This window comes from Methanobrevibacter sp. V74, from assembly GCF_963082495.1.
In the GTDB taxonomy this organism is placed as follows: domain Archaea; phylum Methanobacteriota; class Methanobacteria; order Methanobacteriales; family Methanobacteriaceae; genus Methanocatella.
This window is the reverse complement of record NZ_CAUJAN010000002.1, coordinates 115,344-173,014: the sequence shown is the minus strand read 5'-3', so window position 1 is coordinate 173,014 and position 57,671 is coordinate 115,344. Positions and strand designations below refer to the sequence as shown.

Here is a 57,671-nt window from a genome sequence, read left to right as displayed (position 1 = left end):
TCGAATCTTTAGTTAGTGATTTGAGTATAAGTTCTGGTGTTTTAATAGATAATAATGGAAATTTGTATTTTGCTTCTGGTAAAATGTTTTATGGAATCAATAGTGATGGTAAAGTTTTGTGGAAGTCTGATTTGGGATGTAAAATAACTGGAAATCCAATAATGAATGCTGATGGTATGATTTATGTCACTTCTGAGGATAATAGTATTTTTGCATTAAATAGTTCTGAATTAATTAATCCTAATTTATCTGTTTTTGTTGAAAACGGTACTGCTGTTGGTGATGTGAGGATTATAATTACTTTAAATAATCAAGCATCAGGCAATATCTCTTTTAAAATTGGTGAAAAAATATATGAATATATTATTGATAAAGGAGTATTTCAAATAACTATTCCAAATTTACCAATTGGTAATTATTCAATTAACGTCACATATAGTGGTGATATGAGATTTAATAAGGTTAGTAAATTGGCTAGTTTTGTTGTTAAGGATATTCCAATGATTAATATGAATAACAAGATTCAATCTGATGGAAATTCAATTTTCACTATTAGTCTACCTGATGATGCAATTGGGAATTTAACTATCTATGTTGATGGTACAGCTTATATTATAAATCTTGTCAAAGGTAGTGCTTTATTAAAAATTCCAGATCTATCTTCTGGAAATCATAATATTTCTATTATATATCTTGGGGATGATAAATATGCAGCGAATATTCATTACTGTGTTGTAAATATTCCTCCTGTGAAGTTATCTGGCTTTGATGTTATAATGCCGTATACTAGTGGGGTTAAGTATAAAGTTAGACTAACTTGGGGAAATGTAAATTTAGTTGGTAAAACCATAACTTTCATGGTAAACGGTAAAAAAACACAAGCTAAAACTGATAAATATGGTTATGCTTCATTTAAGATTAATTTAAATCCTAGTTCCAAAAAATACACCGTAATATCAATGTATAATGGAGTTAAAACAACTAATAAAATAACAGTAAAAAGCATAATATCTGCTAAAAATCTAAAAGTTAAAAAATCTGCTAAAACACTTAAAATTAAAGTATCTTTGAATAAAATCAATGGAAAATATTTAAAAGGCAAAAAAATCACTTTAAAATTCAAGGGCAAAATATATAACGCAAAAACCAATAAAAAAGGACTTGCAACTTTTAATATTAAGAAAAACATTCTTAAAAAATTAAAAGTTGGAAAAAAATACAGTTATAATGTATCTTACTTAAAGGATAATGCAAATAAAAAAATTGCAGTTAAAAAATAATGTTATTGATAATATAATGTTATTTTTATATTATTTTTTTATTTAATTAATTGTTTAATACTAAAATGAAGGTGAAACGATGAAAAAACAGTTAAAAGTTTTTGTTTTAACAATGATGATTTTATTAATTTGTTGTGTTGGGCAAGTTAGTGCAACAAATGATAATAGTTCATTAACCTATGATGGAGATGAAATAATTGTTAATGATATTGATAATGAGAACATATTAAGTTCAGTTAATAATAATCAAAAATCATCTGAAGAGTTTTATGAAGTTCATGTTGGTCAAAACATCACTGAAGATGGAGGTAATGGTTCTTATGAAAATCCTTTTGCAACTCTAGATTTAGCATGTATTGATGTTAATGGCAAAGGTAATGTAAAAATTAATATATTTGATGGAATTTATTATGTTGGATCAAACTTAAAATTTAATACAAGTAATTTATTAATGCAATCCATTAATGGTGGAAATGTTATTATTAAACCAGTTAACTCTAATAGTTATTCACAGTCACTAGGATTTGTTTCTGCGTCTTCTAATTTTACATTTTCTAATATTACTTTTGATGCAAAAGATTATGGTTATGTACAAAATTATACTCCAATTAGTGGTAATTATAGTTGGTTTAATGTAGTGAAAGGTAAATTTATGGATGGCAAATTTCATAATTGTACTTTTTTAAATTTTTACCGTACTTATGTTTTATCTTACCATTCTCCTTTTGAATTTATTAATTGTAAGTTTAGTAAGTGTGATATAATTCTTGAAAAATATTATTTTAATGTTAAGGCATTATTTAAATACTGTATTTTAGATAAAGATCCTGAGTCTCATTTTTTTGCAAGAATGATGACTACATCACAAATAGGAATGTTAAAAGATTGTTGGTTCTGTCAAAATACTCTTCCTAATTATGTTGTTACCCTTAGTGGGCAGATGACTTATTATCCTTCAGGTACGTGGGCTATTGGTAAATGTTTAGTTTCAAGTTATGCGGTATTTTCTATTTGTGAAAAGTACTTGGGAAATAATAAATATGAAATCATTGGTAAATTAATGAGGAATGGTACAAATGAAGTTATTAAAAATATAAGACCTATGGTGGTTAATTTATCTTCAAATACAGGTGAATTAGCATGGACTGCAATTTTAGAAAATGGTACTTTTAAAGTAATTTACACTAGCAATTCTTCAAATAACAAGATCACTGCTAAATTAGATGAACAAATAATTAATTTAAATTTTAAAAATATTGGCATTAATGCAAGCTGTAATAATATTCATCCTACTGAAAATGCAAATATAACTGTAAATTTGCCTGAGGCTATATCTGGCATTGTTAATGTTACTATTAATAATAAAACTCATTCTTTAAGTATAAATAATGAAGCTTTAGTTAATGTAACTATTAATGATTTAGATGAAGGTAATTATACGGCTAATATTTACTTTTTTGATAAAGTAAATCATATTCATGGTTTAACTTCAGTTAATTTTATTGTATCTAAAGTTGATGATTATCAGATTTATGTAATCGCTCCAAGTGAAATCAAAGTTGGTGAAAATGCAACTTTAAAAATTATTGTGCCTGCTGATGCTAATGGTAATATTGATGTTTTTGTAGGGGATAAAAATTATACAAAAGAATTAACTAATAGTACTATTAATATTGATATTCCAAATTTAGTTTTTGGAAATAATAATTTAATTGTGAAGTTTTCTGGAAATAAAAAATACAGAGAAAAAACAAAAAATGTTATTGTAACTGTTGATAAGATTAATCCGTTAATTAATATCCTAATTCCTAGTGATGTTAAAGTGGGTGATGAGGTAAATATAACCTTTAATTTAGCTAATGATGCTACTGGAAACCTAACTGTTGAGCTTAACAATATAAAACAAAATTTAACTATTATAAATGGTGTTTCAACTTTAAATTTAAGCTTTTCTGAAGAAGGAACTTATATCCTAATTTTAAATTACAAAGGTGATGATAAATATTGCTCAAATGAAAACACAACTTGTATTAAAGTATCTAAAGTTCAAATCGTTAATATTGATAAAGTATTGGATATAAATTCTTTTAAAGACAATAGCCTATATTTTGCTATTAATTTACCTTTAGATGCAACTGGTAACTTAACAGTTAGTGTTGGTGGTAAAAATTATGTTGAAACTTTAGTAAAAGGCAATGCTAAAATTAAAATCCTTGAATTATGTGAAGGTGAACACAATGTTAATATTGCATATTCTGGGGATGATAAGTATGAATCATTTGCTAAAAACATTTCTGTATCTATTTTAGAAACTAAACTGGTTGGAAATAATGTGGTAACATTTTATACAAGTGGAAATATATTTAAAGTTAGATTAACTCAGGGAAATATGGCTTTAAGTGGCAAAACAATAATTTTCAAAGTTAATAGTCAGAAAATATTTGCAAAAACTGATAAAAATGGATTTGCTTCATTTATAATTAATTTAAATCCAAGCTCTAAAAAATACACAATAACATCATTGTATAATGGAATTAAAACAACTAACAAAATAACAGTAAAAAGCATAGTGATTGCTAAGAATTTAAAACTTAAAAAATCAGCTAAAACACTTAAAATCAAAGTTTATTTGAAGAAAATCAATGGAAAATATTTAAAAGGAAAAAAAATCACTTTAAAATTTAATGGCAAAATATATAACGTAAAAACCAATAAAAAAGGACTTGCAACCTTTAATATTAAGAAAAACATTCTTAAAAAACTAAAAATTGGGAAAAAATACACTTACAAAGTAAGTTATTTAAAAGACAGTGTAAGTAAAAAAATTACAGTTAAAAAATAGAGATTAAATAATTCTCTATTTTATTTTTATTTTCATCTACTAGCATTAGCTTAACTAGTCAGATTTCATAATATCTTATAAATTATAGTTTCTTATCAAAAGTTTATACCTAATGAATTATAGATATATATTCATGGAAAAATTCAATAACAAAATTGAAAAACATTTAGAACTTTCTGAAATTACAGATATGTTGAAAGAGTACAGAGAAGATTATAATGTTTACCGACGTCTTTTGATAATTCACATGGTTGCAAACGGTGAAAGTATTGCTAAAGCCTCAAAAAACATTAATATTTCAAGAAAAACTGGTGAACGATGGGTTAGACAGTATAATGAAAATGGTGTTGATGGTTTATTTTCAAATTATTCCAATTGTGGAAGGAAATCTTACTTGACTGACCAACAATTAAAAGAATTAAACGAAATAATAACTGGGAATGAAGAAAAATATAATTTAAAAGATGTACAAAATTTAATTGAAGAAAAATATGGAATAACATATAGCGAAAAGCAAATATGGGTCATTACAAGACAAAAACTAAATTTAAACTATGGAAAAACCATTCATTAAATATAATACACATCCTGAAAATCCAGAAAAAGATCTTAAAAAAACCAAACACAACTGACATAAAAACTGAATATTTTGCTTTTTTTAGAAAATAAATGTAACAGGATTTCAAGGAATTAATTGCAACTCATACATGGAAGTAAAATACAAAAAACAATGCATTCAATTTGTAATTACATCATGTCATTACAGTATTGAAAACATGAACAACACATTCGGTAAACAATTAATCGAATATTCAATAAAACAATGAAAACTTATCTGATAAAGAAATAAAAAGATATTTATCCTCGAAATCACTAAATGAAATGGATTTGATAAATAAAATCAATAATGAACCATATAATGACAATTCACAACAAATTTCCATTGAAAAAGTTCAAAAGATCTGCAGGAAAGAAGACAACAATAATTCCAGAAAAATAGGAAATGAAAAGATCAAGATTACTGGATAATCTATCAAATCCCAAAATCAAAGTCACTGAAAAAATACAGAAAAACCTGCACAAGCCAAATTTTCATCAATTATGGACTTATTAAACGGATTTATACTCGATGGAATACTTGGAAACTACAAACAAGCAGAATTACCTCTAATGCACCAAAACCTAGAAAACATCCCATGAATTAATCACACCAGAATAAATCAATTTTCATTTCGACATAGAATACAACGCAATATAAATTATACGCACACATAATGTCCATGAACAGTTGTTTCATCCCCAAATTAAAAGATAAAAGTTATATTGACGAACGATACAAAATTACAGAAAATGACTCAAAAATCAAAAATTGAACTCACAAAAGACAGATTAAAATAAATTCCACAATCCTGACCTAAAAAGAAAAAATACAGTAAAACAAAAACACTTAAATTTAAGAATACTGACAATAACACTAGAAAACGGAACAACAGAATTTACTACTAACCAACATTATTAGATAAAAAACTTCACAATAGAAGATTTCAAAAAACTCTACAATCTACACGGGGAATCGAAATCAATTGTAATACAATGAAAAACAGACTGAACATTGAAAATTACACAGGAAAAAATACGAATAACAATTGAACAAGACATATAAAGTAATATAAAAAAGGAAAAAACATGAAATCAAAAATTGAGTTGATGACATTGATAAAAAAAATAGAAAAGACAGTTTAAAATTGAACAAAAGCCAAAACTCAATAATTTCTGCCAACAATCCAATTTCAATAAAAAAATATATATATTAATAATATGATATTGGTATAATATGCAGTAAATTTAGGCATACCTAAATATGCTTAATTTTATGGTGGTGTTTGTTATGAACGAAAATGTTTCAATTTTTAATCGTAAATGGAGTACTCATGATATCATGATTACAGCTGTACTTTCAATAGCTTTAGGACTATTAAATATTCCTTTAACTTATGCAACTGCTTATTTAATGGCTTTTCCAACATTTTTCCCATTTATTATGGGTATAGGATTTTTCCCACCTATTTTGGTGGCATATCTTATACGTAAACCTGGAGTTGTTTTATTGTCTTCTCTTATTATTATGGTATTGGGAGTGCCATTTACCCCATATGGTGTTATGATGTTAGGTCAAGTTTTAATGTATGGACTGCCATTGGAAATTGTTTTCTTAATCGGCAGGTATAAACACTTTGAAAGCTGGTTTATGGCTATTGCAGGTATTGTGGTAAGTGTTGTTGGTGGAATTTTATATTTTGTATCCTATGGAATATTGAATATGGACATTACAATTCAATTGCTTGCTGTTGTTGAAACTGTTATTGGAGGAGCAGTATTTGCAGGATTATTATCTAAATGGATAGGGGATGCTGTTTTAAAAACAGGTGTTATCCAATAATAAAATTTAATTTTATGGAATATCTGCCAAAATCAAGAGGAAAATGCTTAAAAATAACTGATTTTGGTCAATACTCTATATGTTTTAATAAACTGTTTCTTTTTTGAGGGATATTTATGAGTAGTTTTTTGAGAACTTTTTCTTATGCAAAAGAACATAAAAATAAAATATATTTAGCAATACTCCTTATTTTTTTCAGTGTGGTTTCAGAATTAATTACATTTATTTTAACATATGATATAATCATTAGTTTTGTTGAAAAGCATTCAATAACTGTTGAGTATCTTATAATAATGGGATGCGCCATTATTCTTTTCTTATTTTTAAAATCGGTTCTGTATATAAAAGGATTGGATTTCTCTCATGAGGCTGCATACGATACTTTATTGGGTATGAGGATAAAATTTGCTGAAAAAATGACCAAATTGCCATTAGGTGTCATAAATCAGAAGGGCACAGGCAGTTATAAAAAAAACTTTGTAGATGATATTGAGCAAGTAGAACTGATTTTAGCCCATATGATTCCTGAAGGGCTACCTTACATGATTATTTGTATTCTGGTATATATTATGCTATTTGTTCTTGATTGGAGATTAGGTGTTTTAACTGTCGCTTCAACTTCAATAGGTCTTGTGGCTATAATGTTGATGATGAAATCCGGTGTGGAGAAGATGAAATATTACTATGAATCTTCAAAAAATATGAATTCCAATATAGTTGAGTATATTGCCGGAATGGAAGTTATAAAGATTTTCAATAGAACTACAAGTTCCTATGAGAAATACGCTTCCTCTGTTGAAGACTATAAAAAATATACTCTTGACTGGTATAATGAATCATGGAATTACATGGCGGTATATGCAGCTGTAATGCCATGCACAATACTGTTTTCATTACCTTTCGGTACTTTATTTTATTTTCAAGGAAGCTTGGCTCTTTCAACATTTATCTTTGCATTATTAATCTCACTTAGTTTAGGATCTCCTTTAATAAGGATGGTTACATTTTTACCATTGATTCCCAGACTTAATTATCAAACCGATGCTCTTGAAGAAACTTTTAGTGGAGATGAACTTCACATAACTGACAAATCATCAAGACCTGAAAATCATGACATCGAATTTAAAAATGTTTGCTTTGCATATGATAAGAAAGAAGTTATCAAAGATGTTTCATTCAAAGTCGATGAAAATTCTGTAACTGCATTAGTTGGTGAATCTGGAAGTGGTAAAAGTACACTTGCTCGGCTTCTAGTTCATTTTTGGGATTTGAATGGTGGAGAAATTACCATAGGTGGAATTAACATAAATGATATTTCATTTGGAAATTTAATGAATTTAATCAGTTATGTTTCTCAGGACACCTTTTTATTCAACGAATCAATCATGGAAAATATTCGAATCGGAAGGCCTGATGCAAGTGATGAGGAAGTCATATCTGTTTCAAAACTTGCACAATGCCATGATTTTATAATGGAATTGGACAGGGGATATGATACGGATGTTGGAGATGCTGGAAACAAACTTTCTGGTGGTGAAAAACAAAGAATCACAATTGCCAGAGCAATTCTAAAGAATGCACCTATTATAATTCTTGATGAAGCAACAACATTCACCGATTCAGAAAATGAGGATAAAATACAGGAGGCATTAAATTCACTTGTAGGTAAAAAAACTTTAATCGTAATAGCTCATCGTCTTTCAAGCATCGTCGAATCGGATAATATAATATTAATGGATGATGGTAACCTATTAATGCAAGGAACACATGAAAAATTGCTTGAAGAGTCTAATCAATATAAATTGCTATGGCAATCTCACATGGAATCATTAAACTGGGATATAAATGTTAAGGGGGAAACATAATGTTGGAATTCAACATGATTAAAATCATCAGAGAACTTCTAAATATTGCAGGGGACTATTCAAAAAATTTAAAAATAGCTTTTGTATTATCATTTTTTGAAGAAATTTTTGCAATTATTCCAATAATGCTGATATTATATGTTCTAAACCAGATAATTTCAAACAGCCTTACAATGGATAATATATGGACTGTAGGCATAGTCATTGTTATGAGCGTTATTTTAAGAACTATAACAAGGCGTTTAATTGACAAGTTTCAAGCAAATATCGGGTTTAAAATCTTTGCAGATGAACGGATGAAATTGGGAGATAAGTTAAAAAGACTTCCGATGGGATACTTTTCACAAAGTAATATAGGCAACATTACAGCAGTCGCCACATCTGATATGAGCTTTATAGAAGAAAATTCCATGATGCAAATTTCAAAAATAGTAACTGCTTTTTTAAATACAGCTATAGGAGTTGTATTTTTAACAATACTGGATTATAGGATTGGAATTATTTCTCTCATCACAGTACTTTTAGCGCTGTTTGCACTAAATAGACATGAAAAAGTAATGGAATTTCACTCAGGCATCAAATTACAAGTTCAATCCAAACTTATTGATGCAGTTATAGAATATATTAAGGGAATTCCAATTATCAAATCATTTAATATGGTTGGAGTTAGATCTAAAAAATTGAATGGGGAATTTATAAAAACAAGGGATGCGGCTATTGAATTTGAGAAAAAATCTAGGTTTCCAATGCTTATCTTTGAAAATGTTTTTTCAATAGGGATTGGAGTAACTATTTTATTCGCCACATTTTTCGCACTCAATAAAAGCATGGACATGATTTTCATGTTGATGATACTTATTTTCATATTCCAGTTTTATATGCCTCTTAAATCATTAGCTGGATTAAGTCCTCAAATATATATTATGGAAAAAGCTTTAGAGAGATATAAATCCATTTCTAATCTTGAAATCATAGATAGCGGTGGAAATGACATAGCTCTTGAACATTTTGATATAGAATTTGAAAATGTCAGCTTTGCATATGAAGAACAGGAAATATTGCACAACATCAGTTTTAAAGTTCCGGAGCATAGTATGACAGCTCTTGTTGGAAGATCAGGTAGTGGCAAAACAACAATAGCTAACTTAATTGCAAGATTCTGGGATGTGGATTCTGGTGAGATAAAGGTTGGAAATGTCAATATTAAAGAAATGACTGCAGATAATCTTCTCAAAAACATGTCAATGGTATTTCAAAATGTTTATCTGTTTAATGACACAGTTTTAAATAACATAAAATTTGGAGATGTGGATGCAACAAAAGATGAAGTAATTGAAGCTTGTAAAAAAGCAAGATGCCATGAGTTTATAATGGAATTGGAAAATGGTTATGATACTATCATTGGTGAAGGAGGATCTTCATTGTCAGGTGGTGAAAAACAGAGGATTTCCATAGCAAGGGCAATTCTAAAGGATGCGCCTATTATAATTCTTGATGAAGCAACTGCCAGTGTTGATCCGGACAATGAAAAACATATTCAAAAAGCTATTGATGAACTTGTTAAAAACAAAACCCTTGTAATGATTGCTCATAAGTTGTCTACAATAAAAAATGCCGATCAGATAATTGTAATTGATAACGGTAGAATCATACAGGAAGGAACTCATAATGATTTAATTAATGAAGAAGGTTTATATGGGGAGTTCTGGCAAAGACGAATTAAAGCTAAAAGCTGGAAAATCAATAAATCAGGTTTTTAAATGATAGGTGAAAATTTTGATCAAAATCAATGATTTGGCTTTTAAGTATGAGAAAAATGATTGCAAATCCATAACAAATATTAATTTTGAAATTTCAAAAGGGGAAGTGGTACTGGTCTTAGGGCCATCTGGCTCGGGTAAAAGTACTTTTGCATTATCTCTCAATGGCATTATACCTAATATCATACCTGGTGAGATGGAAGGGACTGTTGAAATTTGCGGTGAAAAAACTGATGGAACTCCAGTTCATCAATTGACTCAAAAAGTGGGAATTGTTTTTCAAGACCCTGAAGCGCAATTTGTTAGTTTGAATGTAGAGGATGAAATTGTTTTTGCATTGGAAAATCTTTGCTTTTCTCATGATGAAATGGAAAAACGGTTAATTGAGGCACTAAATAAAGTCAACATGTTAGATTATCGCTATAGGGAGGTTTACAGCCTTTCAGGTGGTGAAAAACAAAAAATTCTTTTAGCTGCATTAATAGCTATGCATCCTTCTGTTTTCATTTTTGATGAACCAACAGCTAATTTAGACCCTTTCGGTACTTTAGATTTTTTTGAAAAGTTAAAGGACCTTAAAAAAGTTGAAAATAATACAATAATTCTCATTGAGCATAAACTTGATGATTTAATGGAAATCATTGATAGAATTTTAGTTATAAATAAACAGGGAATTAAAATAGCCGAAGGAACACCAAGGGAAATTTTCACGAACAAAGCAGATATTCTTATTAGGGAAGGAATTTGGATGCCTCAGGTGGTTATGCTTTATTATGAGCTGGAAAAAAATAACATAAAACTTGATAGGGTGCCATTGACCATTCCGGAAGCTGTTGAATCTATAAGAAATCTTGAAAATTTTGCGAACAATAAAAAATCTAATGATTTTAATGAAATTTCACAGTCTTTTGAGGAAAATAAAGAAAATGTGATTAAAATTGAAGATTTGTCATTTTCATATGGTAAAAAGAAGGTATTGGATTTTATTAATTTAAATGTCAATTCCGGTGATTTTTTAGCTATTGTCGGAACTAATGGGGCAGGTAAAACTACATTGGCTAAACATATGGTGAATGTTATAGAACCTCCTAAATCTAAGGTTTTCATTGATAATGAGGATATATCTAACATATCCTCAAAAAATCTAAGCAAAAAGATAGGATATGTTTTTCAAAATCCTGAACATCAGTTTATTAAGGACACAGTTGAGGAACAATTGAGCTTTGGATTGAAACTTAGAGGATTTTCACAAGATCAAATTGATAATTGGCTAAATAAAACCTTAAAGCAATTTGATATGGAAAATTATCGAAACAAAAGCCCATTTATGTTAAGCCATGGTCAAAAACGGTTATTAAGTGTTGCAACAATGTTGACCTTAGGTCAGGATATCTTAATATTGGATGAACCCACTTTTGGTCAAGATTTTAAAAGTTCAACTAAATTGTTAAGTTTTTTAAAGTCTTTAAATGATAAAGGTAAAACAATAATCGTGATTACTCATGATATGAGTTTGGTGGAAAAATACGCTGAAAAAGTTGTTGTAATGAATAAAGGAAAGATAATTTTTAAGGGAACAACAAAGGATCTTTTTAAGAGGGATGAAATTCTTGAAAGGGCATCATTAACTTTACCTCCTCTTTTGAAACTTTCTAAGCGTTTATCTCATTATGATGAAAATTTGAGGGGCATGTCTTCTAGTGAGGAGTTTGCTGATTATTTCAGTCAACAGGTGGTACTGTGAAGATCTTTTTCTATGATAATGCTTCTTTTTTAAACAAATTAAATCCACTGTCTAAGATAATTAGTTTTTTTCCATTTCTTTTTTTAATTTGTTTGATTAATGAGATTTGGATACCTCTGGCGTTTATTGTTTTTACAGCACTGATTATTTTAACACTGGGCAAAATTCCCATTATTAGGTTTTTAAAGATTTCAGCTCCAATATCGATTTTTTCACTTTCGATTTTTATTCTGTTTTTGCTAGCTGCAAGAAGTGATTTAACTGCAGGTTCTCCAATACTTTTTTCCATTGGATCATTTAATATTTATTGGACTAGTGTTTATCTAGGTTTGATTTATGCTGTTAGAATTTATTCTTTGCTTATTTTAGCATTGCCTTTTAGTCTCACTACAGAACCAAGTAATTTTATACGATCTTTAATTCAAAATTTAAATATTCCTTATAAATTTAGTTATGGGGTTATGGTTGCATTTAGATTTATACCTATGATAGAAACCGAATTTAATGTTGTAAGGTCTGCTCACAAAGTTATGGGATTTTCCGATGAGAAGGGGATTTTTTCTTATTTCAATAAACTAAAAAGATATTCTGTTCCACTTATTGTTAATTCCATCAGAATTGGCAGTAGAACTGCATTGTCTATGGATAGCAGAGCTTTTGGAGCTTTTGAAGAACGTACATTTTTTAAAAAACTCAAATTCGATAGGGATGATTGGATTTATGTATTGATGTATTGGATTACAGGGTCATTAATATTTTTCATCGCATATAAATTTGGATTGATGGGTGAAATTGGTTTTTATTTAGGTAAATTTGGTTAAATATTAATCAATTTCACTATTGGTTATTTCTTCAGTATTGTGAATAGTTTTATAGGGTTTTAATTCTTCAAACATTACTTCAGAGAAATTTTCTATATTTAAAACTTCCATTCCAAATAAATTGGAAAGTTTATTGCAAGTTTGTTGGGGAACATCCGTCAATATTAAAAAAGGATGAACCTTTTCAGAACTTAATAGTTTGGCCATTTTTGAATATTTTTCCAGATAATGGTGGTAATCTGATGTTTTTGATTCAATCCAATAAATGTCCTCTTCAACTGAAAATAAAACATCTAGTTCGAAATCATCTCCATTAGGTAAAATTATTTGCGGATTTAATAAAAAAGATGTTTCTTTGTTGATGTTCAATTTTTTTATTAATTCTTCAATTTCATTTACAACATAACATTCTAGCCAATGCCCTGTTAAAAAATTAATAACAAGAGGGATTCTATTAGGTGCTGCAATAATTTGATATTTGGGTGATTTTAGATATTTGTAATAACTTAAAAAAGTTAGTTTATATAAATTATGACAGAATTGACATGAGTATCCAATTTCTTCTTGTGTAAAGTTTCTCATATATATTCTAACACTTTCTCCGGTTGATAACTTAGATTTAATGGCTTTATAAACAGCACTAATTTTCGAATAATTATTGCCCATAAAAGAGGATAAAGTATACAAAACTTCATTTATTTCGCTATTTATTTCCGGTACAAATTTAATACAAATGCCTTTTTGTTCTAAAAACTCTTCGATATAACGGGGGTTATCTAAAGGATTGTTAATTTCATTTTTGTTTATAGTTGTTGAACTGCCATTATCTTTTTTAATATTTTTAGAATGTGTTTTATTGTTGGCAATAATTTCTAAAGCATCAGCAATTCGTTCTAATGCAATAACAATACGGTTCTCATTATTTAAGGTTGATTCCTTGTTTATTAAGTTTTCAGCATTTTTTTCTGATATATTTTCGTCAATCATTTATTAAACCTAATTGTTAATATTTATTTTAGATATATATAACTTTTTTTAAATGTTCCCCTTTTGTAATTTCAAAAATTTTAGTGTTAGATTATTTTTTTATTAATTTATACATTTAATTTATTTCACGATAAGCAATTTATCAATGTTAAATTATAAAAATACCTCAAGATATCAGAACGGTTTTTTAATGAAAAATTTGTTTAATGAAATCACCAAGGGGGTATAAAAAATTTAACTTATGGATTTTCATTTTTCACCCAAAACATTTCGTCAAATTTAAATTGTTTAATTTTATTTGTCTTTTTGCTTCTATGTATGGTTTTAATAAGGTTTAAATTGTTTGTAGGGGCATGTAATTTATTTATGAATATCAAAATTGCCTCTACAGGTATTATTTCTGCTGAAATGATATTTAAAGATTATATTACTTTTAAATGGAATATTGTTTATTTAACTGAAGATGTTCTAGAACATGTTGCTAAATATTTTCAAAACAATAGATATAATGTTAAAATTCCAAGGATAAACTGTACACTACCATGAATCCATAAAATCAGAAGAAAAAAGAAGAAAAAATCACACAACAACTTAAAGAAAGAAATATTTAATTTTCAGGAATTATATGTTATAATAAGTTATTTTTCTTCATAAATGGCGAAAAATATGTCTGCACAACCAGTATTGACAGCCAAAACTACATGATTTTAGATGGATCAAATAATGAAATCCAAAGACTTTGACAAATATTTCATAGAAATCTTCATGACATGCTCCCTAAAAGATTTAACAGTCTAATTCCAATCCCAAGAAAAAATACAACAACTCAAATTTGTCAAAAGTATAAAAATTTGGAAGAATATCTCTCAAAGGCAAAAAAGACTAAAAAACAAAGATAAACTCAAAAAGAAAAACCAATAAAAAACACATCGAAAAAATAAAAAAACAACTGGACGAATTTGAAAAATATAACACTAAAATATCTGAAATATTCAACTATGATACAGTACAAAAAAAGTAAAAACAGAATTCAAACAATTATACAACTAATTAGACTTTTTTCCCCAATAGATATAAATAAATTAATACTTGATAAAAAATTATTAAAATAATTATACACAGATATAACTAAAATAAAAAAATCAAAAATTGAACAGAAAAATAAGATCTGAAATTTATTTTAACTTGATAATACTGATTGTAAATCGAAATATATATATATATGAAAATGTTAAATAATAATTTAATTGTTATAAATTGAAATTAATTGTTTAGCAATACTAAATAAAATGGAGGTGAAAAAGAATATGTTAAAATGTAAAAATTTGAATAAAGTGTTATTTTTATTCATTATTTTATTGGTATCAATATCAGCAGCATCTGCAGTTGATAATTCAACTGATGCACATAATGGAATAACATTAGGTGAATCAGATACACTTACATATTCTAATGGTTTAAATAATGTAGTTAGCAATAGAAATTCACCAGGTACATTTACTGACTTGCAAACACTTATTGATAGTGCAGCAAGCGGATCTACAATAGATTTAGATAAAGATTATGTTTATAACAATGCAACTGATTCCAGTTCTATATCAATTAATAAAAAAATAACTATTAATGGTAAAAATTTTAAAATAGATGGAAATAAACAATCAAGTATTTTAAAAATAACTTTATCTAGTACAGCACCAATTGTTTTAAATGACATACATTTTGTTAATGGGCATTCAGATAGTGGGGGCTCTGCAATTTGTACAAAAAATGGAGAGTTAATCCTTAATAATTGTCAATTTGAAAATAATAGTGCTAAAATTGGTGGTGCAATATACACATATCAAACCGATAGTGTAATAACTAACTGTTATTTCAATAACAATAGTGCAAATAAAGATGGTGGAGCTATTTATAATAAATATGGGGATTATAAAATTAAAAATTCCATATTTAAAAACAACAATGCAAAAGATGATGGTTATGGTGGAGCTATTTATTTAGGTGATGACAAAGCACTTGTCGAAAACACCACTTTCATGAATAATATTGCCATGTATGGTGGAGCTATATATATTAAAGAAGATAAATGTAATGTTTCTAAGTGTAAATTCACCAATAATACTGCAAGAAATTATGATGATTATGATGGTTATGGTGGAGCAGTATATGTTTCAGGAGACGAATGTGAAATATTACACTCTTCTTTTAATAATAATCATGCTGAAATTGGTGGAGCAGTTGTTTCTACTGGTGATAAGAACAATCTCCAAAACTGTTCTTTTGACAATAATTATGCAGGTTATCATGGTAGTGCAGTTCATTGGCAATCTGAAGACGGTACAATCCAAGATAATAGTTTTACAAATAATAATGCTGAATATACTGGAACTATCTATTTAGCAACTGGTAATGTTTTAGTTAAAAATAATGATTTTATTAATAATACTGCATTATATGCTGGAGCAATAAAAATACATGGATCCAACAATGTTATAGATAATTGTAGATTTATTAATAATTCTGCAACTAGATATTGTGGAGGAGCATTATCTGATGTGAATATGAAATATAATAATACTGTTGTTTCAAATTCTTTATTTAAAGGAAATACTGCTAATGGTTATGGTGGAGCAATAAGTATGTCTAGTATTAATATCATTAATACAACATTTGATAACAACTCTGCAAATGTTGGGGGAGCATTATTTGTAATTAATGCAAGTGTTACTAATTCTACATTTAAAGATAATACTGCTGACGAAGGAAAATCAATATATGCACTTAATAAAGTAATATTGAATAATAATAATTTGGATAGTAATGAAGTTGTAAATAGGCTTTTAAACAAAAAAATTGAAGTTATCGATAATAGTCATGGAAATAGATATTTTATCTACACTGATAACTTTTATGGATTCTGTGTTGAATCCTACTTAGGTATTCCTTTATCTGGTATAAGAGATGATGAACTTAAAGTATTAAGAAACAGTCTCAATGGTGAAGATATAAGTGAATATCTTAAAATATTCATTTACACTTTTGTAAACAATGAAACAGATTTAGAAAATAGTGACCTAGCTCGAACTGTGTGGATATTTAGTGATGGTGACTTTAAAAATTCTAATAATACATATGTTAAAAAAGTATTAGAATTATATAATTCTGGATTAAGAATTCCAAACGTTAATGCTTCCAAACTTTTAAAAAATGGAACAATAATGTTTTTTAACTTCTCATCCATGATTTCTCCATCCTTAACTCAAAATTCAGTATTATTCAAATGGAGATATGCTAATATTACTGAAGTTGTATCTAAAGAAACATTAAATAAAACAATAATAATCAATGAAATTGTTGAATTTAAAATAACTTTAAAAAACACTGGAAATGAAACCATCTACAATGCATTTATAAAAGATGATGATTATAGTAACGGTCTCGTATACCAGGGTTGGAAAAATGTTAAAGGAAATTGGACTTACAACCAAACATTGAAAAAATGGACTTTAAACAATCCATTAAAATCAGGTGAATGTGTATCCATAATCCTATTATTCAAAGCAATACAAAATGGAACTTTAACAAATAATGTAACATCTGGATTTGATAATATTACATTATCTAATGGTACAAATAAAACAATTGTTTATAAACCAAATATTAAAGTAATTAAAATAACCAATAATCCTATTGTTTTTACTGGCGATAAAGTTAGATTCACAATTAAAGTCACTAACACAGGAGACTGTAAACTTAATGGCGTATATGTTGTTGAATCTAGTTACGATGGTCTTATTTATGATTCTTTTATTGGTTCTGATTGGACTAAATCAGGAAATAGGTTTATTTATAAAAAAGTTTTAGGTGTAGGTGAAACATCTAGTTTTGTTGTGAGTTTCAAAACATTTAAATCAGGTGAATTTACTAATGTTGTTGTTGTAGGATCTAATGAAACACCTAATGGTACTGCAAATAATACAACAAAAGTATTTACTCCAAAATTAAGTGTTGTTAAAATATCCAACAATAAAATTGTAACTTTAGGTCAAAAATGTAGTTTTACTATTATTGTGCGAAATACTGGAGATTACAAACTGACAAAAGTATTTGTAATTGAAAAAAGTTATAAGGGATTAATCTATGATTCATTCATAGGATCCGATTGGACTAAAATCGGAAATAAATTCATTTATAAAAAAGTTTTAGGCGTAGGTGAATCAGCAAATTTCACTATTTTCTTTAAAACTACTAAAGTAGGGAACTTTACTAATGTTATAATGGCAGGTAGTAATGAAACAGATAACACAACTGTTGAAAATACCACCCAAGTAATAAAAGATAACAGTTCAAATGGAGAAAATAACCAAACTCCTGAAAAAACAGACATTATAAAAGAAACTAAACTTGAAAAAACAGGTAATCCAATATTAATGTTAATAATGGTATTATTAATAATTCCATTAATTAAACGTAAATATTAAATTTACCTTTTTTTTTTTTTTTAGATTTTTAAACCTTATAAAAACCATATTTAGATGAATGTCGACGTAGCTTGTTTTATTTAATTGCTCATTTATTTACAGAATAATTCAAGTATATTTTGACAGTATCTGATTTGGTACTGATTTTCTAATTTTATTATATTGAATCTCATCGATGTTACCTTAATCCATCATATTAAATCATATAATTGGCGTGTATTTAATTATAATATTTTTTTAGGTGATTTTTAGTGTAAAAGTTATTTAAAAAGAGTTATATATTAATTGAAGAGAAATGTTTATTTATAAATCAAAAAACTAACTTTCCAGCATTATTTAATGCTGAAGAGATATATAAAACTTAATTTTGTGATGGCGCATGTTTGGTTGATTTTGATTTTTTCAATGTTTTTTACTTTATTTTTTGGATGGTATTCTCATAGTGATGATAGAATTGTTTTAATTAAATTTCAATCAATAAAATAATTTGTTGGATGATGGAATTTGTTTGTAAAGGAACCCATAGCATATGTTCGGATAATCTAAATAAATTGAATTTAGTGGATCCGTTCATTATGATGGAGAACTTCTATAAATCAAACACCAACCATCATGTTGGATTACACTTATTGGACATGGAAAACAAGTTAATAAATAGGAAGCTACTGTAATTCCAATAGAATCTTTTTCAAAAGATTTTATAAAATCTTTTTTAGAAACATCACTTCTCGGAAAATTAAAAAAATATCCAAAACATACAGTGAATCACTAATCAGAATAACACTCAACAACATCAGATTGATTAAATGAGGGGTAACAGTCAACAAAAACTAAGCATCAGTATCAAATCGGGCATTGCCATAAAACAATGAAAACTAAATTACAGAATTATTTGGATTCTTCTTAAAAAAAGCAGTTTTAAAAGTTTATCTTATTAAAATTCAAGTTCTATTAAACTTTGAATTCATTTAATTAATAGCTAAAATATTGAATAAAATTTGTATTATTAAAATGAATATCAGTTTTAATTAATAATTTTATTTTATTATAGTAAATATTATATATTATATGCACTTAATATATGTATGCCTTTTATAAATTTTATAATAAATAAAGGGTTAGATAGAAATTCTTTCATTAACAATGAAAAATTTTTGTTTATTTGAAAGCATAGGTGCTGAAAATTTTCATTAAGAATAAAATTTCAGAAAATGTTTTTGTATTTATTATATTATTTGTTATTTTAGCAATATCTATTTCTGGAGTTGATGCCGCATCACATCATATTAATAACGATGGTAACTTTTCGAATATTCAATATGAAGTTGATAATGCTGGCAGTGGAGATACAATTTATTTACATAACCATACATTTGTAAATAGCCATTCGACTCCAATTAATATTCATAAGTCAATCACTATCGATGGTGGTAATTATGAGGGTGATAATCACAAATCTACTTTAAATGCAAAACTTCTTTCGAGAATTTTCAATGTTAATAGTGGTGTTACTTTAAGATTAAAAAATCTAAACTTGATTAATGGAAAAAGTGTTAATGGTGGAGCTGCTTATATAAGTGGTGGTTCTACATTGTATTCTAAAGATTGTAATTTCATTAATAATAGTGCCAGTATTGATGGTGGTGTTATATATGGTGGATCTTCCACTACAGTAACAGTAAAAACTAATAATAATTTTATTAATAATAGTGCTGGTCGTGATGGTGGTGCTATTTATTTAGATCATGGTATTTTTGATGCAACTAGTGGTTCGAACCCTAATATAAATTTTATTAATAATAGTGCTGGTCGTGATGGAGGAGCATTGTTTTATACAGTAATTAGTAATGTTTTTAAGGGTAAGCCTATAGAATATATAAATTTTTATAATAATAAAGCGAATCATGCAGGTGGAGCCCTGTATTTTATTATGTATGGCGATATAAAAACAGCCTCCGACTTTAGAATATGGTTTAATACAGTTAACAATAATACTGCCATGTATGGTGGTGGATTATATATTTCTCTCCCTGATCAAAAACCTAATCATAACACTATGCACTTTAGGGGTAATTATTATTTTAATAATCATGCAACATGGTGGAGGATTATATATAAATAATACTAAAGGTATTTGGATACATAAATATGATTTTAAAAATAATACTGCTACATTAGATGGTGGTGCTATTTATATTAGTGATTCTGTTGAATATATTCAGGTGCATGGATGTGGTGGTGAAGGATTTATAAATAACACTGCTGGAAATAGGGGTGGAGCTATATTTTCACATTCAAATATATTCTATTTTGATGGTGGGAATAATGATCAAAAATATATTAATAATAATGCTACTAATGGTGGTTCGGCAATTTATTATATAGGAGATAATTTCATCCTTAAAGGTACTTTTATAAATAATGTGCCATGGTATCATGAAATCAATATTACTGATGGTTATAATATTTATTGGGGTGATGTTGAAAACTTTACTGTTTCATGGCATGAAGGAGATAATGTTATTCCAGGAGTATATACGACTGCAAATAATATTGGTGGTAGTGCTGTATATTATAACTCAACCATAGGCGGTACACAACTTATTAATTCAAATCATTTTTATAAAAATAGACCAGATTATAATATTCTAAATGTACGTATTTTAGATACTGAAGGAAACGTTGTTTATAATGAAATGCTTACTATAACTAATTTTACTTTATTCCTTTTTAATAGGACTATTCCTAATTTAGCTGCTGGTAATTATACTATAATTGCAAGCAACACAGCTTCTGGTTCTGTAAATACAACTTTTAGAGTTTTAAATTTAACATTAAATGTTACAAAAAGTATAAATAATACAGAACCTAATTATGGGGACTATATCACTTATACTATTATTGTAAATAATATTGGTGATTCAATAAATGAAGATGTTTTACTAACTGAAGAATTACCAAATTCTTTAAAAATATTATCTATCAATGTTTCAAAAGGATTATATAATTATTCTAATAATTCATGGAATATTGGTCATCTTGATAGATTAGAAAGTGCAACTTTAACTATTGTTGCACGTATTAGTGGAACTGGTAATATAGTTAATAATGTTTCTGTTAAAGTAAAATCTCATGAATTTAATGCAAGCAATACAGTTCTTGTTGCTCAAAGTGCTGATTTAAGTATTGTTAAGTGTGCTAATGTTTCTAATGTTAATTATGGTGATTTTGTAGAGTATACTGTTGTTGTTACTAATAATGGTCCTGATGATGCTACTGGTGTTGTTGTTAAGGAGGCTTTGCCTGTTGGTTTGGTTTATGTTAGTGATAATGGTGGTGGTGCTTATAATCATAATTCTGGTTTGTGGACTGTTGGTAATTTAGCGAATGGTGCTTCTGTTTCTCTTAAAGTGGTTGTGCGTGTTGGTAAAACAGGTAGTTTAACTAATTTTGTTAAAGTTAAGGGTAGTGAGTATGATAATAACACAGCAAATAACATTGTAAGTACAAAAATAATTGTAAAGAAATGTGCTGATTTAATCATTACTAAAACTGCAAATGTTACTAAGGTTAAAATTGGAGACTATATAAAATACAAAATAAGTGTTACTAATAATGGTCCTGATGATGCTACTGGTATTGTAGTAACTGAAATCTTACCTAATGGTTTAGTTTATATTCGTGATAATAGTGGGGGAGCTTATAATCCTAAAACTGGTTTGTGGAATGTAGGTAAATTAGCTAAAGGCAAAACTACTACTCTTATCATTGTTGTAAAAGTGCATACAATTGGTAATATAACTAATATAGTTAGAGTTAATGGTAATGAGTATGACAATAATACAGAAAGCAATGAAGCCAATATTACTATAATTTCAGAAAAGTCTCCTATAGAACCTGAAAAAACTGTTGAAACACATTCTTCATTATTAATTAAGAATACAGGTAACCCAATATTTTTACTTGCGTTATTAATTTTTATTTTAATTTCGTTAAGTAGAAAAAATAAAAAATAACATTTGAAAATTTATAATTTTGTATATTTTTGTGTAAAGATATTACACAAAAATTCTTTTTTTTTATCGTCTGTTAGTAGTCGTGACATTTATTCTTTGATGTTTTCCCAATTAGTGTGTTGATATTGGTTTTGTATTTGTATGTGTGTTCTCTTTTTATTCGTTGTTTTTCGTCATTTTTTAGGACTATTAACATGTTGAATAGGTCATATGTGGATTTAAAAGTCTTGTTCTAGGATTATTTTCCTTTTTTTCCTGTGAATTTTTCGATTTTTAATTTATCTTAATTGGTTTCTATTTTCCATCTTGAGCCGTATAATTTAAGTCATATGGTATAAATTTTTCAAGAAAAACTATAAATTAACTTCCAATACCTAATGAATGATAAAAAAATAGACACAATATCTATAATTTCAATTTTTAAAAATAGTTGTCTTAGTAGTCGATAACAACACCATTTATATCAGAAATATCTACCCATGTGGAAACGCCTTTAATTTCATATATTTTATTATTAATAATTTCATAAGAAACTTCTTTATTATCACTAACCAAGTGAATGTCGTCTCCATTTACTTGATCAACTCTTTTTATGATTCCTCCATATTGGTCGGAGTCTGCTACAACAATATCTCCAACATTAACATTATGGGTTTTATTTAAAAGAACATCTTGTCCATCTTTTAAGGTTGGAAGCATTGATGTTCCGTCAACGGTTACAATAACGGGAATTTGGTTAGGTCCAATGCTTGAATCAAGATTGACTTCAACATTGTCTAAACCGTAATACATACAAATATCTTTAACTCCGGTTTTATAAGCATCTATATCTATTGCAGTGTCATTCATTACTTCTAATGTGTAATTAGTAATGTCCTTGTTAAGATGTTTTTTATTAACAGTGGATAATGATTTGGTTTCAACGGTAATATTTTCACCATCTATGTAAATGTCAACAGAATCATGACCTAAGAATATGATTCCGGCAAAAACAGTTAAAATAAGTAAAATTATCGTTAAAATAATTTTTTTAGACATTTAACTCACTCGTTCATAATATTCAAATCCATATTTAAGAGGGCTTTCATTGTTTCGATGTCAATTTGACCAGGTGCAGTCGCATCAGTGCCTGCAGCAAAAGTAATTGGCGAGTCAAATTTAGAAGCCATAACGCGGGTATAGCTTCCTAAATCCCCCATTGAAATAGCAATAGTATTTTCGCAATGGGATAAAACAGCCAGTATTGTTAAGGTATCTTCTAAATCTTGCGGCATAAAAGCAACTTTAGCAATGTCTCCCAATTCATGTTCTTTTTCAACAATATACATTATTTCATTTAAATCAGGAGTTTTTTCAAAGTCATGGTAAGAAACAATGGTTTCAACACCGGTTTCATGGATTTCATGTATATATTCATCATCACTTTGAAGCTCAATATCAACATAATCAACTAAATCGCAGCATTCATAAAGGATATTAAATCTTTCTTCTTCAGAGCCTTTAAAAGAACCCCCTTCACTGCCAATTCTATTAGTAGCTATTATTGGAAAATCAATTTCTTTAATTGTATTTTTAATCTCGCCGATATCCGGATTTTTCAGTCCATCTATTCTAAACTCTAAAATATCCGCCCCTTTACTAATACAATCATGAGCAGCTTCAATGACATTTTCACATTTCTTTTGGAAAATGGGTATTGCAATTTTTGTTTGTGAATACATTAGTTGAATATTTAATCTTAATTGTTAATTAATGTTTTTCTTAATCTTTATATAAATTAAACAACATAATATATATCAGTCGAATTTAAAATTTTATTTATTTTATTAATCAATTATATAAGGTGTTAATTTGAAAGTTACAGCTATAGGTGCAGATATTTCTAACAATGATGTATCTTGCAGTTCTAAGCTAGTAGAAACTATTGAACAAAACCTGTATACTGTTAAAGAATTAGGTGCAAAATATGCTGCATTAACTAATGTCACAGGTGATGATGTTGTTGTTAGTGCAATTGTAGAAGATTACTTACTTGAATCTGTTAATGAAGGTTTAGTTAATGTTTTAAAGATGAGTGCAGAGAATCTCGGAGATTTATATGGAATTTCTGATAATTCTGAAGATGCAGGAGAAGGAGTATCTTATGCTCAAGCAAATATAAGAGAAGATAGATATCCTGATGTTATTGTTTTAGGTTTTGATACATATGGTGGAGAACCATTTGTAGCTGATGTTGCAAACTCAGCAATAGAGGCGGCACGTGGAATGAAAAATTGCAATGATGTATCGGAATTCATTGAATCGAAAACAAGAAAAATACCTGGTGTTGGATATGTTTCACCAGAAACCGATGATCCGGTTGTTGTAGCTGCTGTTGATAACATTGAATCTGTTGGGGTTGTTGCAGGTGCTATGATTGGAGCTGCACTTGGAAATAAGAATGTTTATTTAGTTAAAAGAGGAACAAATTGTAATGTATTACCGGGTAGTGTAATATTTTCAGCTACTGCCTTTATGAATGGGAATGTAATAGATTTGGCTGTTCCGTTTGAAAATAAGACAAGAATATTAAGATAGGAGTTATATTATGATTTTATTAAATAAAGATACAAAATGTTTAGTTCAGGGAATAACCGGTAAACAAGGTTCATTTCATACAGAACAAATGTTAAATTACAATACTAATATAGTTGCGGGGCTTACGCCTGGAAAAGGCGGTCAAAAATTCTTAGACCAGGTTCCAATTTTCAATTCAATGCAGGAAGCGGTTGAAGAGGTAGAGGTCAATGCTTCCATTATTTTCGTTCCTGCAAAATTTGCAAAAGATGCTGCCTTTGAAGCAATTAGGCACTTAGATTTAGTAGTAATTATTTCAGAACATATTCCGGTTCATGATAGTATGAAGATCATGGCTTATGCAAAACAAATGAATACTACAATCATCGGTCCGAATACTCCGGGAATTATCTCGCCGGGTGTCGGTAAATTAGGCATTATGCCAACGCATATATTTAAAGAAGGTAATGTGGGTTTGATTTCAAGAAGCGGTACATTAACATATGAAATTGCAAACGAATTAACCAATGCTGGAATTGGTCAAAGTACTGCTGTAGGTATTGGCGGAGACCCTGTTACTGGGGATAATTATGTTGATATTCTAAAAAGATTTGAAAATGATGATCAAACTGAAGCAGTTGTTTTAATTGGTGAAATTGGAGGAACTGCTGAAGAAAGGGCTGCTAAATATATCGCTGATGAAATGACAAAACCAGTTGTATCATATATTGCAGGAAGAACAGCCCCTCCGGGAAAAAGAATGGGGCATGCTGGAGCAATTATCCAAGGAAATTCCGGTACTGTTGCAAGTAAAACCAAAGCTTTGAATGATGCTAATGTGGAAGTAGCTATAAAACCATCTGAAATTGTAGAACTGCTTAAAAAGGTTATGTAATGTCTTTCCAAGAAATTATTGATAAATTATTAAATGGTGAAATGAAACTTTATCAAGTTGATAAGGAAGTAAGCGCTCGTGAGGCAACCGATATTAGAAGGGAATTTTTAGAGCAAAAATATGGTCTGGATCTGTCCAATATCTCAAATTATACCCTGGATATGGAAAGAGCATCTGCTCGCAACATTGAAAATTCAATTGGAGTATTGCAACTTCCTATGGGTATTGCAGGACCATTAAAAATAAATGGCCAATACTGTCAAAGAGAAGTATTTGTTCCTCTTGCAACCTCTGAAGGTGCATTGGTGGCTTCAATTAATAGGGGAGCATCAACAATTACCTTATCAGGTGGAGTTAATGTGAGGGTGGTGTCTGATATAATGACCCGTGCACCGGCTATTAAATGTGAGGGTGTAGGGGATGCTTTAAAAATTAAACAGTGGTTTGTTGATAATTTCGATGAATTAAAGGAAATTGCAGAAAGTACAACTTCCCATGGCAAATTAATTAAAATCGATCCTATCTTGATTGTTGGAAGCTATGTCTATCCAAGATTTGTTTTCTCAACTGGGGACAGTATGGGGATGAATATGGTAACAATAGCTTCTGAAAAAATATTAGCCAAATTAGCAGATGAAACTACTGCAACTCACATTGCATTAAGTGGAAATGTATGTGTTGATAAAAAACCGGCTGCTATAAACATTGTTGAAGGAAGAGGAAAAAGCGTTATAGCAGATATTTTAATACCGAAAGATATTGTAGCTAAAAAGCTTAAAACCACAGCTGAAGCAATAGCGGAAGTAAATACTGCTAAAAATTTAATCGGTTCAGCCGCCGGCGGATCAATGGCATTCAATGCTCATTATGCAAATATGGTTGCAGCTATATTTTTAGCAACAGGTCAGGATGCAGCGCATGTTGTTGAAGGTTCTCTTGGTATTACAACAGCCGAAAGCCGTAATGGTGATTTATATTTCTCAGTAAACCTGCCTGATTTGCCTGTAGCTACAGTTGGTGGGGGGACAGGATTGGAAGTTGCTCATGAAGGATTAGAAATTCTTGATGTAGCGGGATCTGGCAAAGCTCGTGAATTTGCAGAAATTGTTGCATCAACAGTTTTAGCAGGAGAATTATCACTTGTTGGAGCCCTGGCAGCAGGACACCTTGCAAGAGCTCATCAAGAACTTGGAAGGGGATAATATGGATGATTTTTCAGATAGTTTATATCCGGAAATAACACTTGAAACTGATGATATGGTAATGATGTTGTCTGTAAAAAAAGATTATTCTCAAATAAAAGATGCAGATAAAAGAAAAGAGGAATTCATTAAAGATTTAAATGAATTCATAAAGGAGTTTAGTGAAACTCCGGAATCCGGTGAATTCATGGATTATTATGATTAGTATTTGGAATCTATTTTTTCAAATACTTTTTTAATGTTAACTTTTGTTTCAAAACACCCTGTTCTTTCAAGCAATACTCCTTGAGGGTAAAAATCAGAGAGCAACATCATCATTTGGTTTAAATCTTCATGACAAGCTACACCAAGAACAGCTTGGAATTTGTTTTCCATAACTATTTTTTTAACAAAACTTGATCCTGGAACAATATATAATTTATATCCTAATGGTTCAGATTTCTTTTTAATAACGCCGATTGAACATAAGCCACATTCGCTGCAATTTAGGCCTTCTTTTTGAAGAGTTGCAGGACAGTCTTTATGTCTTAGACAATGGGGAAGGAATATTAATGTTTTTTCTGCTGGAATCTGCCTATATTTTTCTTTATTGAGATTATCTCTAACTTTAATAGCTATATCATCAATTAAATAATCATCTAATTTTAAAAATCGTGCTATTGTTTTAAATGGTGAATATAATAGATCTACAATATATAATAAGAATTTAGGGAATTTAATTTGATTTTTACGAGCTATTAAATATCCTAAAATAACCACAACAATAAATAAGATTATAATTAGAATAACTAGAAAAACTACTAACTGTCCTAAAAACATATAGAATGAATCCATAAATAACATTTTTCAACCTAGAATTTTTCAATGGTATAAGTTTCAATTTCTCTGTTTAATTTAACCCCTGTTGGCGTTTTAATTATTTCAAGTCCAGATAGACTGTCGCAAGAACATAAAACATTCTGTTCAGGATGGGTTCCGGGAGTAATATTGCAATTCAGATTAACTCTATCTCCAATGGATATGACAGTTTCCAAACGTTTAGTGGATGGATGGTCTTTGTTTAAGATTATTAGTGGAGATGATTCTTCACGGCTCAGGTAAGCTTGTGATTTAACAGCTCTTTTATCTTTTTTAAAGTTTGATACGGCAATTATGTCATCCGCTTCTAAAAATTGGACTATTTCTTCATTATCTTGAGTTGCTATAAATAACATTTTGTTTTCATAAGCTACTTTAACAACACCTACTATTCCAGTTTTCCCTTCAAGAAATAGCACTTCGTCATTTTTAAGATGAATATCCATATAATCACTAAAAAATAAAAAAGAGTAAATAAATTTACTCTGCAAGTTCAACATTATCGCTTTGACAGGATGGGCAAACAACCTTTTTTCCAAGTCCTTTAAAAGAATTTCCACAACTTTTGCAATGGTATTTTTTTGTTTTTAATTTTTTCAAATCAATATCGGCCATTGGGCCTCCGGTTGAGCACATGTTAAATCACCTGTTATAATTATATATAATATATATTATTTAATACTTCTTTTGATGTCATTTATTTTTTCAATAATTTTTTCATCCTTTGTAATATCAAATTTAAGCTCTAAAAAATATAATAATTGATTATATAATTTATTTTCGCCATATTCACTAATCAATTCATCAAAACATTCCAAAACAAATGGATTTACCCCAACTGAATATTTTTACTTTCAATAATTTCAATGCATTCATCTAAAGTTAATTCAAAGTCATTGGATTGAATATAATTGATTTCGGTATATGCAAGCGGATTTGCTTCGTATTCCATACTGTATATTAATAGTGCAAGTGCAGTTTCCATTTGATTTTCTTCTATATAATAATATCCAAGGTTTCTATAACATCTTGCAATGTCTTGGGGATAATAAGCATATTGTAGAGCATCACATGTGCGAATAAAGTATTCGTTAAATGTGTAGGTGTGTACTTTGTATATTTCAGTTAACTCCAGAATAATTCTTGATGAAACGGGGTTTATTTTAATTGCCTTTTTTAAATACTCTTCTGCCTTATCGTATTGCTGGGATTCAAGGAGTAAAAATCCATAAACATAATATAGGTCAAGTAAAGGTTGGTTATCTGGAATATATCTTAATTCCTTTTTTAAACCAATATATTTTCTAAATATCATCTCTTCTAGGGGATTTGTGAAAAAGTGATATTCATTTACTTTATCGTCTTCAAAGATGTTTGGAAAACTTTCCATAAATTTCTCAAGTTTTTTCAATGGGGTTTCATAGTTTTCCTCTTCAATATCATAATAGATATCATTTAAAATATCCATAATTGGATTTTCCTTGTTTGAAATATCCGCAAATTCCTGTTTTTGCGATTCGCTTAAGCAATCCCACATCAACCGAGAGATTTCTTTAATTATCTCTTTATTGTATGGATGGTCTTTGTATACTTCAATTTGACTGGATAAGTACTTTTTATTCAATTCTTCATTTGAACCTAAATTAGATTTAATTTCATTCATGATTTCTTCATACATATTACACACCTAATGTTACTTTAATGAGTAATCTTTTTATATTACCTCTAACCTACTTTATATTGTATAAAAACTTAGTTTTATATTTTATTCAAAAAAATTTTAGGTGATAATTAAATGGCAAATCAACCAATATTCATCCTTCCTGAAGGAACAGAAAGATATTCAAAAAGAGATGCTTTAAGAATGAATATCACAGCTGCTAAAGTATTAGCCGGCATTGTAAGAACCACTCTTGGTCCTAAAGGTATGGATAAAATGTTAACAACTTCATTAGGTGATGTCACTGTCACTAATGATGGTGCAACCATTATGAGAGAAATGGAAATTAATCAACCTGCAGCTAGAATGCTTGTGGAAACCGCTAAAAAACAAGAAGAAATTGTTGGAGATGGAACTACTTCTGTTGTTGTTATTGCAGGCGAATTATTATCAAAGGCTGAAGAATTATTAGATGATGGAATTGCAACTTCTATCGTTGTTAAAGGTTATAGAAATGCAACCGCTAAAGCGGTGGAAATCTTAAATAATATTGCAATTGATGCTGCTGATGAAGAAACTCTTAAAAAGGTAGCAGTTACTGCAATGAGTGGTAAAGGTTCAGATTATGCTAAAGAACACTTAGCGGATCTTGTTGTTAAAGCGGCATTAAGAATCAAGGAAGATGGAAAGTCTGACATTGACAATATTAATATTCAAAGAGTTTCAGGCGATTCTGTAGAAGATTCATTTTTAGCAGAAGGAATCATTATTGATAAGGCTCCTTTATCTAAAAACATGCCTAATGACATTGAAAATGCAAAAATTGCTATCATGAAATACCCTATTGAATTAAAAGACATTAATACAGATACCAAAATCGATATAACCGGTCCTGATCAATTTGAAGCATTCCTTAAAAACGAAGAAGAAATGATTAAGGATTTAGTTGACAAAATTGTGGACTCTGGCGCTAATGTATTGTTCTGTCAGAAGGGTATTGATGATTTGGCGGAACACTACCTTAAAAAAGCAGGAATCATGGCTTTCAAAAGAGTTAAAAAATCAGACATGGAAAGAATCGCAAAAGCTACCGGTGCTAAACTCGTAACTGATATTGAAGATTTATCTGAAGATAAATTAGGTTTTGCAGGTCATGTGTATCTTGATAAAATATTTGACCATGAGTTAACTTTAATCGAAGAATGTGAAAATCCAAAAGCTTCCTCAATTATATTGAGAGGCAGCACTCGCTATGTTACAGAACAAATCGCAAGAGCGATTGATGATGCATTAGGTGTAGTTGCAGCCACTATTGAAGAAGGTAAAGTTCTCATTGGTGGAGGAGCTTGCGAAATTGATTTAGTAAAACAATTAAGAGAATATGCTGAATCTATAAGTGGAAGAGAGCAATTAGCTATTTTAAAATATGCCGAAGCTTTAGAAATTATTCCAAAAACCTTAATTGAAAATGCAGGTTTGGATACTATTAATCTAATTGCAGATTTAAAAGCAGCTCATGAAGATTCCTCATTTATCGGAATTAATGTATTCACAGGTAAAGTTGAGGATATGAAAGAGTCTGGAGTTATTGAACCTTTAAGAGTTAAAATCCAAGCTTTACAATCTGCTGGTGAAGCCGCTGAAATGATTTTGCGTATTGATGATATGATTGCAGCAAGAAATGCACTTAACTCTACTGGACCTGATGAGTCAGGTAATGACGCTAGTGGCATGCCTCCAATGCCTCCTGCTGGTGGTATGGGCGGAATGCCTCCTATGATGTAAAATTTTCAATTTTACATTTTTTTCTTTTTTATATAATTTTTTAATAAGTTGTATACATCATTATTTTCCAAAATACATCAATTTTCATCATGTCTTTAAGGAAAGATAATTTTTCCAATCATTTTGTTTATACTTGCTTATTTTATCATTTATTCCATTACTTGCATCGTTTTTTTATTTAACTTAATCCATTTTCATGTTTTTTAATATTGTCCCTTTAAATTATAGGTTATTTTGTCTAATAAGCATTAACATTATTGTTCTAATATCTATATATTGAAGTTAGTTTAAAAATAATTTCATATTGTTTAATCGTTTTATAGCATAATTTACCAATAATTGCGATTAATATTCATTTTTCATAAATTTTCAGTCTTATTTTTAGAAATTAAACTTATTTCAACTTATTCGGTAAATAAAAAGGTTTATATAAGATATTTTTAATACATAATGGTTAAGTGAGATTATTCTCACGGTTGTTTAAAAAAATTGTTATGGAGGTAAAATATTTTGAACAAACAAATATTGCTCACTTTGTTAGCATTGCTTTTTGCTGTCCTAACAGTTGGCGCAATTTCTGCAAGTGACGTAAATGTTACAGATTCATATGCTACTAGCTTAGTAGATGACACATCAGATGTATCAGTCCCGTTGGAGAATACTGCTGGTTCATCAGAAATTTCTGTATCAAGTAATTCAAATGTTGATAATGATTCATCTAAAGTTTCTCTATCAAGTGAAGAAGTTTTAGAATCTGAAGATTCAAATAATTTATCAACTAACTCGACTAATGATAATATTCCAAGTAGTGATGATGGGGTTGCTGTTATTTCATCAAATGAAAGTGATAGTAACGTTTCTTCAACAATTGATGTATCTAAGACAATCACTGCAAAAGATATGTCTAAGTATTATAAAGGAAGCGCTCAATATACTGCAACATTCTTAGATGCACACGGTAATGTGTTAAATAATACAAATGTTAAAATTACTGTAAATGGTGTAACATATACTAAACAAACTAATGCAAATGGAGTGGCTTATCTTGCAATAAATCTTAAACCGGGATCTTATAAAGTCGTTGCTTTAAATCCAACAACTGGTTATAGCTTATCTACAACTTTTAAAGTAGTGTCTACAATTTCAGCAAGTGATATTTCCAAAGTTTACACTGATGGCAAAAAATTCACAGCAAAATTCTATAAAAGTGATGGGAAAGCACTAGCCAATAAATACATCAAGTTTAAGATTAATGGAAAAACATACAAAGTAAAAACAAACGGTCAGGGAGTGGCTAGCTTATCTTTAATTAATCTTAAAAAAGGTACTTATGAAATAATGTCTCATAATACTCAGGATGGCTTGAAAATTAAAAACAAGGTTAAAGTTGTAAGGACTACAACCACTTCTTTATCAACAAAAACCTACACTTTCCTTAAAAGCGATTCAAAAACAGTTAAAGTAAACTTAATTAATAAATTTGGTTATGCTCCGGGGAAAGGTAAAATTATCAAATTTGAAATAAACGGTAAGAAATACAGTGCAAAAACTAATGCAAATGGTGTTGCCAAAATTAAATTGCCTTCACTTGGAGCAGGTATTTATAAAATAACCTATTCATTTGCAGGTAACAGTTTTTATAAGAAATGCAGTGCAGGCAGTAAGGTTGAGATACTGGCTAGTAAAAATCCAACTTTCACGGTTAAAAGTACAAAAACCTTTGGTCATGGTGCAAATACTAAATTCCAAGTTGCTTTAACCTCAGGTAATGTTCCTTTGGCACAAAGAACTGTTACTCTTAAGGTGGATGGTAAGAACTATACCAAAACTACTGATGGTAATGGTGTTGTATCCCTTCCTATTGGTCTGGATGTTGGCAATTATACAATTTCATACACATATAACGGCGAATCTAAAGTTAACTCAAAAACAATGTCCACAGCCATTACAGTTAAGGAAAGATCAAATACTTCTTTAACTTGGAAAAGCGGATCTTCTTACTATCAAGGTGTACAAACTTATAAAGTTTTATTAAAAGATTCAAACGGCAAGGTTTTATCTGGCAAGACAGTTAAATTGACAGTAAATTCAAAAACATATTCTGCCACTACTTCTTCAAGCGGCTATGCATTATTTAATGCGAATGTCCCTACAGGAAATTACACAGTTTCATTTAAATATGAAGCTATTGGGGATAATGATAATGCCCCATCTTTCAGTTCCACAAATATCGAAGTTCTCAAAAAGAATACAACCGGATATGGATACTGGGTTTACGGTGGAGATATGGGTAGTGTCAGTTTAGGAACTTTAGCTTCTAAAGGAACCACTGACTTATTCTTAAATTTCTATGCATTAACAATAAAAACTCAAGGGGAAGTTGAATCATGGATTGCTAGTGCAAATAAGTTAGGAATGAGAGTTCATATTTGGATGCAGGCATTTTATGCTAATGGTTCATGGGTAAATCCTGTAGTTAATGGTAATGTCAATTCGGACTACTTTGAGCAAAAAATCATTGAAGCACAAAAATATGCATCTATTAAGGGAATTTCCGGTATTCATTTAGATTACATAAGATATCCTGGAAATGCATATAAGACTTCAGGCGGTACTGCAGCCATTAGTGAATTTGCACAACAAATCACTGAAGCAATTCATGATACTGACCCAAATATTATTGTTTCATGTGCTTTAATGCCTGAAACTACAAGTAATGCATATTATTATGGTCAAGATTATTCTGTAATTAGTAGGTATATGGATGTTGTAATTCCAATGATTTATAAAGGAAATTATGGAAAAACTTCATCCTGGATTAAAACTATTGCAAAATGGTTTGTAGATAATTCTGAAGGTGCTCAAGTATGGGCAGGTTTACAAGGTTATAAATCTGATGATAATGTTGTGAAATTATCTCCATCGGAAATTGCAGCAGACACACAGGCTGCACTTGATGGTGCTGCGTCTGGTGCTGTTATATTTAGATGGGGCGTAACTAACTTTGTTGATTTCAACTCATTATCTGATCAATCTGGATCTCCGTCCATTACTGGTTCAGTATCTATTTCAGATATTGTTGCTGCAGCATATAACTTAAATAGTTCTATAAAATCTAGCGGATCCATTCCGGCTTCTGTCCGTGTTGGTGGAGTAACTTACTCTACTGCTCAATTTTTATATTTGATGACTAAAGCTATTTTATATATTAATGCAGGCAAATCCTCAGAGATTTTAGCAGTAACCTCGGATGTTGCTTCAAATCCAACCAGTACCGTAAAATCCGGTAATTTATACATGTCCGAATATTTAGATTTAGCAACTAGAGTTAGTTCCTTTATTGAAAGTAAGGGTGTGGCTCCTAATTATGCCAATTCTTCATTAGGTTATATTAAATACCAGTCTTTAATTGATGCTTTTGCAAGAATTACAGCATTTTATAAAGTTAGCTTAAGACTGCCTAGCTATGTAATGTTTAATGCAGATGCAAAATTAGATACTCCCTCTAAAACTATATCAATTAAAAATATTATTAAAGGGGCTTCTAACTTAAAAACATATTATACAAATAACAAAGTTCTTCCATCAACTGTTACAGCAGGAGGAATTACATTTACTTTAGCAGAATTCATGTATTTAATGAGCCGAGCAATTTATCAAATTGGCAATTCAAATACTTCAGATATTACTTATATTTCTGGAGTTTCTGCTCCTAGTTCTCCAACTGGTGATAGTTTAAGTATTGATTTAGGTCGGTCTGGTTTTATTGATTTAGCTAAAAATGTTGCAAGTTATATTAATACTCATAAAAAAGCTCCGAATTTCGCTAATTGCAATTCAAAAAATATTATATACGATGAACTTGTAGATGCATTCTCACGTATATTATCATTTTATAGTATTAGTTCTAGATTGCCAAAGTATGTGACTATTTCAACTAGCGGTTCAAGCTCTAGCTCTAATTCAGGTTCAATTTCAATTACTGGAACTGGTTTAAATGAGAAAAATTATCTCTCAGATTTAAGTAATTATTTAAAATCTACTAAAAATTGCCAAATAACCAATAAAATTAAAAATAAAGTTTCTTCAATAACTAATGGTTTAACTGATGATCTTAAAAAAGCTGAAGCAATATTTAATTATGTAAAATGCCACATAATGTATAGCTTTTATTATAATACTAAATATGGTGCAGATGGTACTTTGTCTGGTGGAAAAGGGAATTGTGTGGATCAATCCCATTTATTAGTGGCGATGTTTAGATCTGCAGGTCTTGCAGCAAGATATGTTCACGGAACATGTAAATTCAATAGTGGAAATACTTATGGCCACGTGTGGACTCAGGTATTAATTGGGGATAAATGGGTGGTTGCTGATGCAACCAGTTTAAAAAATTCATTAGGAAACATATATAATTGGAAAACAAGTTCATTTACCCTTAAGGGCACTTACTCAAGCTTGTCATTCTAATTAGATTTTTCCTTTTTTTATTTTTTCAGTTTCTTTTTTTATTTAGTGTGTTCTACAAAATTTAATTTTGTAATCATCCTTTAGGTTTTCCAAAACTTTTTTATATTGTAACTAATAAACATTTAATCAGTTATTAATTAAGGTGACTTTCATGGCTGATGGCAAAATAAGCGAAAATATTGAAGAATACTTGGAAGTTTTATATTGTAATGGAAATAATGGGGAACAAGTTTCTACAACACAATTATCAAAAGATTTGAATATTGCACCTGGAAGTGTTACTCAAATGCTTAAAAAATTAGAAGACCTTGGTTATATTTCATATACTCCCTATAAAGGAGCTACTTTAACAACTGAAGGAATGAAGATTGCTCAAAAAGTTACAAGAAAACATAGAATCTTAGAAAAGTTCTTATTGGATATCTTAAAAGTTAAAGAAGAAAATGTCCATGATCAAGCTTGTCAAATGGAACATGCTTTATCTGATGAAGCTGAAAGAGCAATTTGTACAATGTTACATCATCCAGATTTATGTCCTGATGATAATGTTATTCCTGCTTGTGATTTTGAATTTGGTAGTTGTCAAGAATGTTTCTCACAAAAAGATTTTGACCAAGTTATTAATAGGAAATTCAATTTATTATCTATTTCTGAATTAACTGCTAATGCTGAAGGTACTATTTCATTTATTCGTGGGAATAATGAACTTTTAGATAAAATAACTTCAGAAGGTATTAGGATAGGTCAACATCTTAAATATGAATATAATGAGAATCGTATGGGTAACTATTATTTGGTCAGTATTGATGATGAAGAGTTAAACATTACTGTAGAAATGGCTAATAATATTTTTATTAGAGTTTAACTTTTTACAACTCTTTTTTTTACAAAAATTTTATATAATATTTCTTTCAAACTTATAAGCATTAAATATAATTTATTTCTTTTTACGGTGTTTTAATGCGTGGAAATTTGTCTAATGGTATTGTTTCAATTAAAATTGAGTCTGGAAGTAAAAGACCAATAGCTTTACATGAAAAAAGTAAATTTGGTAAAATCGAGTCTGAGTTTTTACAATTATCTTTAATTGAAGCCTGCTATTTACAAGAAAAAGGTCGATTAAATATTTATGAAGATGGCAGCCTATGCAGCATAGGTTATTTAATTGATTTAATAAAGCATAAGGAACTTTATGGCAAATACGTTGTTTATCGTGATTTAAAAGATCGCGGTTTTGTTATTAAAACCGGTTTCAAATATGGTTCAGAATTTAGATTATATGATCGTGGAGGAGGTCCAGGTCAGGGGCATTCTGATTATTTGGTTAAAATTATTTTTGAAAATTATGATATTAATGCACTTGATTTTGCAAGTTATGTGAGGGTTTCTCATGGGGTGAATAAGAAACTTCTATTGGCTATTGTTGATGAGGATTTTGACATAACATACTATAATGTGGAATGGACAAGACCATAAGTTTAATTAAAGAAATCCTTTATATTTTAACATACTTTTATATTTATTGCAATAATTTTAATCATAAATTTAATTTGATATTATTAGTGGTGATGAAATGGCAGATTTAATTAATCCATGGGCATCATTTAGCCTAGATTATGATAAGTTAGTTAATAAATTCGGTATCGATAAGATTTCAGATATTATTGGAGATATCGAAAACCCTCAAAAATTGATGAAAAGGGGAGTAATTTTTGGACATAGGGAATTTGATGAAATTGTTAAGTTAATCAATCAGAATAAAGATTTTGCAGTGGTATCAGGTATGATGCCAAGTGGCCAAATGCATATAGGTCATAAAATGGTTGTGGATCAACTTAAATGGTATCAATCCCAAGGTGCAATGTTGTCTCTTCCAATAGCGGACCTTGAAGCTTATGCAGCCCGTAACATGAGCTTTGAAAAAGGCCGTGAAATTGCATTGAAGGAATACTTAACAAATTGGATTGCATTAGGCCTAGACCTTGAAAGGGACAATGTTAATGTTTACTTGCAATCTCAAAATAGTTTATTGCACAATTTAGCATTTAAATCTTCAAGTAAAACTAATTTCAGTCAACTCAAATCAATTTACGGATTTGAACATTCTACAAATATTGCTCATCTGCAGTCACCTTTATTTCAGGTTGCAGATATTTTACTTCCCCAAAGCGAAGAATTTGGAGGTCCGAAAAAGGTTGTAGTTCCTGTTGGAATAGATCAAGACCCTCATATTAGATTAACAAGGGACATTGCCCATAGACTTCATGAAAGTGAAGGATTTATTCCACCGGCTTCCACATATCATAGATTCCTAACAGGTTTGACTGGAGATAAAATGAGTAGTTCAAAGCCATCCACTGCAATTTATTTAAATGATGATACAAAATCCGCAATTAAGAAAGTTAAGTCTGCTAAAACTGGAGGGAGAGAAACTTTAAAAGAACAAGAAGAATTAGGCGGGGAAGTGGATAAATGCGTAATATATGAAATGTTGTTATACCACTTTATTGAAGATGATAGCGAACTTGAAAAAATCAGACATGATTGTTTAAATGGAACTCTACGCTGTGGGGAATGTAAAATGAGAACTGCAGAGTTCATGGAAGAATTCATGGATGATTTACACGAAAAACAAGTTGAAGCAGCAGAAATTGCTAAAACACTGATATAATGATAGAACAAATTAAATTAGCTTTCAGCGAAAATAGATTAGCCATTATAGTGGCAACAGTTATTCTTTTTGCTTCTTTAGTATTGGGTTATTTTTTAGAACCTTATTTGCATGGCTATTTAAGTCCTGTTGTTGAGCAATTGGAAGAAGGAGTTAGCAATGGCACTATTAAAGTAACATTCAATAGCATTTTTTTAAATAACATTAGAATCGTGTTTTTGATGTTTCTAACAGGATTCATTTTATGTTTTTCAGCTATAATTCTAGCTTTTAATGGGCTTTTTGTAGGATATTTTGTAGCGGATTATGGCAATTTAGTTAAATCGCTACTTTATTTAATTCCTCATGGAATTTTTGAGCTTTCTTCAATTGTCATAGCTTGCGCATCAGGTTTTGTTGCATTTAATTTCTTATTCAAGTTTTTAAAAACATTATCGATTCAAGAAAATAACTCTGTTAAAGATAAGTTAGCCATATCATTCAATGAAAGCTCTATTAAATTAGAACAGGCTATAATACTATTAATGGTTGCTTCCATTTTAATGGCAGTTGCAGGATTTGTTGAAGCTTACTTAACAATACCTATTGCAGATTATTTACTTTCAATTTTAAGTTAAATTTTATATAGGGATAATTCAAAAATATACATGTGATTTTATGATAAGATGTGTTTCATGTGGAGAAGAATATGGCGATGATGAAGTAATCTACACTTGTGAAAAGTGTGGATCTGTACTCGAACTCGTTAATGAAATCAATGTTTCAAAAGACACTTTTGACGGTAGAAAAGATAATTTGTGGAAATTTAAAGAGTGCATTCCTGTTGATGAATCAAAAATTGTTTCACTTGATGAGGGAGGAACTCCATTTTGTAAATGTGATAAGTTAGGTGAAGAACTTGGAGTAAACTTGTATGTTAAAGTGGAAGGATCCAATCCAACAGGAAGTTTTAAAGACAGGGGAATGACTGTGGGCATGACAAAAGCAATGGAACTTGGAGTAAGTACTGTAGGTTGTGCTTCAACCGGTAACACTTCAGCATCACTTTCAGCTTATGCCGCTCGTGCAGGTTTACGCTGCATTGTATTTTTACCTTCTGGAAAAGTTGCACTTGGGAAATTAGCACAAGCGATGTTCCATGGTGCTGAGGTCATGTCAATCAATGGAAACTTTGACGAAGCACTTGAAGCCATGACAGCTCTTGCATTGGAAAAACATCTTTACCTATTAAATTCAATAAATCCATACAGATTAGAAGGACAAAAAACAATAGGATATGAAATTGTCCGCGATTTGGGTTGGAAAGCTCCTGATAGAATTATTTTGCCAGTAGGTAATGCGGGAAATATTTCAGCTATCTGGAAAGGGGTTAAGGAATTTCATGATGCTGGATTTATTAAAGACTTGCCAATGATGACCGGTATTCAAGCGGAAGGAGCATGCCCTGTTACAAATGCATTTAAAAAAGGAGATAAATGTGTTGTGCCGGTGGAAAATCCGGAAACTATTGCAACCGCCATTCGTATTGGAGCACCAGTTAGTGATATTAAAGCTTTGAATGCTATTTATGATTCAAACGGATATTCTGAAACAGTAACTGATGGGGAGATCCTTGATGCACAAAGATTACTTGCAAGAACTGAGGGTATTGGTGTTGAACCAGCTTCAGCAGCATCTATTGCAGGTCTTAAAAAACTTGTTGATGAAGGTGTAGTTGATAAAGGTGAAACAATCACTTGTGTGGTTACTGGACACTTACTTAAAGATCCTAACACTGCTATTGAAGCATGCACTCAACCTACACAAGTTGATGCGGATATAGATACTTTAAGAGAGATTTTAATGAATAAATAAATTCGCTTTGATTCACTTTTACTTTTAATTTTTTCTTTTAATTTGCTTTTATTCAAACAATATTTATACATTTTTTATTTAACCTAATCTATGAAAAACATTTTTAAAGATATTCGTGTCAGTATTTATGTTAAAATATCATGGTTACTAATGTTGAAATTTTTAAGATTTAACCATGTTAAAACAATAGATTTATATATAAGCAAATTATAACTATTATTAACAAATTTAAATGTGAGGTGTAAATAATGAGTGAATTACCTATTGCACCAGTGGGCAGAGTTCTCAAAAACGCTGGAGCACAAAGAGTAAGTGATGATGCTAAAATTGCATTAACTGAAGCTATCGAAGATTACGGTAACGAAGTTGCACAAAAAGCTGTCGGTTTTGCTCGTCACGCTGGTAGAAAAACTGTAAAAGCTGAAGATGTAAAATTAGCAATCAAATAGATTTGTTAATGATTATCTTCATAGATAGTAATTTTATTTTACTATCCCTTTTACTATTTTTTCATTTTTAATTTAAATTTTTAAACTCAAAAGTTAACTGTTTTATTCTATTTTTACAAACATTTATATACTATACTATCCAATTTAATATTGTCTAGTTCTCTAGAATTATTTCATTAATTACTAAATTTTTATTTTTAGTTTTGCTAAAAATTATATGAAATTCAGAAGTATTTGTATTGAAAGTTTAATCCCTCTTATTTTTTCCCGGGATTATATTTAGTGATATATGAATTATTCAAGAATTAGTATTATTAAAACTATATTAGATTATTCTATCGAATAATTTGAGTAATTTTATAGTTAAAAAATAATCTAACTATATAGAATTACATTATATTATGATTCAAAATGAATTGTAATATCTGCCGATGGATGGCATAGCCAGATGAAAAAGGAGGTATATTTTATGGCAAACATTTATGTAAAATTTGACACACCTGAAGAATTAGCTAAACAAGCTGAAGAAGCATTAGAAACCGCACAAGCTACCGGTAAAGTAGCAAAAGGTACTAACGAAGTAACTAAATTCATCGAAAGAGGAAGTGCAGCATTAGTTGTTATCGCAGAAGATGTAGATCCTGCTGAAATCGTTGCACACATTCCTGTTCTCGCTGATGAAAAAGAAATTCCTTATATATACTTACCAACCAAAGAACAAGTTGGTGTAGCTGCTGGTTTAACTGTTGGTACTGCTTCCGCATGTATTGTTGATGCTGGTGAGGCAGAAGCTGCTGTTAGTGATATTGTAGTTAAAGTTGCTGAATTAAAAGAATAGATATATTTTTTTAGAATAATTTACGGTGATTTAAATGGAAGAAGGAACTCCTGCTGAAGTCATTGAAGTTTTAAAAAGAACTGGTATGACTGGTGAGGTAATGCAAATTAAATGCAGAATCCTCGAGGGTAGAGATAAAGGAAGAATTTTAACAAGAAACATTATGGGTCCTGTAAGAAAAGGTGACATGTTAATGTTACTTGATACAATTAGAGAAGCTAAAGAAATTAGGACTCCTTAAGAAGGTGTAAAATCATGAGAACTTGTTCATTCTGTAATAAAGAAATAGAAGAGGGTACCGGAAAAATGTATGTTAAAAGAGACGGTTCAATTTATTTCTTTTGCAGCAGCAAATGTGAAAAAAATATGATTAAACTTGGAAGAGTTCCAAGAAAAGTTAAATGGGTTAAAGAATGATTCAAAAAAGTTTTGTTATGATGAAACCTGACGCTGTTCAAAGACGTCTTATGGGTAAAATATTGTCTCGCTTTGAAGAGAAAGGTCTTCAAATCGTTGCATGTAAATTAATTCAAATTGATGAAGATTTAGCAAAAACTCATTATGGAGAGCATGCTGAAAAACCATTTTTCCCAAGTTTAGTTGAATATATTACTTCTTCACCATCTTTTGCTATGGTAATTCAAGGAGAAGAAGCTATTACTACTATTAGGAAAATTGTTGGAGCAACCAATCCTTTAGAAGCAGATCTCGGAACAATTAGAGGAGACTTTGGTATGGATACTGGTAGAAATATTATTCATGCTTCAGATGCTCCTGAATCTGCAGAAAGAGAAATTGACCTTTTCTTTAACGAAGATGAAATTTGTGATTATCAGATTATCGATAATGATTTAATTTATGAATAAATTTAAAAATTTAGAATTTTATTATTAAAGAAGATTAGCATGAAAATCAGATCCCCAATTGTGTCAGTTTTAGGACATGTAGATCATGGAAAAACAACATTATTAGATTATATTAGAGGTAGTACTATCGCTGATAAAGAAGCAGGCGGTATTACACAGCATATTGGTGCTACAGAAATCCCAAATGACACTATTGAAGAAATCTGTGGTAATTTTATTTCAAGATTAACTATCAAGGATTTAATCCCGGGATTGTTCTTTATTGATACTCCAGGTCATGCAGCATTTACTAGTTTAAGGAAACGTGGTGGCGCATTGGCTGATTTAGCTGTTTTAATTGTTGATATTAATGATGGTTTTAAACCGCAAACATATGAAGCATTAAATATTCTTAAAATGTATAAGACTCCATTCATTGTTGTTGCTAACAAAATAGATAGATTATTTGGTTGGGAGACTCATGAAGGAGCTTCATTCAAAGAATCTTTCTCACAACAAGCTCCAAGTGTTCAACAAAATTTAGACACTAAAGTTTATGAAATTGTTGGCACTCTTCACAAAGAGGGCTTCCAATCTGAAAGATTTGATAGGATAAGTAATTTTGCCTCACAAATTAGTATTATACCGATTAGCGCTAGGTCTGGTGAAGGAATTATTGAAGTATTAGCAATGCTTTTGGGTCTTGCTCAGGAATACTTAACCGAACAGCTGGAAATCAATGAAAATTCTCCTGCTAAAGGTACTATATTAGAGATTAAAGAAGAAGTAGGATTGGGTCTTACTGTTGACAGTATTATTTATGATGGGGTTTTACGAACTAATGATGAGATAGCTTTAATGACATCTTCAAATGAGGTGTTAACAACTAAAGTTAGATCTATTTTAAGGCCTCTCCCTCTTGAGGAAATGAGAGACTCCAAAAAGAAATTCCAAAAATTTGATGAAGTTGTTGCAGCTGCAGGTATTAAAATAGCTGCTCCTAATTTGGATGAGGTTGTTTCTGGTTCTCCACTTAGAGTTTTAAGTGACAGTGAGAACGTCAAAGAGGAAATCTTAAAGGAAATTGAAGATATTACTATTCACACTGATGATGAAGGTATTTTAGTTAAAGCTGATACATTAGGTTCTCTTGAAGCTATTGTTACATTGTTAAGCGAATTAAATATATCTATTCGTGAAGCAGACATTGGAGATGTTAATCGTAGAGATATTATTAATTCATCCATTGCTTTAAATGAAAATGATGCACATGGTGCAATCATTGCTTTTAATGTAAATGTTAATCCGAATTCTCAGGAAGATTTAGAAAATTCAGATGTAAAACTCTTTAAAGGCGATGTGATTTATCAGATTATTGAAGAGTATGAAGCATGGATTGACGAAATTGAGGAAGCTAAGAAAAAAGCATTTTATGATGCTATTATCAAACCTGCTAAGTTCATGTGTTTACCTAAATTGATTTTCCGTCAAAGTAAACCTGCTATTATTGGAATTGAATCCCTCAGCGGTACAATTAAACAAGGTCAAACTTTAATTAATAAAAATGGGGAATATGTTGGAGTAATAGTTAGTATGGAAGATAAAGGCGAAACATTACCTTCTATACCTAGAGGTCAAAGGGTTGCAATGGCTATTAAAGATGCTATTGTCGGAAAACAATTTGATGAAGGGGATGAATTGTATGTTGATGTCCCTGAAAAACATTATAAATTCATTGAAAGAGAATTTAAAGATAAATTAACTGAAAATGAGTTTGAAACTTTATACGAATTTGTAGAAATTAAACGTAAACAAGATCCAGATTGGGGTAAATTTGGTCTTTTTGAATAATAAAATAGTTATGAAAATAATTAATGGAGGAAAATACCATGGCATTCAAAGTTGTTGTGTCTCAAAAAGCTGAAACTTATCAAATGGAAGTTGATGATACTAAAGCTCTTAATGGTTTAGTCATTGGAGATGAATTTGATGGTGGAATTGTTGGTTTAGATGGTTACACTTTAAAAATCACTGGTGGAAGTGATAAAAATGGTTTCACTATGAAAAAAGATGTTTCAGGCACTAGAAGAATCAAAAGTTTATTAAGTGGTGGTATTGGTTATCATCCTAAAGCAGATGGTGTTAAAAGAAGAAAAACTGTTAGGGGAAACACTATTGCTGAGGATATTGTACAAATCAACACTGTAGTTGCTGAAGCCGGTAGTAAATCAATAGCTGATATTCTCGGTGTTGATGATGAAGAGGAAGAATAGTTTTACTATTTTTCTTATTTACTTTTAAGTCGAATTAAAATTATTAAAAAAGGTGGTTATCTGTGAACGTACAGTCAGATGTTAACATAGGTTTAGTTGGTCATGTAGACCATGGTAAGACAACCCTTACTAAAGCATTATCCGGAGTATGGACTGATACTCACAGTGAGGAAACTAAAAGGGGTATTTCAATTCGTTTAGGTTATGCGGATATTGAATTTAAAAAATGTCCCAAATGTGATGAACCTAAATGTTACACTACTTCCGATAAATGCGAACACTGTGGAAGCGAAACTGAATTAATAAGAAAGGTATCTTTTGTTGATGCTCCAGGTCACGAAACTCTTATGGCAACTATGTTATCTGGTGCTGCAATTATGGATGGTGCAGTGTTAGTAATTGCTGCAAATGAGTCTTGTCCACAACCACAAACTAAAGAACATCTTATGGCACTTGATGTAATTGGCGTTAAAGATGTTATTGTAGTTCAAAATAAAATTGATATTGTTTCAAAAGAAAGAGCTATTGAAAGCTATCATGAAATTAAGGAATTTGTTAAAGGTACTTGTGCCGAGGATGCTTTAATAATACCAGTATCTGCTCAACAAGGTGCTAACATTGATATATTGATTGAGGCAATGCTTGATAAAATTCATCCTCCTGAAAGGGATGTTGATGATTATGCGTTAATGCATGTTGCAAGGTCATTTGATATTAATAAACCTGGTTCTGGCGCTGATAAAATTAGGGGAGGAGTTATTGGTGGTACTCTAGTTCAAGGTATTTTTAAACTTGGTGATACTATTGAAATTAGACCGGGTCCTACCAATAAAGGTAAAAGAATTACCCTGAAATCAGAGATTATTGGTCTTGAAGCTAATGGTAAACAAGTTGAAGAAATCGGTCCTGGTGGACTTGTTGGTATTGCAACAAAATTAGATCCATCTTTAACAAAATCAGATTCGTTATCCGGAACTGTTGCTGGTGAGGAATTTACTTTACCTGATGTTTTAGATTGTTTCACAATGGAAGTTAAGTTATTGGATCGTGTTGTTGGAACTAAAGAAGAACGTGATGTTACTCCAATTAAAATTAAAGAGCCATTAATGATTAATGTTGGAACTGCAACTACTATTGGTGTTGTTACATCATCTAAAAAGAATAAAGTTGATGTTACTCTTAAATTACCGGTATGTGCAAGTTCAGGAGATAGGGTTGCTTTAAGTCGTAGAGTAGGGGCACGTTGGAGATTAATCGGTTACGGTATTATTAAATAGAGGTAAAATAATAATGGACTCTAAAGAAGTTGTAATTGATACCAATTTTTTTATGGTTCCTTTTCAGTTCAATGTAGACATAATCACTGAACTTGAAAACTTACTACCTTCTTATAAATTAACTACTCCAAGCTTTGTTATCAATGAATTGAAGGGTTTGAAAAGAAATACTAAGGGTAAAACAAGGTTAAATGCGAATTTAGCTTTGAAGTTAGCTAATTCTTCAAAAGTTGAAATAAAGGATATTTCATTACTTGAAAATGAAACTGTGGATAATGCGTTACTGAGAGTTTCAGAAGTTTTAGCTACGAATGATATTGAATTAAAAAATCGTGCAAAAAACAAAGGGATAACAATAGTATATTTAAGGCAAAAAAAATATATTGCTGTTGAAGGTAAAATATAATATTAATTAAACTTATTAAAAAATGAGGGATTATTTTGTATTATAAAACAAAAATTGAGGATACTGTAAGAATTCCACCTTACAAATTTGAATATCCTCTTGAAGAAGTTGCAATTCAAACTTTAAACGAAACCTATGAAGGCCGTTTAGATAAAAAACTTGGTTTACTCATTTGTGTTAATGAAATTGATGAAATTAGCGATGGAAAACTCATTATGGGCGATGGAGCTTCATATCATAATGTTGTTTTTGATGCTATTTTCTTTAAACCAGAGCAACATGAAATTTTTAATGGTGAAGTTATAGATATAGCTGATTACGGCGCTTTTGTGAGAATTGGGCCTATGGATGGTTTGATACATGTTTCTCAAGTAATTGATGATTATATTAATTATGATGCTAAAAGAGGAGCATTACTCGCTAAAGAATCAAATAAAACTTTAGATGTTGGTGACTTAGTAAGGGCTAGAGCAGTAAGTGTTTCTATTAAAGATGAATCTATTAACAGTAGAGATAATCATAGAAATTCTAAAATCCCTCTCACTATGAGACAAACAAATCTTGGCAGATTTGAATGGATTGAAGAAGCTAAACAAAAAACTAAGAAGGTTTAAAAATGAAAGCTTGTACTGTTTGTAAAATGATTTCTAGCAAAGACCACTGTCCTAGTTGTGGAAATCCAACTTCCGATAATTGGAGTGGTCTTTTGATTATAACTGATCCTACGGAGTCTAAAATTGCTCGTGAATTGAATATTGAGATTCCAGGCGAATATTGTTTAAGAGTAAGATAGAGGGTTTTTTGTGTTACATTTAGATGCAGAATTAAATAAAGATATAATATTGGAGCTTAAAAGACCTTTAGGCAAATTATATCCTAACTTTGAAGATGCAATTGATGATATTAAGTCTTCCGAGTATTTAATTTCTGTTGGTGATGCGACTTTCGCCAATCTTACAAAACATGGATTATATCCGAATATTGGCATAATTGACAATTTAATTCAGAGAAAAAATCATACTCATGAAGTTATACGTGCAGAGCATATTTTAAAAGCAGAAAATCCTGCGGGGTATTTGACTGATAATCTATGGGAAACCATAGGTAAGGCTCTTGAATTATCTAACAATGGTGAATGTTATGTAATTGAAGTGGCAGGGGAAGAAGATCTTGCGGTTCTTCCTTGTATAATATTGGCAAATCCGGAAACTACCATTTTATATGGTCAGCCTAATGAAGGATTAGTGCTTTTAAAAGCTCGTGATTTAAAAAATAAAGCTCAAGAACTTCTTAACGGATTTATTAAAATAAAATGAAGAGGTTTTATCATGGAAATTGAAATTTTTGAAGAAAAAGAAAATAAAATATTTAACAGAAAAGAAATTAAGTTTTATGTTGATTACAGTGGAGAAGCAACTCCTAAAATATTGGATGTTAAATCTAAATTAGTTGCTTTATTAAACAGTAAAAAAGATTTAGTTGTAGTTGATAAGATACAACCACACTACGGTGAACCTAAAGCATTAGCTTATGCTAAAGTTTACGATACTGTAGATGATTTAACTTACATCGAAGCTAAACATGTTGTTGCTAAAAATGAAGAACCTGAAGAAGAACCTGCTGAAGAAGCAGATGCAGAAGAATAGGTGATTTGAATGGTAAAAAAATCTGATTTATATGAAGTAGATGGAGACAAAATTGTAAGAAAAAACCAAATTTGTCCTCGTTGTGGTGATGGTGTATTTATGGCTGACCATGGTGACAGGGTTGCCTGCGGTAAATGTGGATACACTGAAATGAAAAAATAAGATTTTTTTAATCTTTATTTCTTTTTTTTTATTTATTTTTGATTTTTATTTATTTTAAAGAAGGGATTCTTTTGGATAACATTAGAAATGGTCGTTTTAAGACTGGAATGACTGATGAAGCAGCTGAATACACTTCATCACTTGAAGCGGATAAAATTATTTTTGAAGCTGATATTAAAACTAATTTTGCACATACTTCTATGTTGAAATATGAAGGGATCATTGATGCTGAAATTGCGGATAATATTTTATGTGCACTCGATTCACTTAAAGAAGAAGGTTATGATGTATTAGTCTTTGATCCTTCAGTTGAAGATGTTCACATGGCAATTGAGAATTATGTTACTAATAAAATTGGTTCTCAAGCCGGTTTTATGCACACTGCCAAATCCCGTAACGATCAAGTTGCATGTGATGTTAGATTAGTTTTAAGAGAGAAAATCATTGAAATTCAAATAGGCATTTTAGAATTTATGGAAGGATTGGTTGAAATGGCTGGAGAACACTTAGACGATGTTTTCATTGGTTTTACACACTTGCAGCATGCTCAGCCAATTACAATTGCTCATCATTTAATGGCTCATGTACAGGCATTAAAAAGAGATTATGAACGTTTGGCGGATACATATAAACGTGTCAATTTAAATCCATTAGGTTCAGCAGCTATGGCCACTACTAGCTTTCCTATTAACAGACAATTAACTACTGATTTACTTGGATTTGATGCTTATTTGGAAAATTCCATGGATGGCGTTTCAGCAAGGGATTTTATTGCAGAATCTATCTTTGATTTTGTTGCATTGTCTTCAACACTTGCAAAAATCTGTGAGGAATTGGTTTTATGGAGTACTTATGAATTTGGTGTTATTGAAATGGCAGATGAATATTCATCAACTTCTTCTATTATGCCGCAAAAGAAAAATCCTGATGTAGCTGAACTTGCCCGTGGTAAAACAAGTATTGCTACCGGTGAATTAATTACTATTTTAACAATTCTTAAGGCTATTCCTTATACTTACAACAGGGATTTACAAGAGATAACTCCTCATTTATGGAATGCGATTAAAGTAACTCAAGATACTTTGTCTATTGTAACCAAGATGTTGCTTTCAGTTGAATTTAAAGTTGACAGATGTGCAGAGCTTGCTGGTAAAAACTTCGCAACTGCAACTGATTTGGCTGACATTATGGTTCGTGAAAAACAGATTCCATTCAGAACCGCTCATAAGATTGTTGGAAGAATTGTAAATGAAGCTAGTGCAAGCAGTATGGCTGAAGAGGATATCACTTCTAAATTCATTGATGAAATTGCAGTGGAATTAGGTTTTGATGAACTGAACTTAAATGGTGATTTAATTCAAAGAGCCTTAAATCCTGCTGAAAATGTTAGAATTCGTGCTGTTCCTGGAGGTCCGGCTCCCGAAATGGTTGAAATGGCTAGAAGTAACATTAAAGAATTTTTAAATGAAGAATTCGAGAAAAAAGGAATATGATTCCTTTTACTTTTTTTATTCAAAATAATTTAGGTATTCCTAAACTTTATATACTTTTATAGACAATAAAATATTGTCGATATAATTTTTGGTTATGCGGCATGGTTATTTAATAATTTGACTTTGATGGAAACTTATTAATTATTCCTCAATGAATTCAATAAGTAAAGCTCAGCTCCATTATAGTCATCTTATTTTTATAATCATTTATTTTGAAGCTGGGACATGATTAGTGTTCAAAATAAATATAATTTCCAAATTTGATTTATTTTTGAATTATTAAAATAATTGTATAATTTTTATTCATATAAGGTATACAAAATTTTGAGTCATGTCACGTCCTCATTTTTCAAAAAAATAATTATTCAGAATCTTTATGCTTTTTAGATTTTAAATAATTTTCATGTATTTCATCAGCTAAATCTTGGTTTCCTTCAATGATAGGTCCTGTATAATCACAGTCATAACAAACCCATTGGGACCAATTTTGCGGAATGATCCATTTCACCTTATCTGATCCACATCTCGGACAAATATTTTTCATATTATTACCTCTTTTAATTTATTTTTTTTGTAAAACTCCAAATCAAATCAAGTGCTTCACCCGGTTCGAGTGCACCTGAACGAGTTTCTCTTAGTATTCTCTGTATTGAAAATTTCCTCATATATGGAAATTTTTTGTGAACTTCATAAAGAAGGGGACAACCAAATCCTTTAAACTCTTGTAAATCATATTTCCGGATTAAGGATTTTATCTCTTGTTTTCCAACACTCAAACTAGCTGGAAGGTTTAATCGATATAATGATTCTTCTTGCAAATTCATACATTGGCTGCCAGTTGCAAGCATATCTCCGAAGATAATTATTGGAATTTCTTTATCTTTTGCATATTCCTTAACTAATTCCAATGTGTTTTTAGAACATTTTCCACAAGGGTGAAGATTGCCTGTAAATGATTCTTGGATTACTTTCGTGTAGTTAGATGGAATATATTCATGAGCTATTTCTAAACGATTGGTTAGACTTTCAATATTTTGTTTAAATTGCTTTGGCAAAATTATAGTTCCCGGATCAACCGTAACTGCAATGGGATTGAAACCTAACTTTTTAGCCAATATAAGTGAAAAACTACTGTCAACACCACCTGAAAGTGCAACAAGGGCTTCTGTATTTTCTGATTGTTCAAATTCATTTTGAGCGAAATAATCATCGAAGTTGAAACTATAAATCTTATCTAATTTATTATCAATTGTTTTTTCTAGGTTTTTTAAGCCGGTTGAATTCAAGTTCAAGTTATGCAATGTTTTTTTAGATAATTTTAATTTATATTCCTTATTTAAAAAGTCGCCATAACTTTCAACATGAATGCTATTTAGACCCAATTTTTCTCTAAGTTTACCTACTACCCAACCGCCTTTTCCAATAATGGATGATTTGTCTGGTCTGTCTTCAGTTATAACCCATAATTCATTAGTTTTTTCATCAAAATATATTTTTTCAATGAAAATATTAACTTTATCATGACCGATTTCTTCTCGAATGGAATTAACTTCATTTAAAATGAATTCTTTTTCATACATTATATTTTATTTATGTTAAACTACCTTAAATATTAAACTTTTAATTATATAGAAATTAAATAGTAGTATAGAGGAGTTATATGCAATATCGTGAACTAGGCAATACAGGCATTAAAGTATCTGAAATTGCTTTTGGTGCTGAATTTTTGGTAGAAAGGTCATATGAAGACACTGAAGAATTAATTAAAGTATGTGAAGCTAATGGGATTAATTTTGTTGACTGTTGGATGAGTGAACATGATGTACGTTCCCATTTGGGAAGGGCTATTAAGGATAATCGTGAAAATTGGGTAATACAAGGCCATCTAGGGGCTACCTGGCAAAACAATCAATATGTTAGGACCCGTGAAATGGATAAAGTAATTCCTGCATTTGAAGATTTTATGCAAAGATTTCAAATTGACACATTAGATTTCGGCATGATTCATTATGTGGACCAAATTGAAGATTATGAAGAGATAATGAACGGTCCATTTATGGAGTATGCTAAAAAACTTAAAGGAGAAGGAACAATAGCTCACATTGGATTAAGTACACATAATCCCGACATTGGATTATTGGCTGCTGAAAATCCAGAAATCGAATTATTAATGTTTTCAATTAACCCGGCATATGATATGTTTGGTGCAATGGATGATATTGAAGAATATAGAAAGGAAGATGCATATGATAATGAACTATCAAGTTCAAATCCTCAAAGGGCGGAACTTTATGAATTATGTCAAAATAATGGAACTGCACTGACAGTAATGAAAGGATTTGCTGGTGGAAACTTACTTTCAGATGAAACGTCTCCATTTGGCGTAGCTTTAAGCCCAATTCAGTGTATACATTATTGCTTAGAACAAAAAGGAGTAAACAGTATTTTTGTAGGTGTTAAAACTCCAGAGGAATTAATGGAGTCTCTTAAATACTGCGATGCAACACAGTCGGAAAAAGATTATAGTGAAGTTTTAAAAAATGCACCTAAACATTCATTTGAAGGGCAATGTACATATTGTGGCCATTGCGTTCCATGTGCTTCTGAAATTGATATAGCTATGGTGAATAAGTTATTTGGTCTTGCAAAAAATCATGATGAAGTACCTGCGAGTGTCCAGGAACACTACAACAATTTAAAGTTCAATGCATCTGAATGCATATCCTGTGGGGACTGCCAACCAAGATGCCCATTTAATGTGCACATTGTTGATGTAATGTTGGATGTGCAAGATTTATTTGGATTTTAAGGTGATAAAATGCAATATTTAACATTAAACAACGGTATTAAAATGCCAATACTTGGATTTGGAGTATATCAAATACCTCCAGAAGATACAGAACAAGCAGTACTAGATGCAATTAGTGCAGGTTATAGATTAATTGATACAGCACAAAGCTATTTCAATGAAAAGGAAGTGGGTGAAGCTATTGGAAAATGTGGAGTTCCACGTGAGGAATTATTCATCACAACAAAAGTATGGATTGAAAACTATGGATATGACAAATGCAAATCATCTGTTTTAGAATCCTTAGAAAAATTAGGCTTAGATTATATTGATTTAGTATTGCTGCACCAACCGTTTGCAGATTACTATGGTGCATATAAGGCACTAGAAGAGTTATATGAAGATGGAATCATCAAAGCTATAGGAGTATCAAATTTTTATCCAGATAGATTAACTGATATCTGTTTATTTGGACGTAAGATAATTCCTGCAATTAATCAAGTTGAAATTAATCCATTTAATGCTCAATATCCAGCTCAAGCCAATATGGAGAAAAATGGTGTTCAAATTTCTGCATGGGCTCCATTTGGGGAAGGAAAAGATAATATTTTTACTAATGACACTCTTGTTGGAATTGGTGAAAAACACAATAAGACGGTTGCCCAGGTGATATTGAGATGGTTGTTACAAAGAAGCATAGTCGTTTTATCAAAGTCAACTCATAAAGAAAGAATGGAAGAAAATATTGATGTATTTGATTTCGTTTTAGATGAAGAGGACATGTTGGAAATAATGAATCTTGATAAATCTGAAAGCTTATTTTTCAATCATCAAGACCCGGAAGTTGTTGAATTGTTCAATGACCTAGTTGGAGCTATAAAAAAACAAATGCATAATGAAAAATAGCTATCGTGTTTTACTTTTGTATAAAATAGAGGTGGAAAAAAAATATGATATATGTATCATTAATAGCGTTAATCTTAGCAATAGGAATACTATACTGTACCAAAAAAACAAAGATACAAAAATATTATTCATATTACTTGCAATATGTCTAATAATAAACTTCATAATATAGAGTTAATCTAAAATAAAACTCTATTATTTTAAATTTTTTACAAAAGAGAGTGAACAAAAATGAGTGAATACACAAGCATAAAAATAAGTAAAAAATTAAACGAAAGAATGCAATTAATAAAAAAACAAAACAATTACAAAAGCATTAATGAACTATTAGAAAAAACACTGGAAAAAACAGTAAACGAAAACATGGAAGTAATCCAAGAACAACCATTATTTATGTAGTGAAACACCAATAACATGGACAGAACTAAAACAAAGCACCAATGGTACAACATGGAACCAAGGAAACGAAACCGTAACTGTATTATTTAAAGATAATCAAGGTGCTTTCCTCAGATTTGAATATGAAAATGAAGTGGAAGTAGAATACTACCATTTCATTTAAAACTAATTTTTTTCAATAATTATTTAACTCTTCAAGTTTGAATAATCTTTCCATAAATGTCATTCATTTTATCCTATTCTGATTTAAGTATTGTTTTTATTTATTCTTTGATTAAAATTTTCATTTTATAACTGAGTTAATCATTTTTTCTTGCAAATAAATTAAAGATATCATCATCACTTAATTTGTCAACATCATTAAATAAACTTTCAATTTTTGATAGTCTTTCTTCCATGTTCTCTGCTTGAGCTTCTTTTTCTTTAACTTCTTTTTCTAAAGTAGTGATTTTCCATAATGAAAAATAGCTATCGTGTTTTACTTTTGTATGGTACCAAAAAAGACTTGGATACATTAATATGGTAATTTCAAACTTTGGAGTTCATTTTAAACAAATTTTTCATCAAAATCTGTTTTCTGATGTATATTAAATAGCTAATCAGAATATCTTACAAACTAAAAGAACAAAATTGATGGTGACATGTATTTCAAATAATTTAATATAATGCATCTAACAAATATTCACATGATTATTATGCCATACGAATTTAAAAATAAAAAAAATATTTCAACAATTGGTGTTCATGCAGGTCAAGAAGAAGTTGATGAAACAGGTTCGAGAGTGACACCAATTTATCAAACAACCTCTTATGTATTTGATTCACCCAAACAAGCTGCAAATCGATTTGCACTCAAAGAAGGAGGAAATATTTACACTAGGTTAAATAACCCAACAACAGAAGCTTTTGAAAAAAGAATGGTTGCTATTGAAGGTGGAACCGCTGCTTATGCAACTGCTTCCGGAATGGCGGCGATTTTTTATGCAATAATTAACCTGACCCAAGTAGGGGACAACATTGTATCGGCAGATAACTTATATGGTGGAACCTATGAATTATTTGAAAATACTCTAGAAGAATTGGGACGTAATGTAAAGTTTGTTGACTCACAATCTCCAGAATTATTTAAGAAAGCTGTTGATGATAAAACCCGTGCAATTTATGTTGAATCCATTGGAAATCCGAAATTAGATATTCCTGACTTTGATAGATTATCTGAAATCGCACATTCACATCAAATTCCATTAATTGCAGACAATACTGTCGGTATTGGTTCTGTAAGGCCATTTGACCATGGAGCAGACATCATTACATCTTCTGCAACTAAATACATCGGCGGGCATGGTACAACTCTTGGCGGAATTGTAATTGAAAAAGGGGATTTTGATTGGATGTGCGGTAAATTTCCAACACTATCCGAGCCTGATGAAACATACAATGGTTTGATTTTTGCTGAAACTTTTAAAGGATCTGCTTTTACAACAAGATTAAGAACAGTAGTTGGAAGGGATACAGGAGCAATTCCTTCTCCATTTGGATCGTTTTTACTATTGCAAGGTCTTGAAACATTGGGTTTGAGAATTGAAAGACATGCGGAAAATGCAATGGCGGTAGCTGAACATTTAGAAGCTCATCCAAAAGTTGCATGGGTAACCTATTCTGGCTTGAAATCTTCTCCTAATCATGAAATAGCTAAAAAATATGCTGAGAAAGGTTATGGGGGAATTGTTTCATTCGGTCTTAAAGCAGGTTATGATGGAGCTTTGAAGTTCATTGAAAATGTTGAATTGATCTCATTTTTAGCAAATATTGGTGATGCAAAGTCATTAGTCACTCACCCTGCATCAACAACACATTCCCAATTATCTGAAGAACAGCAATTATCCACTGGTGTAACTCCTGATTTGATAAGATTCTCTGTTGGTATTGAAGATATTGAAGATATTTTAGCTGATGTCGACCAAGCTTTAGATAAAATTTAATTAAATTTTATCTTCTTATTTTTTTAAATATTAAGTGTTTTAAATTTAAACTCTAGCTAAATCAAATTTTAATCAGCTCACATGCCATTAACTCAAAAAATAGATAAACACCAGTTTCTGCTAAAAAAATCCACAGCACACCATTTAAAACTCAATTTATTAATAGTTTAACAAATAAATCAACAAATCTGCTAAAACTAATTTTTTCTGACAATAATTCTGTTGGATATCCTTCTATAAAGTAAATACTTTATTTTACTTAAATATTTTTTTAATAATATATATTAATTGGAGGTAATATTATGGATGTATCCGAAATACTTGGCGCCACATTAGGGGCACTTATAAGTTTATTCATAGTTTTAATTATTCTATCTGCAGTAGTACACTTTGTTTTAGGAGATAATATTTTATTAGTATTTATCTTGTATATTCTCATGGCAATTATGGCAGGTGCGATATTAAGTTCTGCAGCTACAACAAAATCAACGGCAATAGTTGGAGTTATACTGACAATAATTATTGCTTTTTCAATGTTGAATTTTGGTTTTACAAGGATATTTGGTCCAGATATCAGTTTTCCATATTCAATGTTAAATTTAGGTTCAATATATACTGGATTAATTATTTCATTATTTGTTGGTTTAATTTTTGTTTTCCGTAGAAATTAATGACTATAAAACTAGTTTCACATGATTAATGGAGTTTACATACATTATATTAATTTCAAATATTATTATGAGGTTAAGACATGGTTAGATTATCTAAAAGTGTATATTTGGCATGGGAATTAGGTGCCGCTGAAGCCGCCAATCTCAAACAAGAATTTTTTTCTGAAGATGAACTATTAATCGGTATTTGCAGTATGGAAAAAATAGTATTTTTGATTAATGAGAATAAGATTAATTTTAATGATGATTATGCGGGAAATATCAATATTGAAAATGATGAAATAATCGATTTTTTTAAAAAATTTAATATTGAAACTTCATTCATAAGACATGAAATTCGTAAATTAAAGGGAAATGGGAATTTTGAATCTGAAAACCAAATGATTTCAAGGTCTGAGTCTTGTAAAGCTATTTTTAATGATGCAAATAATATTGCTGAAAATACAAACAGTGAAGAGGTTCGCTGTATTCACGTTTTAAAAGCCATTTTAAATAATCCTTCAGATATTATCAAGACTTTTTTTGAAGATAATAATGTGGAATTTGAGGAATTGAAAACTAATTTAAATATTAATGAATCAAAAAGATTAAAATTATCTTCTAATAGTATATTGGTTAAATATGGTACTAATTTAACTGAATTAGCTAAAGAAGGAAAGTTAACTCCTGTAATTGGACGGGACGATGAATTATTGCAGGTTATTAGAACTTTAAACAAACACAAAAAGAATAATCCTTTAATTATAGGCGAACCTGGGGTTGGTAAAACTGCTTTGGTTAATGGTTTGGCTATAAAACTTCTTGATGGAAGTATGAAAAACTTCCTAAATGATAAACAAATAATTGAAATAAACATGGCTTCTTTAGTTGCAGGAACTAAATATCGCGGAGACTTTGAAGAAAAAATAACTAAACTTGTCAATGAATCTAAGGATAATCCTAATGTTATTTTATTTGTAGATGAAATTCATACGATGCTGGGGGCAGGTTCTGGTGGCGGCAGTTTAGATGCTTCCAATATTATAAAACCTGCATTAGCTAATGGTGATTTGGTAATGATAGGTGCAACTACATTACAAGAATATCGAAAATATTTTGAAACAGATCCTGCATTTGAAAGGAGATTCCAACCGGTTGTATTGGAAGAACCTACTCCTGAAGATACATTATTCATTCTTAAAGGTTTAAAAGAGAATTATGAGGAATATCATAATGTTACAATTTCAGATGAAGCAATTAATGCTGCTGTGAATTTATCGGTGAGATATATTCCTGATAGAAACCTTCCAGATAAGGCATTAGATGTAATTGATGAAGCATGTTCTCGTAAAATTATTCCAAAATTAGAT

General features: G+C 30.0%; 56 protein-coding genes (2 of these 56 cut by a window edge). 45 read left to right on the top strand and 11 right to left on the bottom strand.

Going from position 1 to position 57,671, the window contains the following annotated elements; translation table 11 throughout:
• From Q9969_RS03480 to Q9969_RS03440, 9 genes are all read left to right on the top strand, one after another.
• Positions 1-1,280, top strand: partial view of an Ig-like domain repeat protein gene (locus Q9969_RS03480; protein ID WP_305554467.1) — the final stretch only. The gene continues 2,803 nt to the left of window position 1, outside the view; 1,280 of the gene's 4,083 nt are visible here — the last part of the coding sequence; the start codon falls outside the window, past its left edge; the stop codon is at positions 1,278-1,280.
• 79 nt (positions 1,281-1,359) lie between these two features.
• Positions 1,360-4,122: an Ig-like domain-containing protein gene (locus Q9969_RS03475; RefSeq protein WP_305554465.1), complete on the top strand. Its 2,763-nt coding sequence runs from the start codon at positions 1,360-1,362 to the stop codon at positions 4,120-4,122.
• 112 nt (positions 4,123-4,234) lie between these two features.
• Entirely contained in the window at positions 4,235-4,696 is a 462-nt protein-coding gene (locus Q9969_RS03470; protein WP_305554462.1) for a helix-turn-helix domain-containing protein, read from the top strand.
• A 308-nt stretch (positions 4,697-5,004) separates the two neighbouring features.
• Entirely contained in the window at positions 5,005-5,151 is a 147-nt protein-coding gene (locus Q9969_RS03465) for a hypothetical protein (RefSeq protein WP_305513744.1), read from the top strand.
• 859 nt (positions 5,152-6,010) lie between these two features.
• Entirely contained in the window at positions 6,011-6,562 is a 552-nt protein-coding gene (locus Q9969_RS03460) for an ECF transporter S component (protein ID WP_305513742.1), read from the top strand.
• A 116-nt stretch (positions 6,563-6,678) separates the two neighbouring features.
• Positions 6,679-8,427 (top strand): ABC transporter ATP-binding protein, encoded by a 1,749-nt coding sequence (locus tag Q9969_RS03455; protein WP_305554459.1) that lies wholly within the window; start codon positions 6,679-6,681, stop codon positions 8,425-8,427.
• Complete coding sequence (locus Q9969_RS03450) at positions 8,427-10,187, top strand: ABC transporter ATP-binding protein (RefSeq protein WP_305513738.1); 1,761 nt, start codon at positions 8,427-8,429, stop codon at positions 10,185-10,187. The genes Q9969_RS03455 and Q9969_RS03450 overlap by 1 nt, the downstream gene beginning before the upstream one ends.
• Before the next feature lie 16 nt (positions 10,188-10,203).
• Complete coding sequence (locus tag Q9969_RS03445) at positions 10,204-11,931, top strand: energy-coupling factor transporter ATPase (RefSeq protein WP_305554457.1); 1,728 nt, start codon at positions 10,204-10,206, stop codon at positions 11,929-11,931.
• Positions 11,928-12,752, top strand: a complete 825-nt coding sequence (locus Q9969_RS03440; protein WP_305554455.1) for an energy-coupling factor transporter transmembrane component T — start codon at positions 11,928-11,930, stop codon at positions 12,750-12,752. The genes Q9969_RS03445 and Q9969_RS03440 overlap by 4 nt, the downstream gene beginning before the upstream one ends.
• 3 nt (positions 12,753-12,755) lie before the next feature.
• Here Q9969_RS03440 and Q9969_RS03435 read toward each other — a convergent pair whose 3' ends face one another.
• Positions 12,756-13,739, bottom strand: coding sequence for a hypothetical protein (locus Q9969_RS03435; protein WP_305554452.1), 984 nt, complete (start codon positions 13,737-13,739; stop codon positions 12,756-12,758).
• A 366-nt stretch (positions 13,740-14,105) separates the two neighbouring features.
• Between Q9969_RS03435 and Q9969_RS03430 the strand changes: the two genes are divergently transcribed.
• The 4 genes from Q9969_RS03430 (at position 14,106) to Q9969_RS03415 (ending at position 22,236) form a co-directional block, all read left to right on the top strand.
• Positions 14,106-14,285: a hypothetical protein gene (locus tag Q9969_RS03430; protein WP_305554449.1), complete on the top strand. Its 180-nt coding sequence runs from the start codon at positions 14,106-14,108 to the stop codon at positions 14,283-14,285.
• 761 nt (positions 14,286-15,046) lie between these two features.
• Positions 15,047-18,220, top strand: a complete 3,174-nt coding sequence (locus Q9969_RS03425; protein WP_305554445.1) for a right-handed parallel beta-helix repeat-containing protein — start codon at positions 15,047-15,049, stop codon at positions 18,218-18,220.
• Positions 18,221-19,394: 1,174 nt separating this feature from the next.
• Complete coding sequence (locus Q9969_RS03420; protein WP_305554442.1) at positions 19,395-20,342, top strand: hypothetical protein; 948 nt, start codon at positions 19,395-19,397, stop codon at positions 20,340-20,342.
• Entirely contained in the window at positions 20,311-22,236 is a 1,926-nt protein-coding gene (locus Q9969_RS03415; protein WP_305554439.1) for a DUF11 domain-containing protein, read from the top strand. The genes Q9969_RS03420 and Q9969_RS03415 overlap by 32 nt, the downstream gene beginning before the upstream one ends.
• 435 nt (positions 22,237-22,671) lie before the next feature.
• Here Q9969_RS03415 and Q9969_RS03410 read toward each other — a convergent pair whose 3' ends face one another.
• Together Q9969_RS03410 and aroD are read right to left on the bottom strand one after the other, a co-directional pair.
• Positions 22,672-23,274, bottom strand: a complete 603-nt coding sequence (locus Q9969_RS03410) for a S24 family peptidase (RefSeq protein ID WP_305554436.1) — start codon at positions 23,272-23,274, stop codon at positions 22,672-22,674.
• 5 nt (positions 23,275-23,279) lie between these two features.
• Positions 23,280-23,957 (bottom strand): type I 3-dehydroquinate dehydratase, encoded by a 678-nt coding sequence (aroD, locus tag Q9969_RS03405; protein ID WP_305514147.1) that lies wholly within the window; start codon positions 23,955-23,957, stop codon positions 23,280-23,282.
• Between the two features lie 130 nt (positions 23,958-24,087).
• On the opposite strand from aroD, the gene Q9969_RS03400 reads away from it, so the two are divergent.
• From Q9969_RS03400 to Q9969_RS03385, 4 genes are read left to right on the top strand one after another with little or no spacing between them, the layout of a single operon-like run.
• Positions 24,088-24,813, top strand: a complete 726-nt coding sequence (locus Q9969_RS03400) for a hypothetical protein (protein WP_305554433.1) — start codon at positions 24,088-24,090, stop codon at positions 24,811-24,813.
• A gap of 10 nt (positions 24,814-24,823) precedes the next feature.
• Complete coding sequence (gene sucD, locus Q9969_RS03395; RefSeq protein WP_305514151.1) at positions 24,824-25,687, top strand: succinate--CoA ligase subunit alpha; 864 nt, start codon at positions 24,824-24,826, stop codon at positions 25,685-25,687.
• Positions 25,687-26,889 carry a hydroxymethylglutaryl-CoA reductase (NADPH) gene (gene hmgA, locus Q9969_RS03390; RefSeq protein WP_305554431.1) on the top strand — a complete coding sequence of 401 codons (1,203 nt, stop codon included), beginning with the start codon at positions 25,687-25,689 and terminating at the stop codon, positions 26,887-26,889. The genes sucD and hmgA overlap by 1 nt, the downstream gene beginning before the upstream one ends.
• Before the next feature lies 1 nt (position 26,890).
• The gene (locus Q9969_RS03385) at positions 26,891-27,094 is read left to right on the top strand and encodes a hypothetical protein (RefSeq protein ID WP_305514155.1); all 204 of its coding nucleotides are present in this window, start codon (positions 26,891-26,893) and stop codon (positions 27,092-27,094) included.
• Here the strand turns inward: Q9969_RS03385 and Q9969_RS03380 are convergent.
• From Q9969_RS03380 to Q9969_RS03360, 5 genes are read right to left on the bottom strand one after another with little or no spacing between them, the layout of a single operon-like run.
• Positions 27,091-27,732 carry a DUF116 domain-containing protein gene (locus tag Q9969_RS03380; protein ID WP_305554428.1) on the bottom strand — a complete coding sequence of 214 codons (642 nt, stop codon included), beginning with the start codon at positions 27,730-27,732 and terminating at the stop codon, positions 27,091-27,093. The two genes, Q9969_RS03385 and Q9969_RS03380, sit on opposite strands and share 4 nt — an antisense overlap.
• 8 nt (positions 27,733-27,740) lie before the next feature.
• Complete coding sequence (locus tag Q9969_RS03375; protein ID WP_305514159.1) at positions 27,741-28,193, bottom strand: hypothetical protein; 453 nt, start codon at positions 28,191-28,193, stop codon at positions 27,741-27,743.
• Positions 28,194-28,227: 34 nt separating this feature from the next.
• Positions 28,228-28,383 (bottom strand): hypothetical protein, encoded by a 156-nt coding sequence (locus tag Q9969_RS03370; protein WP_305514161.1) that lies wholly within the window; start codon positions 28,381-28,383, stop codon positions 28,228-28,230.
• A 35-nt stretch (positions 28,384-28,418) separates the two neighbouring features.
• The gene (locus tag Q9969_RS03365) at positions 28,419-28,565 is read right to left on the bottom strand and encodes a hypothetical protein (protein WP_305554425.1); all 147 of its coding nucleotides are present in this window, start codon (positions 28,563-28,565) and stop codon (positions 28,419-28,421) included.
• 11 nt (positions 28,566-28,576) lie between these two features.
• A complete protein-coding gene (locus tag Q9969_RS03360; RefSeq protein WP_305554422.1) occupies positions 28,577-29,425 on the bottom strand; it encodes a tetratricopeptide repeat protein in 849 nt (282 codons plus the stop codon).
• Between the two features lie 117 nt (positions 29,426-29,542).
• Here Q9969_RS03360 and thsA point away from each other — a divergent pair, with 117 nt between their 5' ends.
• The 22 genes from thsA to argH all read left to right on the top strand — a co-directional run bounded on the left by thsA (position 29,543) and on the right by argH (position 49,576).
• On the top strand, positions 29,543-31,192 hold the full coding sequence (gene thsA, locus Q9969_RS03355) for a thermosome subunit alpha (protein ID WP_305554419.1): 1,650 nt from the start codon (positions 29,543-29,545) through the stop codon (positions 31,190-31,192).
• A 510-nt stretch (positions 31,193-31,702) separates the two neighbouring features.
• Complete coding sequence (locus tag Q9969_RS03350) at positions 31,703-35,662, top strand: pseudomurein-binding repeat-containing protein (protein ID WP_305554416.1); 3,960 nt, start codon at positions 31,703-31,705, stop codon at positions 35,660-35,662.
• Between the two features lie 151 nt (positions 35,663-35,813).
• On the top strand, positions 35,814-36,527 hold the full coding sequence (locus Q9969_RS03345) for a metal-dependent transcriptional regulator (protein ID WP_305554414.1): 714 nt from the start codon (positions 35,814-35,816) through the stop codon (positions 36,525-36,527).
• Positions 36,528-36,622: 95 nt separating this feature from the next.
• Positions 36,623-37,138, top strand: coding sequence for a tRNA-intron lyase (endA, locus tag Q9969_RS03340; RefSeq protein ID WP_305514169.1), 516 nt, complete (start codon positions 36,623-36,625; stop codon positions 37,136-37,138).
• 97 nt (positions 37,139-37,235) lie between these two features.
• Positions 37,236-38,333 (top strand): tryptophan--tRNA ligase, encoded by a 1,098-nt coding sequence (locus tag Q9969_RS03335; protein WP_305554411.1) that lies wholly within the window; start codon positions 37,236-37,238, stop codon positions 38,331-38,333.
• A complete protein-coding gene (locus Q9969_RS03330) occupies positions 38,333-38,950 on the top strand; it encodes a stage II sporulation protein M (protein WP_305514173.1) in 618 nt (205 codons plus the stop codon). Before Q9969_RS03335 ends, Q9969_RS03330 begins: the two co-directional genes overlap by 1 nt.
• 40 nt (positions 38,951-38,990) lie before the next feature.
• Entirely contained in the window at positions 38,991-40,187 is a 1,197-nt protein-coding gene (gene thrC / locus Q9969_RS03325) for a threonine synthase (RefSeq protein WP_305514175.1), read from the top strand.
• 248 nt (positions 40,188-40,435) lie between these two features.
• Complete coding sequence (locus Q9969_RS03320; RefSeq protein ID WP_305554408.1) at positions 40,436-40,636, top strand: histone family protein; 201 nt, start codon at positions 40,436-40,438, stop codon at positions 40,634-40,636.
• A 469-nt stretch (positions 40,637-41,105) separates the two neighbouring features.
• Positions 41,106-41,474: a 50S ribosomal protein L7Ae gene (gene rpl7ae, locus Q9969_RS03315; RefSeq protein ID WP_305513967.1), complete on the top strand. Its 369-nt coding sequence runs from the start codon at positions 41,106-41,108 to the stop codon at positions 41,472-41,474.
• 34 nt (positions 41,475-41,508) lie between these two features.
• A complete protein-coding gene (locus tag Q9969_RS03310) occupies positions 41,509-41,715 on the top strand; it encodes a 30S ribosomal protein S28e (protein WP_305513969.1) in 207 nt (68 codons plus the stop codon).
• Between the two features lie 14 nt (positions 41,716-41,729).
• Positions 41,730-41,891, top strand: coding sequence for a 50S ribosomal protein L24e (locus Q9969_RS03305; protein WP_116669817.1), 162 nt, complete (start codon positions 41,730-41,732; stop codon positions 41,889-41,891).
• Entirely contained in the window at positions 41,888-42,340 is a 453-nt protein-coding gene (ndk, locus tag Q9969_RS03300) for a nucleoside-diphosphate kinase (protein WP_305554405.1), read from the top strand. The genes Q9969_RS03305 and ndk overlap by 4 nt, the downstream gene beginning before the upstream one ends.
• A gap of 39 nt (positions 42,341-42,379) precedes the next feature.
• Positions 42,380-44,170: a translation initiation factor IF-2 gene (infB, locus tag Q9969_RS03295; RefSeq protein ID WP_305554402.1), complete on the top strand. Its 1,791-nt coding sequence runs from the start codon at positions 42,380-42,382 to the stop codon at positions 44,168-44,170.
• Positions 44,171-44,208: 38 nt separating this feature from the next.
• Complete coding sequence (locus Q9969_RS03290) at positions 44,209-44,592, top strand: 30S ribosomal protein S6e (protein WP_305554399.1); 384 nt, start codon at positions 44,209-44,211, stop codon at positions 44,590-44,592.
• Positions 44,593-44,654: 62 nt separating this feature from the next.
• Positions 44,655-45,869 carry a translation initiation factor IF-2 subunit gamma gene (locus Q9969_RS03285; protein ID WP_305513980.1) on the top strand — a complete coding sequence of 405 codons (1,215 nt, stop codon included), beginning with the start codon at positions 44,655-44,657 and terminating at the stop codon, positions 45,867-45,869.
• A gap of 13 nt (positions 45,870-45,882) precedes the next feature.
• Positions 45,883-46,275, top strand: a complete 393-nt coding sequence (locus Q9969_RS03280) for a PIN domain-containing protein (protein WP_305554396.1) — start codon at positions 45,883-45,885, stop codon at positions 46,273-46,275.
• A 35-nt stretch (positions 46,276-46,310) separates the two neighbouring features.
• Entirely contained in the window at positions 46,311-46,889 is a 579-nt protein-coding gene (locus tag Q9969_RS03275; protein ID WP_305513984.1) for a DNA-directed RNA polymerase, read from the top strand.
• Between the two features lie 2 nt (positions 46,890-46,891).
• Entirely contained in the window at positions 46,892-47,068 is a 177-nt protein-coding gene (spt4, locus tag Q9969_RS03270) for a transcription elongation factor subunit Spt4 (RefSeq protein WP_305513985.1), read from the top strand.
• Positions 47,069-47,078: 10 nt separating this feature from the next.
• Positions 47,079-47,591 (top strand): DUF359 domain-containing protein, encoded by a 513-nt coding sequence (locus tag Q9969_RS03265; protein ID WP_305513987.1) that lies wholly within the window; start codon positions 47,079-47,081, stop codon positions 47,589-47,591.
• Between the two features lie 12 nt (positions 47,592-47,603).
• The gene (locus Q9969_RS03260) at positions 47,604-47,921 is read left to right on the top strand and encodes a 30S ribosomal protein S24e (protein WP_305513989.1); all 318 of its coding nucleotides are present in this window, start codon (positions 47,604-47,606) and stop codon (positions 47,919-47,921) included.
• Between the two features lie 9 nt (positions 47,922-47,930).
• Entirely contained in the window at positions 47,931-48,083 is a 153-nt protein-coding gene (locus Q9969_RS03255) for a 30S ribosomal protein S27ae (RefSeq protein ID WP_305513991.1), read from the top strand.
• Positions 48,084-48,154: 71 nt separating this feature from the next.
• A complete protein-coding gene (gene argH / locus Q9969_RS03250) occupies positions 48,155-49,576 on the top strand; it encodes an argininosuccinate lyase (RefSeq protein WP_305554393.1) in 1,422 nt (473 codons plus the stop codon).
• Between the two features lie 361 nt (positions 49,577-49,937).
• Here the strand turns inward: argH and Q9969_RS03245 are convergent, their stop codons facing one another.
• Both Q9969_RS03245 and Q9969_RS03240 read right to left on the bottom strand, forming a co-directional pair.
• Positions 49,938-50,120, bottom strand: coding sequence for a hypothetical protein (locus Q9969_RS03245; RefSeq protein ID WP_305513995.1), 183 nt, complete (start codon positions 50,118-50,120; stop codon positions 49,938-49,940).
• A gap of 13 nt (positions 50,121-50,133) precedes the next feature.
• Positions 50,134-51,156: an ATPase gene (locus Q9969_RS03240; RefSeq protein WP_305513997.1), complete on the bottom strand. Its 1,023-nt coding sequence runs from the start codon at positions 51,154-51,156 to the stop codon at positions 50,134-50,136.
• A gap of 80 nt (positions 51,157-51,236) precedes the next feature.
• Between Q9969_RS03240 and Q9969_RS03235 the strand changes: the two genes are divergently transcribed.
• The 3 genes from Q9969_RS03235 to Q9969_RS03225 all read left to right on the top strand — a co-directional run bounded on the left by Q9969_RS03235 (position 51,237) and on the right by Q9969_RS03225 (position 53,669).
• Complete coding sequence (locus tag Q9969_RS03235; RefSeq protein WP_305554390.1) at positions 51,237-52,385, top strand: aldo/keto reductase; 1,149 nt, start codon at positions 51,237-51,239, stop codon at positions 52,383-52,385.
• A gap of 9 nt (positions 52,386-52,394) precedes the next feature.
• On the top strand, positions 52,395-53,270 hold the full coding sequence (locus tag Q9969_RS03230; RefSeq protein ID WP_305554387.1) for an aldo/keto reductase: 876 nt from the start codon (positions 52,395-52,397) through the stop codon (positions 53,268-53,270).
• 231 nt (positions 53,271-53,501) lie between these two features.
• Positions 53,502-53,669: a hypothetical protein gene (locus Q9969_RS03225; protein ID WP_305554385.1), complete on the top strand. Its 168-nt coding sequence runs from the start codon at positions 53,502-53,504 to the stop codon at positions 53,667-53,669.
• Positions 53,670-53,968: 299 nt separating this feature from the next.
• On the opposite strand, the gene Q9969_RS03220 is transcribed toward Q9969_RS03225, so the two are convergent.
• A complete protein-coding gene (locus Q9969_RS03220) occupies positions 53,969-54,184 on the bottom strand; it encodes a hypothetical protein (protein ID WP_305554382.1) in 216 nt (71 codons plus the stop codon).
• A gap of 180 nt (positions 54,185-54,364) precedes the next feature.
• Between Q9969_RS03220 and Q9969_RS03215 the strand changes: the two genes are divergently transcribed.
• The 3 genes from Q9969_RS03215 to Q9969_RS03205 all read left to right on the top strand — a co-directional run.
• Positions 54,365-55,651 (top strand): O-acetylhomoserine aminocarboxypropyltransferase/cysteine synthase family protein, encoded by a 1,287-nt coding sequence (locus Q9969_RS03215; protein WP_305555005.1) that lies wholly within the window; start codon positions 54,365-54,367, stop codon positions 55,649-55,651.
• Positions 55,652-55,953: 302 nt separating this feature from the next.
• Positions 55,954-56,322: a hypothetical protein gene (locus Q9969_RS03210; protein WP_305514002.1), complete on the top strand. Its 369-nt coding sequence runs from the start codon at positions 55,954-55,956 to the stop codon at positions 56,320-56,322.
• An 80-nt stretch (positions 56,323-56,402) separates the two neighbouring features.
• Positions 56,403-57,671: the 5' portion of an ATP-dependent Clp protease ATP-binding subunit gene (locus Q9969_RS03205; RefSeq protein ID WP_305554379.1), read on the top strand. It continues 1,026 nt past the right edge of the window; the window shows 1,269 of its 2,295 coding nt (coding positions 1-1,269); the start codon lies at positions 56,403-56,405; its stop codon lies beyond the right edge, outside the window.

Bases quoted from the DNA above. Each gene is read 5' to 3' on its own strand.
- Q9969_RS03475 (WP_305554465.1), top strand. From the start codon at position 1,360: ATGAAAAAACAGTTAAAAGTTTTTGTTTTAACAATGATGATTTTATTA.
- Q9969_RS03470 (WP_305554462.1), top strand. From the start codon at position 4,235: ATGAATTATAGATATATATTCATGGAAAAATTCAATAACAAAATTGAA.
- Q9969_RS03465 (WP_305513744.1), top strand. From the start codon at position 5,005: ATGGATTTGATAAATAAAATCAATAATGAACCATATAATGACAATTCA.
- Q9969_RS03460 (WP_305513742.1), top strand. From the start codon at position 6,011: ATGAACGAAAATGTTTCAATTTTTAATCGTAAATGGAGTACTCATGAT.
- Q9969_RS03455 (WP_305554459.1), top strand. From the start codon at position 6,679: ATGAGTAGTTTTTTGAGAACTTTTTCTTATGCAAAAGAACATAAAAAT.
- Q9969_RS03450 (WP_305513738.1), top strand. From the start codon at position 8,427: ATGTTGGAATTCAACATGATTAAAATCATCAGAGAACTTCTAAATATT.
- Q9969_RS03435 (WP_305554452.1), bottom strand. From the start codon at position 13,739: ATGATTGACGAAAATATATCAGAAAAAAATGCTGAAAACTTAATAAAC.
- Q9969_RS03430 (WP_305554449.1), top strand. From the start codon at position 14,106: ATGAATATCAAAATTGCCTCTACAGGTATTATTTCTGCTGAAATGATA.
- Q9969_RS03425 (WP_305554445.1), top strand. From the start codon at position 15,047: ATGTTAAAATGTAAAAATTTGAATAAAGTGTTATTTTTATTCATTATT.
- Q9969_RS03415 (WP_305554439.1), top strand. From the start codon at position 20,311: ATGCAACATGGTGGAGGATTATATATAAATAATACTAAAGGTATTTGG.
- Q9969_RS03410 (WP_305554436.1), bottom strand. From the start codon at position 23,274: ATGTCTAAAAAAATTATTTTAACGATAATTTTACTTATTTTAACTGTT.
- aroD (WP_305514147.1), bottom strand. From the start codon at position 23,957: ATGTATTCACAAACAAAAATTGCAATACCCATTTTCCAAAAGAAATGT.
- sucD (WP_305514151.1), top strand. From the start codon at position 24,824: ATGATTTTATTAAATAAAGATACAAAATGTTTAGTTCAGGGAATAACC.
- hmgA (WP_305554431.1), top strand. From the start codon at position 25,687: ATGTCTTTCCAAGAAATTATTGATAAATTATTAAATGGTGAAATGAAA.
- Q9969_RS03385 (WP_305514155.1), top strand. From the start codon at position 26,891: ATGGATGATTTTTCAGATAGTTTATATCCGGAAATAACACTTGAAACT.
- Q9969_RS03380 (WP_305554428.1), bottom strand. From the start codon at position 27,732: ATGTTATTTATGGATTCATTCTATATGTTTTTAGGACAGTTAGTAGTT.
- Q9969_RS03375 (WP_305514159.1), bottom strand. From the start codon at position 28,193: ATGGATATTCATCTTAAAAATGACGAAGTGCTATTTCTTGAAGGGAAA.
- Q9969_RS03370 (WP_305514161.1), bottom strand. From the start codon at position 28,383: ATGTGCTCAACCGGAGGCCCAATGGCCGATATTGATTTGAAAAAATTA.
- Q9969_RS03360 (WP_305554422.1), bottom strand. From the start codon at position 29,425: ATGTATGAAGAAATCATGAATGAAATTAAATCTAATTTAGGTTCAAAT.
- thsA (WP_305554419.1), top strand. From the start codon at position 29,543: ATGGCAAATCAACCAATATTCATCCTTCCTGAAGGAACAGAAAGATAT.
- Q9969_RS03345 (WP_305554414.1), top strand. From the start codon at position 35,814: ATGGCTGATGGCAAAATAAGCGAAAATATTGAAGAATACTTGGAAGTT.
- endA (WP_305514169.1), top strand. From the start codon at position 36,623: ATGCGTGGAAATTTGTCTAATGGTATTGTTTCAATTAAAATTGAGTCT.
- Q9969_RS03335 (WP_305554411.1), top strand. From the start codon at position 37,236: ATGGCAGATTTAATTAATCCATGGGCATCATTTAGCCTAGATTATGAT.
- Q9969_RS03330 (WP_305514173.1), top strand. From the start codon at position 38,333: ATGATAGAACAAATTAAATTAGCTTTCAGCGAAAATAGATTAGCCATT.
- thrC (WP_305514175.1), top strand. From the start codon at position 38,991: ATGATAAGATGTGTTTCATGTGGAGAAGAATATGGCGATGATGAAGTA.
- Q9969_RS03320 (WP_305554408.1), top strand. From the start codon at position 40,436: ATGAGTGAATTACCTATTGCACCAGTGGGCAGAGTTCTCAAAAACGCT.
- rpl7ae (WP_305513967.1), top strand. From the start codon at position 41,106: ATGGCAAACATTTATGTAAAATTTGACACACCTGAAGAATTAGCTAAA.
- Q9969_RS03310 (WP_305513969.1), top strand. From the start codon at position 41,509: ATGGAAGAAGGAACTCCTGCTGAAGTCATTGAAGTTTTAAAAAGAACT.
- Q9969_RS03305 (WP_116669817.1), top strand. From the start codon at position 41,730: ATGAGAACTTGTTCATTCTGTAATAAAGAAATAGAAGAGGGTACCGGA.
- ndk (WP_305554405.1), top strand. From the start codon at position 41,888: ATGATTCAAAAAAGTTTTGTTATGATGAAACCTGACGCTGTTCAAAGA.
- infB (WP_305554402.1), top strand. From the start codon at position 42,380: ATGAAAATCAGATCCCCAATTGTGTCAGTTTTAGGACATGTAGATCAT.
- Q9969_RS03290 (WP_305554399.1), top strand. From the start codon at position 44,209: ATGGCATTCAAAGTTGTTGTGTCTCAAAAAGCTGAAACTTATCAAATG.
- Q9969_RS03280 (WP_305554396.1), top strand. From the start codon at position 45,883: ATGGACTCTAAAGAAGTTGTAATTGATACCAATTTTTTTATGGTTCCT.
- spt4 (WP_305513985.1), top strand. From the start codon at position 46,892: ATGAAAGCTTGTACTGTTTGTAAAATGATTTCTAGCAAAGACCACTGT.
- Q9969_RS03260 (WP_305513989.1), top strand. From the start codon at position 47,604: ATGGAAATTGAAATTTTTGAAGAAAAAGAAAATAAAATATTTAACAGA.
- Q9969_RS03255 (WP_305513991.1), top strand. From the start codon at position 47,931: ATGGTAAAAAAATCTGATTTATATGAAGTAGATGGAGACAAAATTGTA.
- Q9969_RS03245 (WP_305513995.1), bottom strand. From the start codon at position 50,120: ATGAAAAATATTTGTCCGAGATGTGGATCAGATAAGGTGAAATGGATC.
- Q9969_RS03240 (WP_305513997.1), bottom strand. From the start codon at position 51,156: ATGTATGAAAAAGAATTCATTTTAAATGAAGTTAATTCCATTCGAGAA.
- Q9969_RS03235 (WP_305554390.1), top strand. From the start codon at position 51,237: ATGCAATATCGTGAACTAGGCAATACAGGCATTAAAGTATCTGAAATT.
- Q9969_RS03230 (WP_305554387.1), top strand. From the start codon at position 52,395: ATGCAATATTTAACATTAAACAACGGTATTAAAATGCCAATACTTGGA.
- Q9969_RS03225 (WP_305554385.1), top strand. From the start codon at position 53,502: ATGAGTGAATACACAAGCATAAAAATAAGTAAAAAATTAAACGAAAGA.
- Q9969_RS03220 (WP_305554382.1), bottom strand. From the start codon at position 54,184: ATGTATCCAAGTCTTTTTTGGTACCATACAAAAGTAAAACACGATAGC.
- Q9969_RS03215 (WP_305555005.1), top strand. From the start codon at position 54,365: ATGCCATACGAATTTAAAAATAAAAAAAATATTTCAACAATTGGTGTT.
- Q9969_RS03210 (WP_305514002.1), top strand. From the start codon at position 55,954: ATGGATGTATCCGAAATACTTGGCGCCACATTAGGGGCACTTATAAGT.